The sequence below is a fragment of the Crystallibacter permensis genome, assembly GCF_025960875.1.
GTDB lineage: Bacteria > Actinomycetota > Actinomycetes > Actinomycetales > Micrococcaceae > Crystallibacter > Crystallibacter permensis.
This window is the reverse complement of record NZ_JAODLR010000004.1, coordinates 229190-284653: the sequence shown is the minus strand read 5'-3', so window position 1 is coordinate 284653 and position 55464 is coordinate 229190. Positions and strand designations below refer to the sequence as shown.

Genomic DNA, 55464 nt, shown 5'->3' with positions numbered 1-55464 from the left:
GCCCGTTGGCCCAGTTTCAGGTTTCGCATGCAAAGTAGCCGGCAATGGCGGCTGCCACCATGACAGCGAACGGACTGAGCGTGCCGATGATCTCCCACACCCTCGGCCCTCCAGGCGATTCCACGATGACGCGGATTGGCTCGGGCGGGACTGGCGCGATAGTCACGGGTGACATCTTAACTGTGGCGAATCACTTGGTGGGGGAGGCCTGCCGGGAGGGTGCTTCTTAGGCGGCTTCCAACGCTTCGTCAAGCGGCATCGCCACCGGTGCCACCGCCAGCTGCAGGGCTGCCAGCAACAAGTGCATTCCGCACGGATAATGCGCCTTTCGCTTCCTCAGAACGTAGAGTGGGCTCCATGGCGGCACAAGAGGTAGGTGGCGAAGGGAACAAAGCAGCCTTTGGCTGGGCAATGACGGGCGTGCTGTTCGCGTTGCTGACAGTGATTTCCTTTAGCCGTTCGGACACCTGGTACATGGTTCTCGGGTCGTGCGTTGTGGCGGCGGCTGCCGCTGCGATGGTCGCGTGCTTCATCGCGACCTCACGGGCGGCCAGAATCTAGCCCTCGGCCACATCAAGAAAATGACCAGCGCGGGCGCCATCTTTAACGACCGCCGGATCGTGCGGGAGATCCGCGTCCGAAGCGATGCGGCTATCGTGCCGGATGTCTGGCCGGCAAACATTCCCGCAGTCGCCGCTGTGCTGGAGTCGGGGCTGGAGCTGCCGGAAGGTGTGACCTTTCTGGTGGGGGAGAACGGCAGCGGGAAGTCGACGCTGGTCGAAGCAATCGCCGCCGCTTACGGTCTGGGGCCGGAGGGCGGCACCGTCAACTCCTCCCACGCCACCTATGACACCGAATCACCGCTGAGCGAATGGCTCTCGCTGGTCAAAACCCCGGGCGCACCAAATTGGGGATTCTTTCTGCGCGCCGAAACCATGCACGGCTACTACTCCTTCCAGCGCGGGCTGGAAGGCGGACACGACTTCCACCGGATGAGCCACGGGGAGTCGTTCCTCGCGGTTGCCGAGACTTATCTCGCGACGCCCGGCTTCTACTGTCTGGACGAGCCGGAAGCGGCGCTGTCCTTCAGCTCGACGCTGGCCATGATTGGGGTCCTGGCCGACCTCGCAGCGAACGGGTCGCAGGTCCTGTGTGCCACGCATTCACCGGTGCTCGCGTCGCTTCCCGGAGCCACCATTTACGAGACCGATGAACACGGCATCGGCCGCAAGGACTGGGACGAGTTGAATCTGGTCATTAACTGGAAGTCCTATCTGGGCGCGCCGGAACGCTACCTACGGCACATTCTGACCTGAGGCGTCCGCGGCGACTGCGCCGCTATGACTCCGGCTGCCAAGACGCCGGACGCGGAGCCGGCGGCGCAGCACACCGTCCAGCAGGCCGGCTGCCAGCACACCTGTTCCGTAGGAAACCAGGTCCAGCATGCCGAACGTGGTGCCAAAGACCAGGCGCGCCGGCGGGAAGATCTCGCCGAGTGCGGCGGGCAGGGGTGAAAGCTGGAGGAGTTCGACGGCGGTGCACACCGCCAATGCGGCGGCTGCGGTCAGTACGCTTGGGATCCGCGGAGTCACGGCGGCCACCAGGAGGTAGATCAGCACAGCGTAGAGTGCGTCGCCGGTGTGGTTGGTCCAGGTGCCGCTGCCCGCGAACCGGACCAGCAGCCCCGCAGCGATGGTCAGCGCTGCGCTGGTAAGGAGGGCCCGTCGTCGTAATCCGTCAGCGCGGGGTGTTCGGATTTTCCGGATCCTCTTCGCTGACCTGGTTGGTGCCGCTGCGGCCCTTGTCCTTGGCCTGCTTCTTAAGTTCCTCTTCGCGCTTCTTCAGCTGTTCTTCGCGCTGGCGCTGCCGGCGCTGCACGTCCAGATTGCGCAAGAAAGCGACGTCCTCGTCGGGGGCCATGGGCCGGCGCGGCGCGGCCTGCTGGGCCTGTTTTGAAGCGCGCGGCCGTCCGAACGCGAACCAGAGCAGGGCGCCGATGAGCGGAACCAGGATGATGGTGAGGATCCAGCCCGGTTTGGAGATGCTGCGGACTTCCTGCGGCCGCGAGCGTATGCACTCGATCAGCGCATAAACAGTGATTGCGACTGCGAGTACAACGAGCATTATGTAGACACGGGCCATGCATTAAGTGTAGTTGAGCCGGGGCGTCGCCACTGCGCGTGTAGCAGGCTTTCCGCTCTGAGCGCGACCGCAAGCCCGGTTGGCGCCGACAGCGTAAACTTGTGTGGTGGCTTTCTGGAAATTTACCGCTCTGCGGCTGGGTATTGTTGCCGTCATCTTCGTCATCTGCATGTGGCTTGGCGTTGGCCTGATCTTCTCCGCCCTCGTGGCGGCCGTGGCCGGATGGTGCATCACGTACCTGTTCTTCCGCGAAATGCGCGACGCCGCTTCGGAGTCCCTGCGGCACCGGTTCTCCGGCAACGCCAAGCCCCTGCGGACCTCGACCGAGATCTCGGATGCGATGGCCGAAGACGAGGCCGTGGACCGCTACGGCGAGCTCCGCGTGGACTCGGACCGCAAGCCCAAGGACACCAAGCCCGAAGACATGCCGACGGCGGACTGACCGCTACATCAGCCGGGTCAACGCCAGACCCAGCGAGAAGGCGACGGCGAAGCACAGGTTGATGATGCCCGTCTGCTTGAGCACCGGGATCAGGTCCTTGCGTTTCTTGCCCTTGAGCATGACCCAGCTGGGCATCAGGCAGACCGGAGCCAGCAGCAGCACCAGCAGGATCCATGGATGCTCGTTGACCAGGACCAGCGGCAGCAGGATGGCAACGGCCAGCATCATCACGTAGCTGATCCGTGCGGCCTCGTCGCCCAGCCGGACGGCAAGGGTGATCTTCCCGACCTCGCGGTCCGTGGGAATGTCCCGCACGTTGTTGGCCATCAGCAGCGCTGTGGCGATCAGCCCGGTGCCCACTGCACCTACGAATGAAGCCCAGCTGACCTGCAGTGCCTGGGTGTAGGTGGTGCCCATGGTTGCCACGATGCCGAAAAACAGGAACACGAAGACTTCGCCCAGCCCCCGGTAGCCGTAGGGGTTGCTGCCGCCGGTGTAGCCCCACGCGGCAATGACACAGCCGGCCCCCACCAGCAGCAGCGGCCAAGTCTGGGACAAAATAATCAGTGCCAGCCCGGCGATCAACGCCAGCCCAAAACAGCCGAACGCCGCGAACTTGACCGACTTCGGCGAGGCCACGCCGGAAGCGGTCAGGCGGATGGGCCCCACGCGGACGTCGTCGGTGCCGCGGATGCCATCCGAGTAGTCGTTGGCATAGTTGACGCCGACCTGGAACAGCAGGGCGATCAGCAGCGCCAGCAAAGCCCGCGTTGGGTTGAAGGCTTCGAGGTCGAAGGCCGCGGCGCTACCCACGATGACCGGAGCAGCCGCCATCGGCAGCGTGCGGGGGCGTGCGCCTTCAAACCATTGGGCAACTGTAGCCACGTGAAGATCCTGCTTTCGTGAACGGTAATGATGGCGGCGGACCGGATCCGGTGCCGGCCGCAAAGAACTATTCTCGCTTATCGCCGGTGGGCGGCGGGTATCAGCCGGCTTCGCGCAGCGCCCGCGCCACGGCCAGCCGGTCCGGCTTGCCGTTGGCCAGCAGCGGTAAGGCATCCAGCCGCACGAGGATGCGCGGCACCGCGGCCGGCCCCAGTGCCTCGCGGACTGTCCGGCGGATCAGCTCATCGTCTGCAGAACCGACGACGGCGGCGCCCACCCGGGTGCCCCACTCCGGGTCCTCGACCCCGGCCACCAGGGCGGCCTCCACCCCGGGGACGGTCTCGACGGCAGCGGAGACGGCGGCGGCGGAAACCTTGACGCCACCGGTGATGATCACATCGTCCGCCCGCCCGCTGACGGCCAGAACGCCGTCGTGCATTTCACCCAGATCCTCGGTGAGGAACCAGCGGGTGGCCGAGCCATCCTTGTCCGGCACGGTACTGAAGTGCGCGTCCGTGAGCTCGGGATTGTCCAGGTAGCCCGAGGCCAGGACGTCGCCACCGATGGAAATCCGGCCCTCATGCAACCCCAGCTGCACGCCGTCCAGCGGCACGCCGTCGTAAATACAGCCGCCGCAGGTCTCGCTCATGCCGTAGGTGCGGACAATCCGCAGCGAATGCTTCCGGGCCGCCGCCTGGAGGTCAGCGGACATCCGGGCGCCGCCGAGCAGGATGGTATCGAAGCGGCGCAGCACCTGGACCGTTTCCGGGGACGGGTCCGTGAGCAGCCGGTGCAGCTGGGTGGGGACCAGCGAGACCAGCCGGAACCTGTCCGTGAGCTGGCCCGCCGCGGCGGTGAAGGCCTCCGGCGTGAAGCCGGCCAACAGATCCATCACCCAGGGCCGGGTGCCCGCGTAGAGCGAACGCACCAGCACCTGCAGGCCGGCCACATAGTTGGGGCTCAGGGTCAGCAGCCACTGGCCCTCGCCCTGTAGCCGCATGGCCGTGGCCATCGAGGACACGGCCAGCGCATCAATGCCCAGCATGGTGGCCTTCGGCGTGCCGGTCGAGCCCGAGGTCCGCACTACCGCTGCGGTCTCCGGCGCCAGACCGGCCGAGGTAACCGGCTCGGGGGTGCCATCAGGTGCGATTTCGACGGCGGGGCCCGCGCCTGCCAGCGCGGCCGAGAGTGCTTTCAGCGCCGGATCGATGTTCATCCAGGCAGCCCTAGAAGTAGTGTGGGAAGCGGGACCAGTCGGGGTCGCGCTTTTCCAGGAAGGCTTCCTTGCCCTCCACAGCCTCATCCGTCATGTAGGCCAAACGGGTGGCCTCGCCGGCGAAGACCTGCTGGCCCGCCAGCCCGTCGTCCGCGAGGTTGAACGCGAACTTGAGCATGCGGATGGCCTGCGGCGACTGCCGGGCGATATCCGCGGCGTACTCCAGCGCGGTCGCTTCGAGACGCTCATGGTCCACGGCCTCGTTGACGGCGCCCATCCGGACCATGTCTTCGGCGGAGTACTCGCGGGCCAGGAAGAAGATCTCGCGGGCGGCCTTCTGGCCGATCTGGCGGGCCAGCAGCGCCGAGCCGTAGCCGGCGTCGAAACTGCCGACGGTGGCATCGGTCTGCTTGAACTTGCCGTGCTGGCGGGAGGCGATGGTCAGGTCAGCCACCACGTGGAGGCTGTGGCCGCCACCGGCCGCCCAACCATTAACGACGGCGATGACCACCTTGGGCATGGTGCGCATCAAGCGCTGGACTTCGAGGATGTGCAGCCGTCCGGCACGGGCCGGATCGACGGTTTCCTGCGTCTCGCCGTCGGCGTAGCGGTAGCCGTCGCGGCCGCGGATCCGCTGGTCGCCGCCGGAGCAGAACGAGTGACCGCCGTCCTTGGGGGAGGGACCGTTGCCGGTCAGCAGGACGGTCGCCACATCCGGCGTCATCCGGGCGTGGTCCAGCGCGCGGTAGAGCTCGTCCACCGTGCCGGGCCGGAAAGCATTGCGGATCTCGGGCCGGTCGAAGGCGATGCGCACCGTGGGCAGATCGCGCAGCACGGCGCCGGACGCGTCCCGTTCCACCTGGCGGTGGTACGTCAAGTCCTGGAAATCGAAACCGGATACTTCGCGCCACTGGGCGGGGTCGAAGACATCTGACACCTTTGCGGGCAGGGAGGCGGCCTGTGCGTGGTTGCTGGCTTCAGGTGCGGTGGTGGCGGGCGCGGGGGCAGAATTCTCAAAGCTCACATAGCGAGTTTAGCCCCGCGCCCAAAACCGACCTGTCACGTAAGGCAGAATTCGTTGCCTTCCGGATCGGCCATGGTGTACCAGCTGTACGGTCCCTGCTGGGCGTCGTACAGGAACTTGGCACCGCGGGCTTCAAGCCGCGCCCGGACCACGTCCCTGTCATCGCCGGCAAGGCGCACATCCCAGTGCAGTCTGTTCTTCACAGTCTTCGGTTCCGGGACCGGCTGGAAGAGGATCCGCCGGCGGTCGGGCACATCCTTTTCCTCCGGCGGAGAGATGGCGGCGCCGGCCCGCCAAACCAGCATGCCGTTATGGGGGATGGTGTCTTCCTCGCGGGCGTGGCCCTGGGCAATCATTTTCTTGATGAACTCCGGGTCCGTTTGCTCCACCGACCAGCCCAAGGTTTCGGCCCACCAGTCGGCCTGGCTGTGGGCGTCGGCGCAATCCACGACTATCTGCAGGTTGTAGGTCATGTTTCGACGGTAGGCGCCCGGCCATTCGTGCGCCAGAGTCTTCGGGACAGCTGTTGTCCGCGAATGCGATGACGGTTGGCCCGGCACATGCGGCGTCCACTGCCCGCAACTGCACGGAGGGGCGTTGAAACGTTGACAGCTCCATCCCGGCGCTCCCACACTGGAAGGCATGAAGCTGTAACCCGCTTTCGTCCATTTGTCTGCCCGTTGCGGCCCCGGCCCCCGCAGGCCGCGCCCGCAGGCATAACTATTCGACGCAATGGGGTTACATTGAGCGCTCATATTCATCTCTCACACCTTTCGCACGGCTACGGCGGCCGGCTCCTGCTGGACAACGTCAGCCTTGTCATCCCGTTCGGCGAACACCTGGCCATCATCGGCGAGAACGGCGCCGGCAAGTCCACCTTGCTCAGGCTGCTGGCCAGTCTTGAACAACCGGACGCTGGAACGGTTGCCGTCCACGGCACCCACGGTTACCTGGGGCAGACGCTGGACCTGCCGCCGTCGTCCTCCGTTGGACAGGCCATCGACGCGTCCTTGTCCGGGCTGCGCGCCATGGAATCGGAACTCCGCGGGCTCGAGGCCGCTATGGCCGGCGGCAAGGTGCAGGTAGGCGGCCGGTACGACGAGTTGCTCGCGGCCTACCGGCTGCGCGATGGCTACGCTCTGGATGCCCGCGTGGACGGCGCACTGAACGGGCTGGGCCTCGGGCATATCACCAGGGAGCGGAAGATCGGCTCGCTCTCCGGCGGCGAACAGGGCCGCCTGGCGCTCGCCTGCCTGCTGGCGGATCCCGCGCCGGTCCTGCTGCTGGACGAGCCGACCAACCACCTGGACAACAGCGCCGTCGAGTGGCTGGAACATGCCCTCGCCGCGCATCCGGGCACCGTCGTCGCCGTTTCGCATGACCGGACCTTCCTGCAACGCGTCGCCACCACCGTGGTGGAAGTGGACGCGGACCGCCGTACCTTGACGCGCTACGGCAACGGCTACACCGGATACCTGCGGGAGAAAGCGGCCGAGCGCCTGCGCTGGGCCCAGGCTTACGGCGCCTGGCTGGATGCGGTCGCGTCCGAGAAGGCGAAAATCGCCCGGCACCGGGAGCAGTTCGACGACGTTCCGGACCGGCCGGACAAAGACAAGATGGCCTTCGATTTCAAGACCAGCACCGTGGAGTCGGCACGGACCAGCCGGCTGCGCAACGCCCAGGAACGGCTGCGCCGGCTGCAGGCCCGGCCCGTGCAGCGGCCGCCCGAACCACTGAAGCTGGCCGCGGACTTCGGCGGCACCGGCCTGACCGGAACCATGCTGGAGGCGTCCGGCGTCGTGGTTGAAGGCAGGCTGCAGATGGACGGCCTTCAATTGGCGGCCGGGCAGAAACTGCTGGTCTCCGGTCCCAACGGTGCGGGTAAAACCACGCTGCTGGATGTGCTGGCCGGCCGGCTGGTACCCGACAGCGGGACTGCGCGTCGGCGCGGGCGGCTGGGCTACCTGCCCCAGGAGCTTGCCCCGCCGGCCCACCCGGCGCACCGGCTGCTGCAGGCCTTCGGCGCCGGACTGCCCGGCGATACCGAGGAGCACGCGGAGAAGCTGCTGGCCCTCGGGCTGTTCCGCACCGCTGACTTCTTTGTGCCGGTCGGGGCGCTGTCCGTGGGGCAGTACCGCCGGCTGGCGCTGGCCCGGCTGCTGGTTGGCCGTTACGACGTGCTGCTGTTCGACGAGCCCACCAACCATCTCGCTCCGGCGTTGGTGGGCGAGCTGGAGGAAGCGCTCGACGCCTACGCAGGAACCCTTGTCATGGTCAGCCACGACCGCCAGCTGGGTGCCTGGTTCGCCGGGCGCTTCGGCGGTACCGGACCCGGCGCGGAACTGCGGCTGGTCGACGGCCGGGTCGCGCCTTTCCCAGTGGCTGTCTGACCCATGGGCTACTGTGTTGGGCAGACCATCGCGGATACACATGTTAGAAACCAGAGGGATCAATGGCGCATCAACTGGAGTTGACCCAGCACGTGAATGCACCGGTGGAGGCCGTGTGGGAGGTGTTGACCGATATCGACGGTGCCGCGGGAACGCTCTCCGGCGTGACCAAGGTGGAAGTCCTCACGCCCGGCCCCTACACCGAAGGCTTCCGTTGGCGGGAAACCCGGAAAATGATGGGGAAGGAAGCCACCGAAGAGATGTGGGTTGCTGACGCCCAGGCTCCCCATGCCACCACGGTTAAGGCGCAGTCCGGCGGTGCCGACTACACCACCCGCTTCACCTTGCGCCCGGTGCCGGGCGGTACGGAACTGACAATGTTCTTCGGTGCCGAGCAGGCCCGCCCAGGCTGGCTGACCAAGCTGATGATGGCCGGTTTCGGAAAGATCGGCATGAACGCCGCACGTAAAGCGATGGCACAGGACTTGAAGGACATCGCGGCCAAGGCCGAAAACCGCGCCTGAGGAGGAAGTATGACGGCAGGAAAATTCAAGGTTGATGTCAGTCTGGACAGCACGGTGGAGGGCCAGCCGGTACTGCGTTTCCGCCGCCGGTACGGCCACGACGTCGAACGGTTGTGGCGCGCGTTGAGCGAGGACTCTGAACTTTCGGCGTGGTTCCCCTGCGCGGTTCGGCTGGAACAGCACGTCGGCGGAGTCATCGAGTTCCGTTTTCCGGATGAAGAACCCGACCAAGGCAAGGTCCTGGAGCTGGATCAGCCTCACCTGCTCGCCTTCAGCTGGGACCAGGAAGTGCTTCGCTGGCAGCTGCAGCCCGATGCCGGCGGCAGCCTGCTCCTGCTCACGAACACCATTCAGGATCCGGCCAAGGTCGCCAACGTTGCTGCCGGCTGGCACGGCTGCCTGGAGCAGCTGGCGGCGTTCCTCGACGGCTCCGCCGGCGCCGCGGGGCAGTCTCATGAAGAACTCGTCCGGCACTACAGCCAGGCGCTGGGGCAGTAAGTAAGCCACCCGCCGTCGTCGTTATGTTGGACAGCACCCGGTGTCATGTAGCACCTTGGACTGATGCTTTAGTTGACCCTCGCCAGCGCGCGTGGGATTCTTTATAGAACGGTCGGTCGGTAATTTCTGGCGGGCAAAATCCGTCGGAGCCGTCCGCACATCGTCATCCAAGACACTCGAGCGCGAGGGAAAATTCAATGGCTGAGGCATTCCTGATTGGCGGGGCCCGTACCCCGGTTGGCCGCTATGGAGGCGCACTGTCCGCGGTACGCCCGGACGATCTGGCTGCGCTCGTGGTCAAGGAAGCCGTGCACCGCGCGGGCGTGGATCCGGACGCCGTGGACGAGGTCATCTTCGGCAACGCCAACGGTGCCGGCGAGGAAAACCGCAACGTTGCCCGTATGGCCTGGCTGCTGGCCGGCTACGCAGACCACGTGCCCGGCATTACCGTCAACCGCCTGTGCGCGTCCGGGCTGAGTGCCATCATCATGGCCTCGCACATGATCAAGGCCGGCGCCGCGGACATCGTCGTGGCCGGCGGCGTAGAGTCGATGAGCCGTGCGCCCTGGGTGCAGGAAAAGCCCATGAAGGCCTTCGCCAAGCCGGGCGAGCAGTTCGACACGTCCATCGGTTGGCGGTTCGTCAACGAGCGCTTCGCCAAGGGTGACCTGTCGCGCGATGGCAAAATGACCTACTCCATGCCGGAGACAGCCGAGGAAGTCGCCGATGTCTACGGCATTTCCCGCGAGGACGCTGACGCGTTCGCGGTGCAGTCGCACGAGCGGGCGATCGCGGCCATCGAGGGCGGCCGGCTGAAGGACGAGATCGTCCCCGTCACGGTCAAGAGCCGCAAAGGCACCTCCGTCGTCGACACGGACGAGGGCCCGCGCCCGGGCACCAGCCTGGAAGTCCTCGCCGGACTGAAGCCCATTATCAAGCCCGGCGGCGTGGTCACGGCCGGCAACTCCAGTTCCCTCAACGACGGCTCGTCCGCGATCATCGTGGCGTCCGAGGCGGCAGTGAAGAAGTTCGGCCTGACCCCGCGCGCCCGCATTGTGGAGGGCGCCTCAGCCGGCGTGGCCCCGGAAATCATGGGCGTCGGCCCGGTTCCGGCCACCCGCAAGGTGCTGGACAAGGCAGGCTGGAGCGTCGAGGACCTCGGCGCCGTCGAGCTGAACGAGGCCTTCGCCACGCAGTCCCTGGCCGTGCTGCGCGACCTGAAGATCGACCGGAGCATCGTGAACAACGACGGCGGGGCCATCGCTTTGGGGCATCCGCTGGGTTCCAGCGGCTCACGTCTGGTGGTGACCCTGCTGGGCCGGATGGAACGCGAGAACGCCCAGCGCGGCCTGGCCACCATGTGTGTGGGCGTGGGCCAGGGAACGTCGATGATCATCGAGCGGGTCTGATGCTCTTCGACACGCACGAATTCTCCACCCTGCTGGTCGAAGAGCGCGAGGACCGGATTCACGTCCAGCTGGACCGTCCGGAGGTCCGCAACGCCATCGACCAGGCCATGGTCGATGAACTGCACACCATTTGCGCTGTGCTGGAGCGGCAGCCGCGGATCATGATCCTGTCCGGTACGCAGGTCAACGGCAAGGGGATCTTCGCCTCCGGTGCGGATATCGCGCAGCTGCGCGAACGCCGTCGTGAGGATGCCCTGGCCGGGATCAACTCGACCATCTTCAACCGGATCGCCCAGCTGCCCATGCCGGTCATCGCCGCCCTGGACGGCTATGCCCTCGGCGGCGGGGCAGAACTGGCTTACGCCGCGGACTTCCGCCTGGCCACACCGAGCGTGAAGATCGGCCAGCCGGAGACCAACCTTGGCATCATGGCAGCCGCCGGAGCCACCTGGCGCCTCAAGGAACTGGTCGGCGAGCCGCTGGCCAAGGAAATCCTGCTGGCCGGCCGCATCCTCGGTGCGCAGGAAGCCCTAGCGGTGCATTTGGTCACCGAAGTTCACGAGGCCGACGTCCTGATCGACGCCGCCCACGCGCTGGCGGACCGGATCGGGGCACAGGACTCGCTGGCCGTCCGGATCACCAAGAGCGTGTTCCACACTCCGCGGGAAGTCCACCCCGTCATCGATACGATCGCGCAGGGAATCCTGTTCGAATCCGAAGCCAAATTCGACCGCATGCAGGCGTTCTTGGATAAGAGCGCTGCCAAGCGGGCGGCCAAGGAAAAGCAGACAGAAAGCAAGTAAGCCACATGGAAACAGTAGATACGGTACCTAGCAAAGTAGGCGTGCTCGGCGGCGGCCGCATGGGTGCAGGCATCGCCCACGCGTTCCTGACCGCCGGTGCCGAGGTGGTGGTGGTGGAAAGGGACGACGACGCCGCGGAAGGCGCGCGCCGCCGGGTCACCGATGCGCTGCTCAAGAGCGTGCAGCGCGGCACCACCACCGAGACCATCGAGGCGCTGACCCAACGGCTGTCGGTTTCGGTCAACTACAACTCCTTCGGCAGCTGCGGCCTGGTAGTTGAAGCCGTACCGGAAGACTTCGAACTGAAGTCGACGGCGCTCAAGGCCGTGGAAGCGCAGCTGCCGCCGAACGCCTGGCTGGCGACCAATACCTCTTCGCTCTCGGTGGGCAAGCTCGCCGAACAGCTCGAACGGCCGGCCAACTTCTGTGGTCTGCACTTCTTCAACCCGGTGCCGGCTTCGCTGCTGGTCGAGGTGGTGCTGGCCGAGGAGACCTCGGAAGAGTTGGCCGCTGCGGCCCGGTCATGGGTCCAGTCGCTGGGCAAGACCGCCGTCGTCGTCAATGACGCACCCGGCTTCGCTTCATCGCGTCTGGGCGTGGCCATCGCTCTGGAAGCCATGCGCATGGTGGAGGAAGGCGTCGCCTCGGCGGACGACATCGATGCGGCCATGGTTCTCGGCTACAAGCACCCAGTGGGACCCCTGAAGACCACGGACATCGTGGGCCTGGACGTCCGCCTAGGCATCGCCGAGTATTTGCACTCCACCCTGGGGGAGCGCTTTGCGCCGCCGCAGATCCTGCGGGACAAGGTGGCCAAGGGCGAGCTCGGACGCAAGAGCGGCAAGGGTTTCTTCAGCTGGGATAGCTAGGCACGTCTGAGCCGCCATAACTAAGCAGGCAAACAATCGCCCGTCGGAGAGCTTCTCCGGCGGGCGATTGTTTATAGGCTTCTGCGCTTGCGATGGACCTCTGGTCTAGTGTCGCAAGGAACGCACTACCGGCTTCAGGACTTTCGCATAGCCGTTCTCGTAGCCTTTTTCATTGGGATGGAAGTTGTTGGGATGTTGCAGATTAGTGGGATCGAAATTGACCCACGGTTCGGATGATCCAATCCCATGATTCCGGAACCGCTTGGTCACATCTACGTAGTCGACCTTGGATCCGGAATCTTCCGCAGTCCTCTCGATGATGGTGTTCAGGGTGTCCACGCCGTCGTTGAATACCTTTGCGGCTTCGGGGGACAAGGGCGAGGCTGTGGCACCTTCGGTCGAGAACAAATGCGGATAGCCGAGGGCGACGATAGTCGCATCTGGCGCCTCATTACGAATCAGTTTGTAGTCTTTTTCCAGTGCCGGGGCGACCTGCTTTTCGGCCACGAAGACGGCTCCGGCCACTGCGTCGTTGCAGTCCTTCAACGTCAGCTTTGCGCATGCGTAAATGATCGTGCCAAACGAGACGTCGTTTCCACCTGCGGTGATGGCCACTAGGTCTGTGTGCTCGCCGAGATCATCGGTAGCCGCAAGAATTTGATCGGGAACGTCCGGAACATCCGGATCATCGTCGATGTCAACCAAAGCCTTGGCACCCGAGCAGGCTGCATTGGTAGCGTTGACAGCGTCGCGGCGCTCTTCCAGAGCTTCGGCATACCCGGAGTCTGTAATGCCGCAGTTCGCGCCCGGAAGCACAGTGCTGTCCATGAGTGTGCCGGCGCCGATGCCGGCGGAGTAGGAGTCGCCGAGAACAACCAGATCGACGGAGTCCTCGTGGGCGACGGCAGGAGCGGCAACTGAGCCAGCTACAAGACCGGCAACCAGAACTGTCAGCGCTCCTAGGCGCTTAGTCAGACCGGTACGGCCGTGAAAGTTAGCATTCATGCGTCCCAAAATACCCGTGGCGGCTGCCGACGTGGCACGTTTCACGTCGTGTCGGCCAACAAGAAGTTTTGCGACACGCCGATGGGATGCCTCGCATTTCCAGGATCCCAAGGTTTTTCCAAGGTCCTATGATGAGTCCATGTCACTGTTCGAGCCGCTGACCCTGACCGGTAAGTACGTCCGACTGCAGCCTTTGCGCAGGCGTCACATGCCTGAACTGGAGGATGCTGTACGCGATGGCGAGCTGTGGAACCTCTGGTACACGCGGGTTCCCTCCCCGGAGACGATGGAACTGGAGATCCGCCGCCGGATGGAAAAACAGGACCAGGGGACCATGCTGCCGTTCACCGTCAGCCGGCTTTCCGATGGCATCGTCCTGGGTATGACCACCTTCTGCAACATCGATACGGACACCCCGCGGGTGGAGATCGGCTACACGTGGACCCGGGCCAGCGCGCAGGGGACCGGAGCGAACCCGGACAGCAAGATGGTCCTGATGACGCATGCCTTCGAAAAGCTCGGCTGCCGCGCAGTGGAGTTCCGGACGCATTGGATGAACCATCAGTCCCGCGAGGCCATCGAACGGCTCGGCGCGAAGCAGGACGGCGTGCTGCGCAACCACACAAAAATGCCGGACGGGACCGTGCGCGACACGGTTGTCTACTCCGTGCTCGATTCCGAGTGGCCCATAGTCAAGCGCGGTCTCCAGGCCCGGCTGGATAAGGTGCGTACCGACGCAGGGGACCGGTGAGGGCATGACGGCACGGCTGGATCGGATCCGCCCGATGGAGTGGGAGGGCGCGGTCAATGCGCGCCGGATTGCCGGGGACATTTTCGGTATGGGCCGTTCTGAATGGCTGACGGAAACCGGCTGGCGCCAGATGTACGACGACGGTGTGCGCACCGTTATCGATTTGCGGAACGTGGGGGAGCGCTCGCGCCGCGAGACGGATCCCGAGGTCGCGGCCGAGGTCCGCTCGCCCTTTACCGTGCTTAACTGCCCGACGGAAGAACCCGACCACGAGGAGTTCCGTGAGCTCAGCGGGCCCTACCTGAGCCATCCGCGTTCCTACCCGGACAACCTCCGGCTCTTTCCGCACAAGATCACAGCGATAGCCCGGACCCTCGCAGAGGCGGAGGGCGCCGTCGTTATTCATTGCTCGGCCGGACGCGACCGCACCGGACTCATCGCGATGCTGCTGCTGAACCTCGCCGGCGCGGACACCGGCACCATTGCGGACCACTACGAGTTCGGCCTGCGCGGCATCAACGAGTGGCACCGCATTAGTCCGTACCGGCATCCGATTGAGCGGTATCTTTCGGGCCCGGAGCTCGCGGCGCGGATCGAGGACACGCGCGCCGCAGTAGAGGCAGCCGCGGAAGGTTTCGACGCCGCACAGTACCTGTTACGGAACGGACTGGGCGAGTCGGAGCTGCGGCAACTGCGGACCCGGCTGCATCTGGACTGACTTTGGCGGCGGTGGCAGCTTCCCCAAGCTGCCACCGCGGCCTTCCCCAACGCCGCCGAGGGACTCATGCATACACGGTGCTGCACTCGGCGGTCCGCCCGCTGCCGTCGTCATGTTCGTCTTGAACGTGCGGGGCAGGAGTCCGCGGATGGTGGCTGCTTTACCGTCAGCAATTTCTGCTGGGCGGTCTGCCGGGCCTCCGCTGACGCCGGTGCGGGCTTCGTGCTTGAAACACTACCGGCCGGTTAGGGGAGAAGGGGGATCTTCACTACTCGATTTTCTACTGGACTTTCATGAGTAGCAGGCGGACTATTCGCCGGCTTTGGGACGGTCCAGAATCAGGTTCGTGATGCGCATGGAACAGAGCCGGCGTTCCTCGTCGTCGTATATCACAACCTCATGGCTGGTGGTGGTGCGGCCTAGGTGGATCGCGGTGGCCACGCCCGTGATCGTGCCGCTGCGTGCTGAACGGTGATGGGTGGCCGAGACATCGACGCCGACGGCGGAGCGCCCCTTGCCGGCATGGATCACGGCAGCCCAGGACCCGATGGCTTCGCCGAACGCCAGTGAGGCACCTCCGTGCAGCAGGCCGAAAGACTGCCGGTTCCCCTCCACCGGCATGGTGGCGACCACGCGCTGGGCAGATTCTTCCAGAATCTTGACGCCCATCTTCTCGTCCAGTTCGCCGAGGACGATCTTCCATGGCTGGTCCTGCTCGTTTTCTGTCTTGATATCCGGCTGCATTAGTCGATCCTGACCCTTCCGTCCTGTTGGCTTCGGACGCATTCATGTAGTGTAGACATGTTACCGAACGACCGTTCAGTTTGTTTATCCTGCGTTGTTCAGATGCTTGTCGATACTGTGGACGATACTGCGATTCGTCCCCAGAGAAGGAAAGGGCAGTCAACGATGACCACAACCTCCGTTGGTGTTGAATTTGTGCCGAGTTTCGTCCAGGACGCCTGGTGGACGCCGGAATCCGGGGTAACCGGTACCGAGGTCCGTGACGCCAGCACAGGCGATGTGCTGGCCCAGGTGAGCACGGACGGGTTGGATCTGGCAGAAATGGTCCGGTACGGCCGCAGTGTCGGCCAGACCGAATTGGGCAAGCTGACCTTCCACCAGCGTGCGCTGAAACTCAAGGAACTGGCACAGTTCCTCAACAGCCACCGTGAAGCGCTTTACGAGCTCTCCCACCGCTCGGGCGCCACCAAGATCGACAATATGATCGACATCGACGGCGGCATCGGCGTCCTTTTCACATTCGGATCCAAGGGCCGGCGTGAACTACCCAATTCCCAGGTGGTCATCGACGGGCCCGCCGAGGTGCTCGCCAAGGACGGTTCCTTCATCGGTGAGCACATCTACACCCGTATCCCGGGTGTGGCCGTGCAGATCAACGCCTTCAACTTCCCCGTCTGGGGCATGCTGGAGAAGTTCGCCCCGGCGTTCATCGCGGGCGTTCCCACCATCGTCAAGCCGGCCACCCCCACCGGCTACGTCACGGCCGCCGCGGTCAAGCTCATTATCGAGTCCAACATTCTGCCGGCCGGCTCCCTGCAGCTTATTTCCGGTTCCGCAAGGGACATGCTGGACCACCTTGACTACCGCGATGCGGTCTCCTTCACCGGTTCGGCAACCACCGCCAACCTGCTGAAGTCCCATCCGAATGTCGCCCAGGGCGGTATCCGCTTCACGGCAGAAGCTGACTCCTTGAACGCAGCGATCCTGGGTCCCGACGCCGTGCCGGGAACCCCTGAGTTCGACGCCTTCATCAAGTCGCTGGTCACCGAAATGACGGCCAAGGCGGGCCAGAAGTGCACCTCCATCCGCCGCACCATCGTCCCGACCGAGCGTGTGCAGGACGTCATCGACGCCGTGCGGACGCGGATCGAGGAGCGGGTTGTCGTCGGCGATCCGCGGGCCGAAGGCGTGACCATGGGCGCCCTGGCTTCGCTGGAGCAGCTTGCCGACGTGCGCGCGGCAGTTCAGGAAATGCTCGACGCCGGTGGCGAACTGGCGTACGGCACGCTGGATTCCCCGAAGGCCACCATGCAGGACGGAACCGTGGGGAGCGTCGGCGACGGCGCGTTTATGTCCCCGGTGCTGCTGAAGTTTGCCGACGCCGAGGCGGAGGCGGTGCACTCGCGCGAGGCGTTCGGGCCGGTTTCCTCCGTCATCGGCTACAAGGACCTGGATGACGCCATCCGGCTCGCGGCCATGGGCTCAGGCTCCCTGGTCGCCACCGTCGCTACCAACGACCCCGAGACCGCGCGCAAACTGGTCACGGGAATCGCCGCCCACCACGGCCGCGTGCTGGTGCTCAACCGCGAGGATGCGCGCACCTCGACAGGCCACGGCTCCCCGGTGCCGCATCTGGTCCATGGCGGCCCGGGACGTGCAGGCGGCGGTGAAGAGCTCGGCGGCATCCGTTCCGTGCTGCACCACATGCAGCGCACCGCGGTCCAGGGCTCGCCCAACATGCTCACGGCGATCACCGGTGTCTGGCATACCGGCGCCGACCGCAACTTCGATGAAGTGCACCCCTTCCGGAAGAACCTCGCCGAACTCAAGATCGGCGATGCGCTGCGCTCGGACCTGCGGCAGGTCACCCTGGAGGACATCAGTGCCTTCGCAAACGAGACCGGGGATACGTTCTACGCGCACACTAACCAGGAAGCTGCGGAGGCCAATCCGTTCTTCCCGGGCATCGTGGCGCATGGCTACCTGCTGATCGCCTGGGGCGCAGGCCTCTTCGTGGAGCCTGCGCCGGGGCCGGTGCTCGCCAACTACGGTCTGGAAAACCTGCGCTTCATCACGCCGGTTGCGGCCGGCGATTCCATCCGCGTGACGCTGACCGCGAAGCGGATCACGCCGCGTGAAACGGACGAGTACGGCGAGGTTGCCTGGGATGCAGTCCTGACCAACCAGAACGATGAGATCGTTGCCACCTACGACGTGCTGACGCTCGTCGAAAAGTAGCAGCGGTTACGGTTACTCTGCCAGGCGGTATCAGCTGCCGGCAGGGTGAGCCACCGGAGCAAGGCGGCCCTGATGATTCAGGGCCGCCTTCCATTTAAGCAGTCCGAAGACGTAGAGACCCAGGACGACGGCGGTATAGGCGAATGCCGCAGGCGGGGCCGGGACCAGCAGGGCCAGGCTGGCCAGGTTCAAGGCCCCGAACGCGGCACCGACATACCAGGACTCGAAGATGCCGTGCGCGAATCCCAAGTACATCACCAGCGGCAGGGACGACAGCAGGCTGCTCAGGACGTATCCGGGTCCGACAAAGGACAGCAGTTCGGAGCCGGCAAAACCGGTGATCAGGGTGAAGAGGATCAAGAGCCCGGCCGCGATGCCCCACTCCACCGGGTGCGCATGTCTTAGCGGGATGGAGGCGGTAGCGCCGTCTTTGTATAACTGCCAGCGCCATAGGCCGTAGACACAGACCGCGAGCGTGAGCACTGGACCGAAACTGGTCCGGATGCCTTGGGCCTGGATGCTGAGACTGAGAAAGGCGATGGTGGTGGCGATAGGAAAGAGCCAGGCCCAGCGGAACCTGTAGGCAAAGAGTGCAATGCCGGCAATGGTGAGACCCATATTCGCCAGCGATATCCAAATATACGGTCCGGTTTCCCCTGGAAAATCCGCGAACCAGTCCATAACGTCCCCCTGACGCCGATTGGTTGCTGCCAGCCTAACAGTCCGGCGGCCGGGGGCGGGAGACTCTCAGGCGATAACGCGGGCAGCCGTTGGCAGGTGAAGACCGTCGAACATCATGGAAATCAGGTCATCGGCCAGCTTTTGCGAGGTCAGCTTTCCACCGGGTTTGTACCACTCGACGATGGAGTTAATCGTGCCGAAGAGCAGGCGCGTGGTGGTGCGCGGATCGATATCGCTGCGCAGGCTGCCTTCTTCGCGGGCCGCGTCCATCAGGGCCGCAACCTTGTGGTCGAACTCGCGGCGGCGTTCCAGTGCGTTGCGCTCCACCTCGGTGTTTCCGCGCAGCCGCAGCAGCAACGTGACGTAGGGGAGTTTTTCCGTCAGGACGTCGATGGTCCGGCGCAGCACGTACTCCAGCCGGTCATCCGCCCGGCCGGCGGAGGCACCGGGCTCTTCCAGAATTGCTTCCAGCGAGCCCAGTGCCTCCTCCAGCGCCAACCGCAGCAGGTCCCCCTTGGACGGAACATGGTGGTAGATAGCGCTCTTGGAAATGCCGAGGTTTTCCGCCAGGATGCCCATGGAGGTCGCCTCGTAGCCATGCTTGTTGAAGACGGTGACGGCTACGCTCAGCACTGACTGCTGGTCGTATCCCGGACGTCCGCGCCGGGCTGTTTCCGGATTCTTTGCCTTCACCATGACAACTATCTTTCCATGAACGTTCGGTCGGTCAGCTCTCGAGCTTGCGCAGGTCATAGACCCGGCGGAGCTTGCCGTTGGACCGCTCGAGGGAGCCAGGTTCAACGATGTCGATCCGGCAGCTGGTGCCGACGTGGATCTTGATCTGCTTCTGCAGGTCCTTGGCAGCCGTGGCGGCGGTTTCGGCCGTGCAGTCGTCGCGGCGTTCGATCTTCACGGTCAGCTCGTCCATCCGCCCCGGCCGGGTGATTTCGAGCTGGAAGTGCGGGCTCAGGCCCGGAACCCGCAGCGCGATTTCCTCGATCTGGGTGGGGAACAGGTTCACGCCGCGCAGGATGATCATGTCATCGCTGCGCCCGGTGATCCGGCCGATGCGGCGCATGTTGGCCCGGCCCGTGCCCGGCAGCAGCCGGGTCAGGTCGTGGGTGCGGTAGCGGATGACCGGCATGGCTTCCTTGGTCAGCGAGGTGAACACCAGTTCGCCGTGTTCGCCGTCGGCCAGCACTTCATCCGTTGACGGATCGATGATCTCGGGGCGGAAGTGGTCCTCCCAGATTGTGGAGCCGTCCTTGTAATCGATGCACTCGCCGGCTACGCCCGGACCCATGACTTCGGAGAGGCCGTAGATGTCGCAGGCGTCAATGTCGAGCTTGGTTTCGAGCTCGTGCCGCATTTCCTCGGTCCACGGTTCGGCACCGAGCACGGCAACCTTCAGTGAGGTCTGGCGCGGGTCCAGGCCCTTGCGTTCCATGGCATCAACGATGGTCAGCAGGTAGGTGGGGGTGCAGAGGATGGCATCCGGCTCGAAGTCCTGGATCAGCTGGATCTGCTTTTCGGTCTGGCCGCCGGACATGGGGATAACCGTGCAGCCAAGCTTTTCGGCACCGTAGTGTGCGCCGAGGCCGCCAGTGAAGAGGCCATAGCCGTAGGCGTTATGGACCTTCCAGCCCTTCTTGACGCCGGAGGCGCGCAGCGACCGGGCGAACAGCGTCTCCCAGCGTTCAAGGTCGCCCTTGGTGTAGCCGACCACCGTGGCCCGGCCAGTGGTGCCGGACGAGGCGTGAATGCGGGCTACCTCGTTCTGCGGAACCGCAAACATGCCGAACGGGTAGGACTGGCGGAGGTCTTCCTTGTCCGTGTATGGGAACTTCGCCAGATCCGCCAGTTCCTTCAGGTCCTCCGGGCGCACGCCGGCGTCGTCGAACTTCTTCTTGTACATCGGCACACGTTCGTAGGCGTAAGCCACGGTGTGCTGCAGGCGCGCAAGCTGAAGGGCTTCGATTTCGTCACGGCTCATCAGCTCCTCGGGATCGAGGGTCTCGGGCTCAGCCGGAGTGGACTTGCGGGCTTTCGTTCCGGTGGTGGTGGTCATCAAAGAGGTCCTTGCTAGTGCTTTTTGGCGGCGGGGTTGGGTACGGTGCGCGATCTGCCGCGGAACTCGGCGAGGACTTCCTCGCCGCTCCCGGACTCCTGGGTCACGCGGATGTCGTACAGACCGCTGCGGCCGGTCTGGTTGACGAGGGTGGCAGTGGCAGTCAGTTGACGGCCGGAAAACCCCGGATTCATGAAATTAACATCGACGCCGGAGGCAACGGTAATGGTGCTGCCGTCACCGTGCGGATCATTACAGGCCAGTGCGAAGGCGACGTCGGCGAAGGCGAAGATCATGCCGCCCTGCGCCATGCCGAAGCCGTTGAGCATCTCGTCCCGCAAGCGCATCCGGATGACAACATCACCGAACTCCGCGCGAACCAGTTCCACGCCCATCCACGCGGCTGCCTGGTCGTTGACGAAGGCCGGATGGAAGGGCGCAGCAGATTCCGCGGCCGGGCTGTCGGGGTGCCCGCCGAGGTTGGTGTCGACGTCGATTTCCGTCATGTGGGCCCCTCGCTGTTCTTTACCGAATGTTCATTAGGTAATCCTGATTTGTGAGCCAAGTCAAGTCATCCCAGTCAGCAGAAGGCACCAGCAGCACCCAGCCGGAAGCGAGGCTGCCGCAGAAAGCTGCAACAGCCTCGCCGTCGCACTCTCTCCGAGGGGGCTAAATAACTAGATCAGTTCGCGGGCATCCAGTGCCGCAAGGACGAAGGCGTAGTCCCAGGCCCGGTCCTTCCAGGCTTCGTACCGGCCCGAGGCACCGCCGTGGCCGCCGTCCATCTCGGTCTTGAGCACAATCGGCTCCGTTGCCGTGGTGGCCTCGCGCAGCCGTGCCACCCACTTCGCCGGCTCCACATAAAGCACGCGGGTGTCATGGAAGCTGGTCACCGCCGCGATGCACGGATAAGCAGCCTCATGCACGTTCTCGTACGGCGAGTAGGACTTCATGTAGGCATAGACTTCGGGGTCCGTGATCGGATTACCCCATTCTTCCCACTCCAGGGCCGAGAGCGGCAGGTCCGGATCAAGGATCGAGGTCAGCGGGTCCACAAACGGCACCTGGGCCACAATGGCCGCGTACTTTTCCGGCGCCAGGTTGGCAATGGCACCCATCAGCAGGCCGCCGGCGGAACCGCCCATCGCGGCAATCTGCGCCGGATCCGCCCAGCCGGAAGCCGCCAGCCAGTCGGTGGCGTCGATGAAGTCGGTAAAGGTGTTCTTCTTGGCCAGCTTCTTGCCGTCGTCGTACCACTTGCGTCCCACCTCGCCGCCGCCGCGCACGTGCGCAATGACGAACACGACGCCGCGGTCCAGCAGTGACAGCCGGGCGGTGTTGAAGCCCGGATCCATGCTGAGCTCGTAGCTGCCATAGCCGTAGATGAGCGCAGGATTGGCGGAATTGCGCTCCACCGTGGCCTTGCGGACAACCGAGAGCGGAATCTTCGTCCCGTCCTGCGCGGTGGCCCACGCCCGCTCGGCGACGTAGTCCTCGGACCGGTAGCCTCCCAGGACCGGCGTCTCCTTGCGCAGGAACAACTCCCCGGTAGCCAGTTCGTAGTCGTAAACCCGGGGCGGCGTCAGGAACGAGCTGTAGCCGAGCCGGATGACCGGCGCGTCGTAGTCGGAGCCGCCGACACCGGCGGTGTAAAGCTCCTCGTCGAAGTCCGGCTCCACCGGTTGCGCCTGCCCGGGCGTACCCAGCCCTGCCAGCGGGATGATCTGGACCCGCTCGATCGTGTCTTTGCGTACGGAAAGCACCACGTGCGTAGCGGTGACCCCGGCGCCGTTGACCCGCACGCCGTCGTCGTGCGCTGTGACGGTATCCCAGCGCTGCTGTGCCAGCGGCTTGGCGAACTCGGCCGCGTCCACCACGGAAACCATGGAGTTGACCGCGTCCTTGTTGTGCGTGAGCAAAACCTTCTCCACCCCGTCGAGCAGGAACGGTTCGGCCTCGTAGAGGATGCGCTCGTCGCGCGAAATGATGGTGCACAGGCCTGCATCCTGGTGCACGAAATCAAGCAGGCGGGTCTCGCTGTATTCGGAGCAGCCGATCCCAATAACCAGGTGCCGGCGGTCGGCGGAGAGCTCGAAACCGGTCCACATTGCGGGATCGTCTTCCTGATAAACAACGACGTCGGAGCTCACCTCGGTGCCGAGCGTGTGGGATTTGATCTGGTGCGGCCGCCAGGAATCGTCCACCACGGTGTAGAAGACCTGGGTGCCGTCGGGGGAGAAGGCCAGCGAATAGAAGACGTTCTCCACCACGTCCGGCAGCAACTCGCCGGTCCGCAGGTCCTTGATCCGCAGCGTGAACCGCTCGTCTCCGGCGTTGTCCACGGCGTAGGCATAGAGGTTGCCGTCGCGGGTGACCGCCGCGCCGCCAAGGGAGAAGAAGGGGTGGCCCTCGGCCTCGGCGTTGCCGTCCAGCAGGATCTGCTCGCCCGGCACTTCGGTGCCCGGTTCAACCTGCGGCGGGGTCCAGTCTGCCTCCGTGTCACCGGTGTCCTGTGCCTTGACGCGGCATTGGATGCCGTACTGCTTGCCCTCTTCCATCCGCCCGTAGTACCACCAGCCGTCCTTGCGGACGGGGACGGAGAGATCGGTTTCCTGCGTGCGGTTCTTGATCTCGTTGAAGATCGCCTCGCGCAGCGGCTGCTGGTCGGCGGTGACGGCGTCGGTGTACTGGTTTTCGGCCTGCAGATGGGCCGCGACCTCCGGATTCTCCTTCTCGCGGAGCCATTCGTAGTTGTCCACGAAAGTGTCACCGTGATGGGTGCGCTCCACCGGTTCCTTCCGTGCGACCGGCGGCTGCGGCAGCCCTGCCGGCAGAGTCTGGCCGGCCGGGTTGGCAGTGCCGGTGGTAGGGGAGTCTGCTGCGGTGTCTGCGGGAGAGTGGCTCATGCCCCAAATATATAGACCGGGTTCCGTGTGGCCGCCAGGTTTGGCTGACAGGTGAACCGAACGCTCGGCGAGTGACGCTTGACGGGCTCGTCGACGTGACTATATCCTGAACGAACGGTCGGTAAATATTTCGCGCCGGAAATTTCCCCCATAGTGAGGTGACCATCATGGCAACGCAGACGCAATCCCCCCGGGACACACAGTTGCAGCCTGTTCCGTCCGCTGAGGACGAGGCCGGCCAGGCCTACTTTGACAAGATCATCGCTGAGGATTCACGGATCGAACCGGCGGACTGGATGCCGGCCGGGTACCGGAAGACCCTGACCCGGCAGATTTCCCAGCACGCCCACTCCGAAATCATCGGAATGCAGCCGGAGGCGAACTTCATCACGCGCGCCCCGTCGCTGAAGCGCAAGGCCATCCTGATGGCCAAGGTGCAGGACGAAGCCGGGCACGGCCTCTACCTGTACTCGGCGGCAGAGACCCTGGGGACGCCCCGCGACGAGCTCTTCGACCAGCTGCTCAGCGGCAAGGCGAAGTACTCCTCCATCTTCAACTACCCCGCGCTCACCTGGGCGGACATGGGCGCCATCGGCTGGCTGGTGGACGGTGCCGCTATTGTCAACCAGGTGCCGCTGTGCCGTGCTTCCTACGGTCCCTACGGCCGGGCCATGGTGCGGGTCTGCAAGGAAGAGTCCTTCCACCAGCGTCAGGGCTTCGAGATCCTGCTCGAGCTGGCCAGCGGCACGCCTGCGCAGAAGCAGATGGCCCAGGATGCGGTCAACCGCTTCTACGCTCCGGCGCTGATGATGTTCGGCCCGAACGACGACGAATCCCCGAACTCGCAGCAGTCCATGCGCTGGAACATCAAGCGTTTCTCCAATGACGAGCTGCGCCAGCGTTTCGTCGGCATGATCCAGGAACAGGTAAAGGTCCTCGGACTGACCCTGCCCGATGACAAGATCCGCTTCAATGAAGAAACCGGCAAGTGGGAGTACGGCGAGCTCGATTGGAATGAGTTCTACGAGGTCCTCAAGGGCCGCGGCCCCTGCAATGCCCAGCGGATGGAACGCCGCCGCGAGGCGCACGAGAACGGCGCATGGGTACGCGAAGCAGCAGCTGCCTACGCAGCTAAGAAGGCACAGAAAGCACAGGTAGCCTAATGGCAACGTCAGATCAGACCGCAATGGGGACGTCGGACAAGACGCCCGCTACGGAAATCGGCCACACACCGGAGAAGGCACCCTGGCCGCTCTGGGAGGTTTTCGTCAGGTCATCCCGCGGACTCTCGCACGTGCATGCAGGATCGCTGCACGCACCGGACGCCGACATGGCAGTGCGTAACGCACGGGATCTGTACACACGGCGCAACGAAGGCGTATCGCTGTGGGTAGTGCCGGCGTCGTCCATTGTTGCCAGCGATCCGGATGCCAAGGGTGAGTTCTTCGAATCGCCCAAGGGCAAGGACTACCGCCACGCCACGTACTACAAGAAGAGTGAAGGGGTGAAGCACCTGTGAGCGGCGAAAGCGCAACACGCATCACGCCGGGCAACGCCCTGCGTCCCGAGGACGTGGCCGAGCGGGTTGCCGGTGGTGTCAAGGTCGGCGAAGACGTCGGCGAATATGCACTGCGCCTCGGGGACGACGCCCTGATCCTGGCCCAGCGGCTCGGCTGGTGGATCTCCCGTGCGCCCGAGCTCGAAGAAGACGTGGCCCTGGGCAACATCGCCCTGGACCTCCTCGGACACGCGCGCTCGTTCCTCACCTATGCCGGCTCCGCCTGGGGCAAGACCGAGGATGACCTGGCCTACTGGCGCGGCGAACCTGAATTCCGCTCCTGCTTCCTGGTCGAGCAGCCTAACGGTGACTTCGGCAAGACCATCGCCCGCCAGCTGGTGTTCTCCATCTTCCAGCACGAGCTCTACTCACGGCTGGTCGATTCCGCGGACGAGACGATCGCCGCCATCTCGGCTAAGGCGCTTAAGGAAGTGGATTACCACCGGGACCACGCGATCCAGTGGACCATCCGCCTCGGCGACGGCACGGAGGAGTCCAAGCGCCGCATCCAGGCCGGCCTCGACTCGGTCTGGCCCTACGTGGCGGAGCTGTTCCAGGATGACGACCTCATCGAACGCCTCGGCGGAGTTGCCGCACGTCCGTCCGAAATGCGCGAACCCTTCGATGCCCTCATGGCGCAGGTGCTGGATGAGGCAGGGCTGGAGCTCCCCGACGTGCAGCCGGCAATGACCGGTGGCCGCGGCGGCAAGCACAGCGAACACCTGGGCTACATCCTCGCGGAAATGCAGGTCATCGCGCGCGAACACCCGGGTGCCACCTGGTAAACCGGCAACGGCCAAGACGAGTCAACAAAAGATAACGGAGCAGGTATGTCTACCAACACAGCAGTGCGCCCGGCCGAGGCTGAAGCAGCCAGGGCCTGGGACATCGCGGCGACGGTCTGCGACCCTGAGATTCCCGTCATCAATATCGCCGAGCTGGGAATCCTGCGCAGTGTCGACGTCGTGCCTGGAGAATTCGACGACAACGGCAACCCGGCAGTGGACGTGACCATCACGCCCACCTATTCCGGCTGCCCCGCCATGGATGCCATCAAGGACGACGTCGTTGCCGCCCTTGGCGAACAAGGTTACGGCGACGTGCGGGTCAGGCTCGTCTTGGCGCCGGCCTGGACCACGGACTGGATGACGGATTCGGGCAAGGCCAAGCTGGAGGAGTACGGCATCGCGCCGCCCACCGGCATGGCTGCCCTCCGCACCGGCCCGATCAGCCTGGGCCTCAGTGTGAAATGCCCGCAGTGCAACTCGCTCAACACCCGTGAACTGACCCGGTTTGGCTCCACCTCCTGCAAGGCGCTCTATCAGTGCAATGAGTGCAAAGAACCTTTCGATTACTTCAAGGTGCTCTAAATGACTACTTCCACATCGCCGGCCTCAGCTTCCGACGCTTCCGGCGGCACTGCCACCGACGCGCCGGCCAAGAAGCGCGGCTCCTTCCACCCGCTGAGCGTTGCCGAGGTCCGCCGCCTCACCGACGAGGCCATCGAGGTCACCTTCGCTGTGCCCGAGGAACTGCAGGGCCAGTACGACTACGTCCCCGGCCAGTACGTAGCGCTGCGTACCACCATGGAGGGCCAGGAAGTCCGCCGCAGCTACTCCATCTGCGCCGAGCCCCGCCCGGGGGAGATCCGTGTGGCGATCAAACGCGACATCGGGGGCTTGTTCTCCAACTGGGCCAACGAGAACCTGAAGGCCGGCGACGTCCTGGATGTCATGAGCCCCACGGGTGCGTTCATCTCCAAGCACCAGATGACGGAGATCAACCGCCCGGAGGCCATCGACACGGACGCCGAAGACGTTTTCGTGGCGTTCGCTGCCGGTTCCGGCATCACCCCGGTAATCTCCATTGCCCGCACCGTTTTGGCCGCGAACGACAACGTCCGTTTTGACCTGGTGTACGCGAACAAGGCCGCCATGGACGTCATGTTCGTGGAGGAATTGGCGGACCTGAAGGACAAATACCCGGCGCGTTTCGCCGTCCATCACGTGCTCTCCCGCGAACAGCGCATCTCGCCACTGCTCTCGGGCAGGATCGACGCCGAAAAACTCACCAGCCTCTTCGATGACGTGCTGCGTACGGACGACGTCGACGAGTGGTTCCTCTGTGGTCCGTTCGAATTGGTCCAGCTCTGCCGCGACACTCTGGCCGAGCGTGGGGTGCCGGCGGAGAAAATCCGGTTCGAGCTCTTCACCACCGGCGAGCCGACTAAGCCGCAGGGCAACATCGGCCGCCCGGTCGAGGTGGACCCGAACGCAGACAACTACGAAATCAACTTCCAGCTCGACGGACTCTCCGCCCAGGTGGCCAGCCCCAAGCATGCCCGCGAAACCGTGCTCAACGCGGCACTGCGCGTCCGTCCCGATGTTCCCTTCGCGTGCGCCGGCGGCGTCTGCGGCACCTGCCGCGCCAAGGTGGTCTCCGGGACGTTCGAGATGGATGAGAACTACGCGCTGGAGCCAGAGGAGATCGAGCGCGGCTACGTGTTGACCTGCCAGACCCGGCCCACCGGCGATGAAATCACCGTCAACTACGACGCGTAAACGCCGCTGAATTTACCTGCATTGCACCTGCACCGAAGGAGAAAACCGTGGGCATGATCGAGTTGTCGATCGCTAACAACGTCGCCGAAGTGGTGCTGAACGCGCCGCAGAAGATGAACGCGCTCAACGAAGAGGCCTTGGCTGAGTTGGAAAAGGCGTACGACGACGCCGCTGCGGCCGCCGCTGACGGTTCCGTCCGCGCGTTGCTGCTCCGCGGTGAAGGCCGGGGCTTCTGCGCCGGACGGGACATCTCCGGCGTCGTACCCGAAACCGACGATGCGTACGGCTACCTCGGAAACCTGGTGACGCCGCTGCTCAAAAAGATGGCAGCCTTCCCGGCACCCACGTTCGCGGCGGCACAGGGTGCATGTCTCGGCGTCGGCCTGGGACTGCTCATCGCCACCGACGTGGTCTACGTTGCCGACAACGCGAAGATCGGTTCGCCGTTCGCCAACCTTGGCGCCACTCTGGACTCCGGCGGCCACTGGTTGTTCACCGAGCGGCTCGGTCCCCACCGCACGCTGGATCTGATCTACACGGCCGACCTGATGAGCGGCGAAGAAGCTGTCCGCGCCGGCCTGTTCAGCCGGACCATGCCGGCGGATGAACTGTTGGACAGCACACGGGCCACAGTGGCCAAGGTTGCCCAAGGTGCCACCGGTGCCTTCCGCGCCTCGAAGGAACTGGTGGCGAACATCCGCGACCAGCGGCTGGGACTGTGGTCCGCCGTGGACGAGGAAAACACCGCCCAGGGCGAGCTGTGCAAGAGCGAAGACTACGCCGAGGGTTTCAAGGCGTTCCAAGAAAAGCGCAAGCCGGTCTTCAAGGGCTAGCAGCCCATTCTCCTATAGGGGCTGCCGCATCCTTCCTACCCTTGACATGTCATGCTCCCGGGCAGAGAATTTATCAAACCGATTTTCTAACCGATGAAACGATCCGAGCTGGGGAAACCCACAAGGCATGGCAGGGCTGGTCCGCTTCTGCGGCCACATGGGGGAGGGCAGTTCCGCGACGCGAGGCTGTTGCAGTCGGAGCGCATCAGCCCTGACCATGGTTAACGGGATGCCGCCGGGAAGAACCCGGCGGCACTGCCGTTTAATTCGGGCTGCAGGGGTCCTTGCCCAGCCCGGCTGTCATCGGGTGTCGAGATCCTCGAACACGAGGAACGTCTGCGTGTCCAGAATCCCAGGCATTGACTGGATCTGGTCGAAAATCACCCGGCGCAGGTCCACATTGTCGATGGCGCGGACCAGCAGGATCACGTCAAAGTTGCCGCCGACAAGCGCGATGTGGTGTACCTCGGGGATGGCTCGCAGCGCTTCCCGCAGTTCGCGCCAGGAATGCTGGCGCAATTTCAGCGTCACGTAGGCGGAAGACTTCAAGCCGGCTTTGATCGGATCCACCAGCGCCGTGAACTTTGTCAGGACTCCGGCTTCGGTCAGGCGAGCGATGCGCGAATACGCGTGCGCGCGGGAGATATGCACATTCTCGGCTACGGACGTAACCGACAACCGGCCATCGCGGGTGAGCTCGGCCAGGATCTTCCGGTCAATGTCGTCCAGCTTCGGCAAATCGCCATCTGTCATTCGTCTACACCTCGTTTAGTTAGTCAGCTCACACTTACAATTCGTCTACAAGAATACGGTGTCTGGATTGAAAATTCCATGATTATTGCTGGAAGTGGATACGAATAGTCATCTGAACGCATACTAAAGCAACACAGTTTCTACTCTCCGGCACAGCTGCGGTGAACGATTATCCGGCTGGCGGCCAACAGTATGCGAAGGATTCGAGGGAGCAAACGATGACTATCTCAACCGGAAACCCGCTCGAGGGATCGATGCAGGACCCCTCCCGCCGTTCAGACCTGGATCAGCAGGCAACCGCCGAGTCCTACATGCTGCCGTCCGGGCAGCCGGTCCAGCTGGTGGATCCGGACGGCCGCCACGTCCACAACGACAAATACCCCCTGCCCGATGGCGGAGCACTGCTGGCTGCCTACCGCGAACTCGTGGTCGGTCGCCGAGTCAATGACCAGGCCAATGCGCTGGTGCGCCAGGGCCGCATGGCCGTTTATCCGTCCTCGCATGGCCAGGAAGCCTGCCAGGTTGCGGCAGCCGTCTGCATCGACAAGCAGGACTGGCTCTTCCCAACGTACCGCGACACCGTCACTGTGCTGGCCCGGGGCGTGGATCCCATCCAGGCGTTCACCCTGCTGCGTGGCGACTGGCACAGCGGGTACGACCCGTACGAACATAATGTGTCCATCCAGGCCACGCCGCTGGCCACCCAGTTGCTGCACGCCGTCGGAGTGGCCCACGCGGCCAAGCTCAAAGGCGAGAACACCGTTGTAGTCGCCATGTGCGGCGACGGCGCAACCAGCGAAGGCGACTTCCACGAGGCACTGAACTTTGCCGCCGTCTTCCACGTTCCGGTGGTGTTCTTCGTCCAGAACAACGAGTACGCCATCTCCGTGCCGTTGCACCACCAGACCGTGGCGCCGTCGTTGGCTCACAAAGCCATCGGTTACGGCATGCCCGGGGAGCGGGTCGACGGCAATGACCTCGCCGCACTGCTGTCCGTCCTGGGCAAGGCCGTCGAGCGGGCACGGGACGGCGGCGGGCCGGCCTTGGTGGAAGCACACACCTACCGCATGCAATCCCACACCAACGCGGACGATGCCACCCGCTACCGCGAAGACGACGAGGTCCAGCAGTGGGTGCCGAAGGATCCGATCAAACGTATGCGCACCTATCTGACTGACCTCAACCTGCTGGACGAAGCAGTGGAAAAGAATATTGCCGAGAAGGCGGAGACCGTGGCAGCCGCAATGCGGGACGGGCTGAACGCCGAGTCCGAGGTGGATCCGGAAGACCTGTTCCGCTACGTATTCACCGAAAAGACCAGCCAGCTGCACGAACAGGCGGCCAAGCTGCGCGACGAACTGTCACGCGAATCGGCCTAGCTGCTACCACCGGAGGAACCCCACCATGAGCACAACACTGACGTTTGCCAAGGCGCTGAACACGGCACTGGCCGATGAGATGGAATCGGATTCGACCGTCGTCGTATTTGGTGAAGATGTAGGCCCTCTCGGCGGCGTCTTCCGGATCACCGATGGACTGACGGCACGCTTCGGTGAGGAGCGTTGCTTCGACACGCCGCTGGCCGAGTCCGGCATTATGGGCATGGCCATCGGCATGGCGATGAACGGGCTGCGTCCGGTGGTGGAGATGCAGTTCGATGCCTTTGCCTACCCTGCCTTTGAGCAGGTCGTTTCGCACGTCGCCAAGATGCCGAACCGGACCAAGGGCAAGGTCAAGCTGCCGATGGTTATCCGCATTCCGTACGCGGGCGGCATCGGCGGCGTGGAACACCATTGTGACTCCTCCGAGTCCTACTATGCACACACGCCCGGGCTGACGGTGGTGGCGCCGGCGACCGTGCAGGACGCCTACACAATGCTCCGCGAGGCCATCCGCCACCCGGACCCAGTGGTTTTCCTGGAGCCAAAGAAGCTGTATTGGTCCAAGGAAGACCTCGAACTGGAGTCCCTGCGCGAATCAGTCGGCTCCTTCGGACGTGCTGTCGTTGCGCGCGAAGGCAGCGACGCCACGCTGATTGCCTACGGTCCTTCAGTGTCCACCGCGATGAATGCCGCAGCCGCCGCTGCCGAAGAAGGCCGGTCGCTGGAGGTCATCGACGTGCGTTCCATCGTTCCTTTCGACGACGAAACCGTGGCGGCATCCGTGCGTAAGACGGGGCGCGCCGTCGTGATCGCCGAGGCACCGGGCTTTGCCTCCGTGGCCTCGGAAATCGTGGCCCGGGTGCAGGAACGCTGCTTCCACTCGCTGGCAGCACCGGTTCTGCGCGTCACCGGCTTTGACATTCCTTACCCGGCGCCGAAGTTGGAGCAGTTCTACCTGCCCAGCGTGGACCGCATCCTGGACGCCGTGGATGATCTTCAGTGGGAGGACGCATAATCATGTCACGTCAGATATTCAACCTTCCGGATCTGGGCGAGGGACTGACCGATGCCGAGCTGGTCAACTGGCTCGTCAACGTAGGCGATGAAATCAGGGTCGACCAGCCGATCGCCGAAGTCGAAACCGCCAAGTCCATGGTGGAAGTACCCAGTCCGTATGCCGGCACTGTTGCCGAGCTTCACGGGGCGGCAGGGGAAACCATTGATGTTGGCAAACCGTTGATTTCCGTCGACGCCGCAGGTTCTGCCGGGCCGGCTGGAGGTTCCACTTCAGCTGCCGGCAGTGCACGCGCTGCCGAAGCACACCCCGACGCGGAAGCGTATCGGAACGAGAAACGGGCCGGCCTCCAAGCCCCGGCTGAGCCTGCTGAGCCGGCCGAAGAAAGCGGATCCGGAAACGTCCTCATCGGCTATGGAACCCCTGGCGGCCACGGCGGCGCCAGGCGTACCCGTCGGCCAAAGGGGAGCCCTGGCGCGCGGGCCGGGACAGCCGCTCCGGTGGCTGAGCCGAGGACTGTCTCCGCCTCCGCACCGGCTGTTGCCGCAGCGCCCGATCGGGCGCCTCGGGCCGCTGTAGCCCAGGCCGTGCGATCGGCCGAAGCCGGCGAACCAGGTGCTCCGGCAACTGCCGCGCCGTCCAACGGATCGGCACCTATTGGTCTGGCGCCGCAAGTGGTCTCACCGCTGGTGCGCAAACTGGCGCGGGACGGTGGATTGAGTATTTCCGAGATGCAGGGCTCGGGCCCCGGCGGGCTGATCCTGCGTCGGGACGTTGAAGCTGCGCTCGCAGGCTCAAGCGGAAGCCGGACCGCGGTGGGATCGGCCGACGCAGCTTCCACCTCTGTGGCCGACGCCGGCGCTGAGACCGATGCACGCACTGGACTTGGGATCGCTACCCGCACGCCCATGAAGGGCGTCCGGAAGACGGTAGCTGCAGCCATGTCGCAGAGCCGGCGGGAGATCCCGGAAGCCACAGTATGGGTAGACGTAGACGCCACCGCGCTGCTTGAGATGCGTGCCGCGTTGAAGAAACGGGATCCGGACAGCACTCCGGGTCTCCTGGCCTTCATCGCGCGTTTTGTCACCGCAGGCTTGGCCAAGTTCCCTGAACTAAATACCCGTCTGGAAAACGACGAGATTGTTGGCTTTGACGGCGTAAACCTCGGCTTCGCGGCACAAACGGAGCGTGGGCTGATGGTCCCCAGCATCCGGGGTGCCGATAAGCTCAGTGCCCGCGAACTGGATGCCGAGATTCGCCGACTGGCTGCCGTCGCACGCGAGGGCAAAGCCACTCCGGCAGAACTGACCAGCGGAACCTTTACGCTGAACAACTACGGAGTCTTTGGAGTAGACGGCAGCGCAGCCATCATCAATTATCCGGAAGTGGCCATCCTTGGGGTTGGCCGGATCATTGATAAGCCGTGGGTCGTCGATGGACAGTTGGCGGTCCGTAAAGTCACAGAGCTGAGCCTGGCCTTCGATCACCGCGTTTGCGACGGTGGCACAGCTGGCGGTTTCCTCCGGTATGTTGCGGATGCTATTGAAAGCCCGGGAACGGTTCTCGCCGATCTCTGACTTTGCCGTTGCTGTCAGGCTGCTTGGCGGTAGATGAAGTCGATGCCGCCCAGCGCCTGCTCGAAGACTGACAACGGCTCCAGTGGCTCGTCCGCCTGTTCCGTCGCCGGTGGGGTGCCGGGTAGGGCTGGTGCGGTTGACACGTAGGTGTGTCCGGTCGGGGTGGTCGTTTCGACGGTGTGCCGCGGTCCGGGGACTCTTTGGGCGTACCAGCCGTCGGTTTCCTTCGCCAGGTTACACGCTTCACAAAGCCCTTGCCCGTTGACCTCGCTGGTCGCCCCGGCGTCGCGCCAGGGCACGACGTGGTCGTGGTGGCGGATCGGCGCATCGCACCAGGGTGTGCGGCAGAGCTGGTCCCTGGCCTGGATCATCCGCTGCATTCCGGCGGGCATCAACCTTGCCCGCGAATCCATGCCGAGCAACTGCCCGGTAACCGGCGCCGTGTAAAGTCCGCGGACCCACACTTCTACCTCGCCAGCATCGGCGGAGTTTCTTCGCTTCGAGCCGGGAGGCCCTGTCGCCGTACCAGTAGCGCCCGTGTTGCCCTTGCCGATTTCTGCATCAGCGCCCGGTATCGCTTCGGCTGCCCCTGGTGGGCCGGAACCGGTAGCACCGTTCCCGTTGGCGGCATCCGCTGCGCCGGCAACGATCTTGTCCTCCTCGGCACCCTTTACCGGATTGCCGACCGCGGGGTGATCTGTGCTGCCGTTCCCGGCGTCGATGCTGTCCGTTCCGGTGCTGCCGTTCGTGTCGTCGGTGTCGGTGTCTTCGGTGCGGAGCAGGTCGCGGGCCCACTGGGCGGGGACGATGCCGTACCCGGCCAGGTGTGCCGGTTCGGAGTCGCCCTGGAACAGGGTGCGGTCGGTCATGACCAGTTGGATCTCGATTTTTGCGGCATTCTCGGCCGGCTGGCCGGTGACGCGTTCGACGAAGATGTCGGCCATCAGTTGGCCCCGGGAGCGTTCGTCGCCCTGTGCCTTCAACCGGTCGGCTTCCTTGGTCAGGGCGGCGAGGACGGCCACGCCCCGCACCACCGGCACCAGGCAGGACACCTGGGCCATGGTGTCCGGCGCCGGACGGCAGGACACATGGCGTTCCGTTTCGGCTTTCGCGGCCCGCCGGACCACCGAGTGCGGGTCCAGGCGCAGCGCGGCCTGCTTCGCCATCGCCCCGATCTGTTTGTCCCCGCAGCCGCGCAGCGTCTTCGGATCCGAACACAATTCGGCGTCTACGCGGCGGCGGTCTTCCACGCTCAGGCACGCGGTTTCGCGGACCAGGATGGTCGCCCGCCACTCGTTCAGCCGGCCCTCGGCCAGCGCTGTATACGTGTGCGGCATTTCCCTGATCAGCGTGGTGGCGATGCCCAGGTGCTTGCCGCCCCTGTTCGGGGAGTCCTTGCGTGCCAGACCGATCTCCTTCGCGAGGCCCCGGCTCCGCTTCTCCGCCGCGACCCCGGCCGCGGCCCGGGTTTCCCGGCGGGAGGCAACAAACGCTTCCGTCTCGCGTGCCTGCGCGGCAGCCGCGGCGGCTTTAAGTTCCTCCAGCGCGGCGATCCGGTCGATCCGCACCCCTTCGGAGACGTCCTGGTCCATGTCCGCCAGTTCCAGAATCGCGGCGCGGACCAGTGCTGCACCCGGATCACCGGGAACCGGCTTTACCGGATCCATTTCTGCTGGAACGATTGACTCGAACATGCATTCGATTCTACGGTGGTGTGATGAAGCGCACAAGAGTTTAGTCCAGCGGTGGATAACCAGAAAGGTGGTGATAGGTAGGGGAATGCCGGGCTGTTGGCCAGGTGAAGGCTCGCAGGGCACCACCCAGTGGCGGCCCGAACCTCGACCGTACATATCCCTGTACCGCCGACATTGCCCGGGCTACCCTTGTGACATGAAAGCTCTTCCTGAGGCCTACGAACTGTATTTGGCCGGACTGAGTGCTGCTGAGGCAGACGCCATTCGTCCGGTATTTCTGGAGTCTGTGGCGGAAGGCGACCATGGGATTCTGATCCGTGGCGCGGGGTCGCACCACGTCCAGGCAATGGTTGACCAGCGCATCCCCTTTGACGAGATCCACGAAGGGTACATGTGGGACTAAAGGACCAGTAAATCGGTTTTCGTTCTCATCCCAACGGAGTGAGGCTGTTCGGTTACGCGCTATCCGGTCTGTGACTGCTTCCTTCCCGCCCACCGCGATACGGTAGTGGTTGGACGCGCAATGACGCTGCGTCCTGGGAACGGATCCAGGAGGAAAGGCCGGCATGAGCGAGACCGTGCAAACCGAGGACAAGGCCGAGCACGTTCAGGTGGCACCGGGAAACTATGTCATCCGAACGCGGAGCTACTTGCTCAATAGCGGCCTGGTGATCGGGAAGCAAAAAGCCATGGTCATCGACACCGGGGCAGGCCCGCGGCAGGCACGGCAGATCTACAAGGCGGTCAGGTCCCTAACGAAGCTGCCGCTGGTGGTGGTCAACACCCATTCGCATTTCGACCATATCTTCGGCAACGCCTTCTTCGCGGACAACGGCGTCCATGACTTTTATGCGCACCGCAACTGCGCACACGATATGGCTGAGACTGCCTCGCTCCAGCGCGAGCAGGTAGCGGAAACCGAGCCCGAAATGGCCGAGGGGACCGGGGAGCACACCCGCATCCGTGTCCCGACCAAGCCGGTGGATACCGAAGTCACCGTGAACCTCGGCGACATGCCGGTCAAGCTGTTCTACCTGGGCCGTGGCCATACCGACGGCGATTTGCTGGTGGGTACGCCGTCAACCCTCTTCGCCGGCGACCTGGTGGAGCAGGGCGCGAATCCCGCGTTCGAGGATTCCTACCCGCGCGACTGGGTGGAAACACTCCGCAAGATCTCCGGCCTGCGCCACGAATACGATGTGCTGGTGCCTGGCCACGGGCAGACGGTCAGCGATGCTTTCGTCAAGAGTATGTGGGAGACCATGTCGCTGGCTGTCCGGATGGGTGAGCAGGCCAGCAGGGACACGCCCGCGGACACCACAAAAGCGATACCGATCCTGCCGTATGGGCCGCTCCAGTCGCGGGCGCTGCTCACGCGTCTGAAACACGCACCCCGTTAAGGAGTGCTGAGCTGAGGTCCGAAGAGAGTTTCAGCCTGCGCCGGATTGCCGTGCCGGCCTATGGCCCGTCCCTGCTCTACGGAGTAGGTCAGGGAGCCATTCTGCCGGTGGTGGCCCTGAGCGCCAGAGACCTCGGGGCTACCGTGGCTCTTGCCGCGCTGATGGTTACGCTGCTCGGCGTCGGTTCGCTGGTGACCAACATCCCGGCGTCGATGCTCACCGCACGGTTCGGCGAGAAGTGGGCGCTGGTGGCGGCGTCGCTGTGGTGTGCAGCCGCGATGTTCCTGGCGGTGGTGGCACCAAACATCACAATTTTCGCGCTGGCCGTCTTCCTGATCGGCATGGGCGGAGCCGTTTTCCTGCTGGCCCGGCAGTCGTACCTGAGCGAGGCCGTGCCGGTACATTTCCGGGCCCGTGCGCTGTCCACCCTCGGCGGCGTGCACCGGATCGGGATGTTCCTCGGTCCGTTCGGCGGCGCCGTCGTTATTGGTTTGGCCGGAACCTCCGGCGCCTACTGGCTGGGCGCGGGTGCATTCCTCGTGGCCGCGGTAATCTCGCTGACGGTCCCGGAACTGGAGGTGGCCCGCCCGGACCGCGACGGACAAGCACCGGCGCGGCCGAGCATGCGTTCGATTGCCCGCAGCCACCGCCACATCTACCTGACGATCGGGATCGGCATCCTGCTGATCGGTGCCGTCCGCGCATCGCGCAACGTGGTGATCCCGCTGTGGGGCGATAGCATCGGGCTGGATGCGGCGACGACATCGGTTATTTTCGGCCTTTCCGGCGCCGTGGACATGCTGGTGTTCTACCCGGCCGGAAAGCTGATGGACCTCAAGGGCCGGCTGGCCGTGGCCATCCCGTTCCTGACCATTATGAGCGTCGCCCTGTTCCTCATCCCGTTCACAACCACCATGCTGGGTTTCCTGCTCGCCGCGCTGCTGATCGGGCTGGGCAACGGCCTGGGCTCGGGGATTGTCATGACCCTGGGGGCGGACTATGCGCCGCCGGTGGGCCGGGCGCAGTTCCTCGGCTTCTGGCGCCTGCTCAGCGACACAGGCATCATGGGCGGGCCGGCGCTGCTCAGCCTCGTCACGGCCGCGGTCTCCCTGTCCGCCGGCATCTGGATGACTGCCGGACTGGGGCTGCTGGGTGCGGCCGCCATGGCCTATTGGATCCCGCGCACAAGGCCGCTCGAGCCGGAGCCGGTTATTTCCGGCGGGACTGGAAGCTGAAGAGCCAAATCAGCAGGGCGCTGAGCAACATGCCGGCGCCCACAATCAAGCCCATCCCGGCCCAGAAGAACAGCGGCAGCCGACCGTCGCCGGGCGTCGGCGCGGCGCCGATTTGCTGGACAAACCAGTAGAGCGCGGCGGCCAGGCCCAGCCCCAGGAGCGCCAGCAGCCAGCACAGCCGCGGCCACACGGGCGAGGACGACCAGTGGCTGCCGTAGCCGCGGAAGTAGTTCCAGCCGTCGCCCGAACGCAGCACCAGCGGACCTGCAACCAAAGTCCAGAAACCGGCTACCAGGAAAGCCGCGACCACGTCGGCCGGACGGTGCCAGCCGTTGATCAAGGTGGCCGCACCCGCGAGCACGGCATAGGCGCCGCCGGCTGCTGCCGCAAAGGGCCGCCAGCGGGGGGATACCACCAGGAAAATGGCCATCGCCGCGGCCGCCGCGATGGTGGTGTGGCCGGAGGGCAGCGAGTTGTGCTCCAGCGTGGGAACACCGCGGTCGGGCCGGTCCAGGATGAGGTTCTTCAGAATCCAGGTGCTGGCGGCCGAGGCGGCAACCACGCCCACGGCGATGCCGGCTGCCCGCCAGCGGCGTCGGGCCAGCGCCACTACCAGGAGAACGACGGCGGCGAGCGCCACCGAGATATCCGGCAGCAGGTCCAGGAAGTCGAGGAAGACTCCGCGGCCCAACTGCCAGCCGGCGTCGGCTTCGGCCCAGGCGGACTCATCCGCGAACTGGCCCAGCGTGGTTCGGACAAAGGCGTAGTAAGTGAAGGCGAACGCGGCTACGCAGAGGACGGCGCCGAGCCAGAACAGGATGGGACTTCTGCCCGCCCGTCGGCCGGCGGCGGGCCGGGCCATGCGCTTCTGCTGGTTAGTCATCGCCTTCAAGGGTCGCATAATTTGCTGGAGGGATGCCGACAGCCGCGCCCTCGTGCCGCGGCGTAGAGTGGAACGGTGACGACTGAGCACCCTAAAATGCCGCCCCTGGACGAACTGCTCGCCACGGCGCGGGTGGTGTCGCTGCCCATGAAAGTGAAGTTCCGCGGCGTGCTCCGGCGCGAGGTGATGCTCTTCAACGGTCCGGCGGGCTGGGCTGAATTCTCTCCTTTTACAGAGTACGACGACGGCGAGGCGGCTTCCTGGCTGCGTGCGGCTGTGGAGGCGGGCTGGCATGGTTTCCCCGAGCCGGTGCGCACCAGTGTGCCGGTCAATGCCACCGTTCCCGCGGTTGCCCCCGAAGACGTGCCGGCGGTGCTGGCGCGCTATGACGGACCGAAGACGGTCAAGATCAAGGTCGCCGAACGGGGCCAGAGCCTCGAGGATGATGTTGCCCGGGTGGCGGCGGTGTCAGCTGCCGCGCCGGGTTCGGCCCTGCGGGTGGATGCCAACGGCGGCTGGGACGTTCCCACCGCCGTCGAAGCGTTGACGCGGCTGGCCGAGTACGGGCTCGAATACGCCGAGCAGCCCGTTCCGGACATCGATGGCCTGCGGCAGGTGCGCCTTGAACTGCGGCGGCGCGGCATTGGCACCCTGATCGCTGCGGACGAGAGTGTGCGCAAGGAAAGCGACCCGCTCCTGGTGGCCCGGGAAGAGGCGGCAGACCTGATCGTGGTCAAGGTGCAACCGCTGGGCGGGGTGCGCCGGGCCCTGGATATTGTCGCCCAGGCCGGTCTTCCCGCCGTCGTCAGTTCCGCCTTGGACTCCTCCGTGGGGATCAGCGCCGGGGTCGCACTGGCCGCGGCGCTGCCCGAACTGCCCTACGCCTGCGGTCTGGCCACGGTCTCGCTGATGGACGGCGACGTGACCGGCCAGCCGATGGTGCCGGCGGACGGCGAACTGCCCGTGCGCCGGGTGGAGGTGGACGAGGAACTGCTGGAACGGTACGCGGCACCAGCCGAGCGGCAGCAGTGGTGGACCGAGCGGCTCGAACGCACGTACCGTGTGATGGCCGGGAAAGGGTTGGACGGCGAAAGCCGGGTTTGACCGCGGAGGGTTCGTGCCGCCGTCGTTGTTTGTTTGCTTTTTGTTTACTTAGCCTCGGCCTGTTGGTCGGATTGCGCTGAAATGGTGAAAGCCGTTCGCAACCGTTCGATGTGGAAGGCCTCTGAAATGTCTGATCTGAAAAAACGCCTGCTGCCGATGCTGGGACATACCTCCGGCAAGCGCAGCGCCATGACCTGTGCGCTCAAGTGCGACAATGCCTGCGCGAAGGGAGTGTGCAATACCTCGGACAACAACTACTTCCGCGACATCGTCTCCGCCGAATTCTCACGGCGGAACATGCTCGGCGTGAGCGGTGCCGGCGTGGTGGCGCTGATGTTCGGCGGGGGAGCGGCAGCGGCTAGCGGCTCGGTGACCGGTCTGGCACCTGCGGCCCAGAAGGGCTTCGGCCACGGCAACGCGAGCAAGCTGAAGTTCGCCGGTATCGACGGTGTGCGGAACACGGTGGATGACGTGGTTGTGCCCAAGGGCTACAACTGGGAGCCGGTGATCCGCTGGGGCGATCCGCTGTTCCACGATTCCGCCGAGTTCGATCCCGAGAACCAGACACCGGAATCCCAGGCAGGGCAGTTCGGCTACAACTGCGACTACCTGGACATCATCGAGATCCAGGGCAGCAACGGCAAGCGCGGTGTGCTGTTCTCCAACCACGAATACACCAACGAGAACATCATGTTCCCGCCGGACATGGACATCAGCCAGGTCCGCAAGACCGCCATGGCCGCGCACGGACTGTCCGTGGTCGAGGTGGAGCGCAAGGGCAAGGGCCAGCCGTGGAAGTATGTCCGCGGGGCGAAGCTGAACCGCCGCTTCCTGATGGACACCGAGTACGAACTGACCGGTCCCGCCGCGGGCTCGGACCTGCTCAGGACCAAGGCGGACCCGAGCGGGCGTGTGGTGCTGGGCACGCAGAACAACTGCGCCGGCGGCACCACGCCCTGGGGCACTATCCTCTCCGGCGAAGAGAACTTCAACCAGTACTTCAAGGTATCGGCGCCCACCGATGAGCAGCGCCGCTACGGGCTGACCAACGCCAATCCGTCGCGCGGCTGGCACATCGAGGAACCCCGCTTCGACACTGACACGCCTGACGGCAAGAACGAGGACAACCGCTTCGGCTGGATTGTGGAAGTGGATCCCTTCGATCCGAAGTCCACGCCGCGCAAGCACACCGCACTGGGCCGCTTCAAGCACGAGGGCGCCAACGTCACCATCGCCAAGTCCGGCCATGCCGTGTCCTACTCGGGCGACGACGAGCGCTTCGACTACCTCTACAAGTTCGTCTCCAAGGACACGTACCGCGAGGGCGACAAGAAGCACAACATGACGCTGCTGACCGAGGGCGACCTCTACGTGGCCAGCTTCTCGGGCAACTCCCCGGCGAACCAGATTGACGGCTCCGGCGTGCTGCCCAGCGACGGTGCGTTCGACGGCGTGGGCCACTGGATCCAGCTGACCCACAACAACAAGTCCCTGGTGCCGGACATGGAGATCGACCACGTCCTGGTTCACACCCGGCTGGCGGCGGACAAGATGGGCGCCACCAAGATGGACCGCCCGGAGGACGTGGAGATCAACCCGGTCAACGGCAAGATCTACGTGGCCTGCACCAACAACACCAACCGCACGGCTGCCCAGGCCGATGAGCCGAACCCGCGGGCCAACAACCGCCACGGCCACATCGTCGAGATGACCGAGACCGGGGACCAGACCTCCACCCGGTTCACCTGGAAGCTGATGCTGGTTGCCGGTGACCCGGAAGTGGACGAGAGCGTGTACTTCAACGGCTACCCGGCCGACCAGGTCCAGCCGCTCTCCTGCCCGGACAACCTGGCGTTCGACTCGGCCGGCAACCTGTGGATCTCCACCGACGGCCAGCCCGGCACCATCCAGCGCAATGACGCCCTGTACCGCGTCACGATGGAAGGGCCGGAGATGGGCAAGGTGGAGCAGTTTATGGCGGTCCCGATCGACGCCGAAACCTGCGGCCCCGTCATCCACGACGAGGACGGCCTGGTCTTTGTGGCGGTCCAGCATCCGGGTGAGGACGGTTCCTGGGATAAGCAGCGCTCGCTGTTCCCTGACTACCTCCCGGCAGGCACGCCGTCAGGCAAGGGCGGTCTGCCCCGCCCGGCCGTGATCCAGATGTTCAAGGGCAAGAACGGCTTCGTCGGCCGCTAGCGCCCAGCGCCCGCACTCAGCGTTCAGCCGCAGCGGCACAGCAGCGACCCACGGCCGCGTCCACATTGGTGGGCGCGGCCGTCTGCCTAGGATATACAGGTGACCGTTGAACTGAACTCCCTCGATGCCGCCCGCTCCGCTGTCAGCGCTTTGCTGGACGGTGGCGTGCGCGATGTGGTGATCGCGCCGGGTTCGCGCAGTGCCCCGCTGGCCTATGCGCTCGCCGAGTCCGAAACCCGCGGGGAACTGCGGCTGCATGTGCGGATCGATGAGCGGGCGGCGGCCTTCACCGCCCTGGGGCTCTCGCTGGGTTCCCTGCGCCCGGTGCCGGTGGTCACGACGTCGGGCACCGCAGTCGGCGAACTCCTGCCGGCCGTGATGGAAGCCAACCATGCCGGCGTCGAGCTGGTAGTGCTCACTGCGGACCGGCCGGAGGAGCTGCGTGGCACGGGCGCCAACCAGACCACCAGCCAGCCGGGAATTTTCGGCCGGCATGTCCGCTACGCGGTGGATGTGCCCGCGGGCGAGGATCCCGCAGAGGCCATCAATTCCGGGCTGTTGGCGGGCAAGGGCATCCCCGTGGCTCCGGTGGAGACCGTACAAGCCACACATTCCCTGACCGCCACGCCCTCGCAAGCCCATCAGGCCCAGCACGGTGCCGATCATCATCAGGGCGCGGTGGGCCCGGTGCACGTCAACCTGGCGTTCCGCGATCCGCTGGTGCCGGCAATGAACGACGGCGGCGGCCCGGCTTCGCACTTCGGCGCACCTGCCGCCTGGGGACAGCAGGCCGAGGAGCTTCAGCAGGTGCCGGCCGCCTTGGCAGCGGAACCCACCGAGGCGTCGGCCGCCGCCGCACCTGCGACCGCAGCCGGGCCTGCGTCCACAGCCGGGCCTGCGTCCACAGTCGAACCGGCGGAAATGCGGCGGACCGTCGTCATTGCCGGCCACGGTGCCGGTGCCCAGGCGGAGGCTTTCGCCCGCGCGCACCGGCTGCCGCTGCTGGCCGAGCCGTCGTCGAATGCGCGGTTCGGCCCCAATGCCATCGAGGCGTACCGCCTGCTGCTGGGGCATCTGGGCGGGGAGATTGAACGCGCCGTGGTCTTCGGCCGGCCGACGCTGTCCCGGCCAGTGGCTGCCCTGCTAGCCAGGACGGACGTCCAGACCGCACTGTTCATGCCCGAACCCGTGGCCTGGTTCGAACCCGGCCGGCGCCGGGAACGGATCATCAGCGAGCCGGCGGAACTCTCCACCTTCTCCGGCACCGGCCCGGCCGGCTGGCTGGAGCGGTGGCAGGACGCCGCCGCCGCGGCCGTGCCGGCCATCGGGAAACTGCTGGACCAGGCACCGGGCCTCACCGGACTGCATGTGGGCCGGGCGGTCTGGGCCACTTCACGCGGGCGTCTGGTGCTCGGTTCGTCCAACCCGATCCGCGATGTAGATCTCATGGGCGCTCCCGAGCCGGAACCGGCGGCCTTCGTCCACGCCAACCGCGGCTTGGCCGGGATCGACGGCACCATCTCGACGGCCACCGGCATCGCGCTGAGTGCGGACCGGCCGACCACCGTCCTGCTGGGGGACCTGACCTTCCTGCACGATGCCTCGGGCCTGTTCCTCGGCAACGGCGAAGCGGAACCGGCGCTGCGCATCGTCGTCGTCAATGATGCCGGCGGCGGCATTTTCTCCCTGCTCGAACACGGCGAGGTGGGCGGCCGCGCTGACTACGGCGCCGCCGTCGAACGTCTCTTCGGCACCCCGCACCGGGTTGACCTGGCCGCCATTGCCGCTGCCTACGGAGTGGGCTACCGGCTGGTCGAGCAGGAAGCCGTGCTGGGGGAAGCGCTGCGGGAGCCGGTGGCAGGCCGCAGCATCGTTGAGGTCCGCACGGACCGGGCAGCGCTGCGTCAGCTGCATGCCGCCGTAACGGAGACCGTAGGAGCTGCCCTGCACGCCCGGCTGCCCGAGCGACCCCGAACGTTGCCTCAGGTAACTCCCAGCTGACGTCGGGACTGACCGCAGACCAGACATAGCCGAAGCATAGGGTTCCGGGCTAGAAAGGAACCCATGACGCACAAGACGCCCCACCCCGACCACGACCGCGGACTCGAATTCGACCTGAAGATGCTGAGCCGCCGGCGCACGCTCGGATTGTTCTTCGGCGCCGGCACGATGGCTGCCTTGGCCGCCTGCACTCCCTCGGGCACCACTAACGGCTCAACAACGACGGCGGCAACGTCACCTCCCGCTGCTGGTTCGGCCTCCGGAACGGCATCTGCTTCCGGTGCGGCGACGCCGTCGTCCACGGTGACCCGTGCCATCGCCGAGTGCGGGGCGGAGATACCGGACGAAACCGCCGGTCCCTTCCCCGGCGACGGCTCCAACGGCCCGAATGTGCTGAAGGCGTCCGGGGTGGTCAGGAGCGATATCACGTCCAGCTTCAACGGGGCGTCAACGAGGTCGGAGGGCGTGCCGCTGACGTTCACACTGACCCTGCTGGACAATGCCAACGGGTGCAAGGCGCTCGCCGGGGCCGCGGTCTATGTCTGGCACTGCGACCGGGACGGCAGATACTCCATCTACGATTCGGGCCTGGAAGGCGAGAACTTCCTGCGCGGGGTGCAGGAAGCCGACGCCAACGGGCAGGTGACGTTTACAACCGTCTTTCCCGGCGCCTACAACGGACGCTGGCCGCATATCCACTTCGAAGTCTTCGAGTCCATGTCCAACGCCACGAGCGCCGGGCAGATCCTGAAGGTTTCGCAGATCGCCCTCACGGAAGCCGCCTGCACGGACGCTTACGCCGCGCCCGGGTACGAGGTCAGCCGCCAGAACTTCCCCAATACACCGCTGGCCAGGGATAACGTCTTCGGCGACGACGGCGGGATCTATCAGCTGGCCACGATGTCCGGTTCCGCGGCCGACGGCTACACCGCCTCGCTGAACGTCACCATCTGAGTCTGGGCTGCCGGTCAAGACCGGCAGCTCAGGATACCCGGGGCACTGGGCGAGGGGTCAGAGAACCTTCGAGAGGAAGGCCTTGGTCCGTTCGTGCTGCGGGTTGCCCAGCACGTCCTCGGGCTTACCCTGCTCCACTACGACGCCGCCGTCCATAAAGACCACGCGGTCGCCCACTTCGCGGGCGAAGCCCATCTCGTGGGTCACCACCATCATGGTCATGCCCTCATCGGCGAGCTGGCGCATGACTTCCAGCACGTCGCCCACGAGTTCCGGATCCAGTGCGCTGGTGGGCTCATCGAAGAGCATCATGTCCGGGTTCATGGACAGGGCCCGGGCGATCGCCACGCGCTGTTGCTGGCCGCCGGACAGCTGGGCCGGGTACGCGTTCTCCCGGTTGTCCAGCCCGACTTTGGCCAGGTTGCGCCGGGCGGTTTCGACGGCCTCGGACTTGCCGCGCTTCTTGGCCCGCTGCTGGGCCAGGGTGAGGTTGCGCAGCACGCTCAGGTGCGGAAAGAGGTTGAACTGCTGGAACACCATCCCGATCCGGGTACGGATCTTGTCCAAGTCCGTTTCCTCGTCGGTGATGTCCACGCCTTCCACCAGGATGGTCCCCTTGGTGGGTTCCTCCAGCCGGTTCACGCAGCGCAGCAGAGTGGACTTGCCTGAGCCGGACGGCCCGATGACGCACACCACTTCGCCCTGGTCGACGTGGAAGTCGATGCCCTTGAGGACTTCGTTGTCCCCGAAGCTCTTGTGCAGGCCCCGGACTTCGATCGCGGGACGGTCCTTTCGCAGGGAACTCTCCGTCGCCATGGCTTACCGGCCTCTCTTGTTGTGTCGTTCAAGCTTGGCAACCAGCTGGGTGAGCGGGAGCGTGATGATCAGGTACATCAGCGCCGCTATCATCAGCGGTGTGGCGTTCGCCTGCTGTGAGACGGCGTCGCGGGCGAAGGTGGTCAGTTCCCGCTCGCTCAGGGCCATACCGGCGATGAACAGCAGCGAGGTGTCCTTGATCAGGATGACCAGTTCGTTGGTCAGCGGCGGAGTGATGATGCGGAAGGCCTGCGGCAGGACAACCGACACCATGGTCCAGCTCGGGTTCATGCCCAGCGAGCGGGCGGCCTCGCGCTGGCCCGGGGGAACGGCCTCGATGCCGGCGCGGATGGTTTCGGCGATGTAAGCGGCTGAGACCACAATCAGTGCGATCAGGCCGGCACCGGCGCTGCCGCCCGGCGGGCGCCAGTCGAAGGCGATCGGCACGGCGAACGCGAAACCGAAGATCACCAGCAGGGCCGGCAAACCGCGGAAGATCTCCACATACGCGGTGGCCACCCAGCGGTAGGGGCCCACCGGGGAGAGCTTCATGAGCGCCAGCAGCAGGCCAAAGATCAAGCCACCGACGAAGGCGATTGCCGTGTAGACAATCGTGTTCTTCGCTGCCGTCAGGATGACGTTCGGGAATAGAGTCGCCGCTACTTCCGGGTTGAAGAAGTTGGTTTGGATCGTGCCCCAGTCGGCGACAAGTACGACGGCGACTACGGCAAGTACGAAAATGGCGTAGAGCACGCCGCGGAACAGGCGCCTACGGGTAGACGGTTTCACATTCAGGCCTTCCAAAGGTCTTCAGGACAGCTTCGCCCCGGACAGCTCGTCCGGGGCGAAGCCGTAATGGCATTACTGGGTGAAGTACTTGTCGTAGATCTCCTGGTACTTGCCGCTTTCCCGCAGTTCGGCCAGCTCGGCGTTCACTGCCTCCAGCAGAGCCTCGCTACCCTCTTCTTTCACCGCGAAACCGTAGGACTCATCCGTCGGGTATTCCTCGACGATCTCGTACTTGCCGCCCTCCAAGTGGCCGAGGTTGACCGGCAGGTCCTGTAGTACCGCGTCGACGCCGCCCGACTGCAGTGCCGGGAACAGCTCGGCATCCGACGGGTACGCGCGGACTTCAGTGTCGGCCGGCACGTTTTCGCGGGTGTACGCCTCGCCGGTGGTGCCCTGCTGCACGCCTACGGACTTGCCTGCCAGATCCCCGATGGCCTTGATATCGGAATCGGCCGGAACCAGCAGCGACTGCAACGAGTCGTAGTACGGCTCGGAGAAGTCGAGGTTCTGTTCGCGCTCTTCGGTGATGGTCATTGCGCTGGCGCCGATGTCGCACTGTCCGGAGGCGAGGACCACACCGGATTGGAGGGCGTCGAAGCCAACATCCTGAATCTGCGTCTCCAGGCCCATACCCGTTGCGATCTCGCGGATGAGGTCCATGTCATAGCCGGTGTATTCGCCGTTTTCCTCGAACTCAAACGGCGGGTACGGAATGTCGGAGCAGACGGTGAGTGTGCCCGGAGTGACCAGGCCCAGCTCGTTGCCGTCGGCTGCCTGGGAGCCGCCGTCCGAAGACGAGCCGCCACCGCATGCGGTGAGGGCCAGGGTGCCCGTGGCAAGGACGGCGAAGACCTTGACCGCGGTGGATGCGTTAGTGCGCATGGCTTTCCTACCTGTTCTTTGATGAAAAATCCGGCTTAAGTCTAGCCGTAACATTCGGTAACGGGTGATATGCATCACAGGCTACATTGATTGCCTATTAGTCAACAAGCGGGACCCACTCAACTATACAAATTGTTATGCTGCCGCGACCTGCAGCACAATTTCGGCCACGGCTAGCGGCGCAGTCCCAGCGCTTCGATCATGGGCCTGAACTTGGCCCAGGTTTCGGCCAGTTCCGCTTCCGGTGTCGAAGCGTCCACAATCCCGCAACCGGCGTAGAGCCGCACGCGGGTAGGGCTTTCCACTACCGCGCCGCGCAAAGCAATGCCCCATTCGCCGTTGCCTGCCCCGTCCGTCCAGCCCACCGGGCCGGCATAGGGGCCGCGGTCCATTTGCTCAAGCTCGCGGATCAGCGCACCGGCCACTTCAGTGGGCGTACCGCACACGGCCGCCGTGGGGTGCACGGCTTCGGCCAGTTCCAACGACGACGGCGTGTGGCCGCCATTGGTGGACAACTCCGCCGACACATCGGAGGCCAGATGCCACACGTTGGGCAGTTCGAGCACAAAGGGCTCGCTGTGCGAGGTCATCTCCGAGGTGTAGGGCTGCAGCTTGCGCGTCAGCGAGTCGATGGCGATCTCGTGCTCGTGCTGCTGCTTCTCGGAGCCGGCGAGCACCCGTTCGGCGTAGGCGGCGTCGGACTCGCCGTCGATCTTGTGGGTGTTGGCGCGGTCCAGTGTCCCGGCCAGGACCCGCGCACGGGCCACGTTGTTCTCCACCTTGATCAGCATCTCCGGGGTGGAGCCGATGAGGCCGTCCACGCCGTAGGTCCAGCAGTCCTGGTAACGGATGGCCAGTTCACGCAGCACCTGGGCGGTGGCGATGGGGGAGGAGAGGTCCGCGATCACGTCGCGGGCGAGGACCAGTTTGCTCAGGCCGCCGCCGGCGATCTTCTGCACGCCGGCCGCGACGGCCGCCTTGTAGGCGCTTTCGGAAACCTGCCCCGGGTGGAGGCGGTCAGCTGTTTCGGCGCCACGCTCGGCGGAAATTTCATCCAGCCAGCCGACCAGTGCGGCCTCGGCCGTCTCGGCGGTGAGGTCGGCGCCGTCGTCGTCGGTTATATAGGTCAGCCAGCAGCCCTGTTCGCCGAGGCCGACAACAACCTGCGGAACAATCAGCCGCGAGGCGTAGCCGGAGGTTTTGGAGAAGGCGAACGAGCCGAAGGCCACCAGCCCGGTGCCGGGCAGGCCGACCGGGTTGTCCACCTCCGCATCCTGCTGCAGCTCCCGCCACCAGCGGGCCGCGGTCTGGAATCGCCCGGGGCCGGCATCGGTGAAGCGGGCAACCTCGCCGAAACCGACCAGGCCGCCGCCGCGGCGGACCCAGCAGAGCACATCGTCGCGGACCAGATAGTCCATTATTCCGGTGGGTGAAGAGTGCTCACCGAGGTCAACGGTGACGGCGCGCAGGGAGGTCATAATGACTTCAAGGTTACCCCGCCTCCGGCGCGCCAAAGCACCGGTGCAAGCTGGCCCACACACGGGATTGCGCGGCAGGCGCGCAGGCTCCCGCCAGGGGTTTGCGGGCGCGGCAAACCGGCACGGCAAACCGGCACGGCAAACTTTGAGACAATGAACGGGTGAACCGTGCATCCCTGGACAAGCGCCCTGATGAAGTAGCAGCCATGTTTGATGAAGTCGCCCCAAAGTACGACGTCGTCAATGACGTTCTGTCCATGGGGCAGACCCGGCGGTGGCGCCGGATTGTGGTGGACGCCGTCGGTGCCGAGCGCGGCCAGCGCGTCCTGGATCTGGCCGCCGGAACCGGCACATCCAGCGAGCCCTACGCCGATGCCGGCATCCACGTGGTGGCCTGCGACTTCTCGCTGGGCATGCTGCAGGTGGGCAAGCGCCGCCGCCCGGACATCGACTTCGTCGCCGGGGACGCCACCAGCCTGCCGTTCGCCGACAACTCCTTCGACGCCGTGACCATCTCCTTTGGCCTGCGCAACGTGAATGAACCGCGCAAGGCCCTGCAGGAAATGCTGCGCGTGACCAAGCCCGGCGGCCGGCTGGTCATCGCCGAGTTCTCCTCGCCGACCCTTCCGGTATGGCGGACCATGTACACCGAATACCTGATGCGGATGCTGCCGGCCATTGCCAGCAAGATCTCGTCCAACCCGGACTCCTATATCTACCTGGCCGAATCCATCCGTGCCTGGCCCAATCAGAATGAGCTGGCCCAATGGATCGCCGAGGAGGGCTGGCAGGACGTGGCCTACCGCAACCTCACCGGCGGCATCGTGGCGGTGCACCGCGCCCGGAAGCCGGGCCGGACGGACGCGGCCAACGCCGACGCCCAGACCGCGCTGCGCCGCCGGGGCACGAGGGCTGCGCTGTAACCGTGTCCGTTCTGATTGTCGGGGCCGGACCTGCCGGCTCAACCGCTGCCTACTATCTGGCCAAAGCGGGTATTGAAGTCACGGTGTTGGAAAAGACGTCGTTTCCGCGCGAGAAGGTGTGCGGCGACGGCCTGACCCCGCGCGCCGTCCGCGAGGTCCAGTTGCTGGGCCTACCGCACGAAGAATCGGCCGGCTGGCGCCGCAACAAGGGCCTGCGCCTGATCGCCGGCGGCCGGCGGCTGGAACTTGCGTGGCCGGAGCTCTCTGACTTCCCGGACTACGGCCTGATCCGCACCCGGCTGGGCTTCGACGAGGAACTGGCCCGACATGCCGAGGCCGCCGGCGCGCGGGTACTGGAACGGCATTCCGTTTCCACTGCGTTGAGGAACGACGCCGGCCGGGTCACCGGGGTGCGCGCCAACATTCTGGACGAACGCGGCCGGAAGACGGGGCAGACGCAGGACTTCAGCGCCGACGTCGTACTCGCAGCCGATGGTAACTCGACCCGAACGGCCCTGAGCCTCGGCATTGAAAAACGCGACGACCGGCCGCTGGGCGTGGCCGTCCGCACCTACTTCACCAGCCCCCGGCACGACGATGACTGGATGGAGGGCTGGCTGGAACTGCCCGATGCGCAGGGCAATCCGCTGCCCGGCTACGGCTGGGTCTTCGGCGTCGGGGACGGCACCTCCAACGTGGGCCTGGGCATCCTGAACTCGTCGCGCTCCTTCGGCAAGCTGGATTACAAGCAGGTGCTGCGGGACTGGACCGCCGCCATGCCCAACGAGTGGGGCTACAACCCCGAGAACCAGGTGGGCGAGATCCGCGGTGCGGCCCTGCCGATGGGCTTCAACCGGACGCCGCACTACTCACCCGGGCTGCTGCTGCTCGGCGACGCCGGCGGCATGGTCAGCCCGTTCAACGGCGAGGGCATTTCCTACGCGATGGAATCGGCCCGCTACGCCGCGGAACTGATCGCCGACACGTTTGGCCGGCTGGGCGGTTCACACGGGCAGATTCTCAGCCAGGCAGGCTTCGACTCCTCGCTGTCCCGCTACGCCGGAATCATCCAGGGCCACTGGGGAAGCCACTTCACGCTGGGCCGCGTTTTTGCAGGACTGATCGGAAAACCTGCCATCATGAAGCTGGCACTGCGGACCGGAATGCCGGTGCCGGTGCTGATGCGCTTTGTGGTGCGGATGCTGGCCAACCTGACGGACCAGGATGGCAAGGGTTTTGAGGATAGAGTTATTCATCTGTTGGAGAAGCTCACGCCGCCGGCGTCCAACCAAAGCCTTTCCAAGCACAGCCGCACACCATCTGCCCCGACGATTAGTTAGTGTTATACAGTGACTGACGCAAAACCGAGCTGGACTCCTGCAGGTTCCGGCGTGCCGGACTCCCTGGAGCTGGACACGGCCACCGCTGCCCTCGCCACCAGCCTGAACCTGCCGGCGGGCTTCGCCCCGGTGGCCCAGGATCCCGCTCTCGGGCCCGCCGTGTCCACGGCCCTGGCCCGAGTGGAGAAGCGGCTGCGTGCCGCCATCGCGCACTCGGATCCGCTGGCGGACACCACCAGCCGGCATCTGGTGGAGGCCGGCGGCAAACGCATCCGGCCGCTGCTGACCATCCTGGCTTCCCAACTGGGAGAGGGCCCCGTGCCCGAGGTGCTCCAGGCCGCCGTCGTTGTTGAGCTGACGCACCTGGCCACCCTGTATCACGACGACGTGATGGACTCCGCCCCCTACCGCCGCGGCGCGCCCACGGCCCATGAGGTCTGGGGCAATCAGGTGGCGATCCTCGCCGGCGACCTGATCTTTGCCCGCGCCTCCATCCTGGTCTCGGAGCTCGGCCCGGAAGCCGTCAAGATCCAGGCCCGTACCTTCGAACGGCTGGTGCTGGGCCAGCTGCACGAAACAGTGGGACCGCGCGAAGATGAAGATCCCGTGGAGCATTACCTTTCGGTCATCGCGGACAAGACCGGCTCGCTGATCGCGACCTCGGGCCAGCTGGGCGCGATGTTCGCCAATGCCGGTCCCGATGTGGTGGACATGATGCTGGAATACGGCGAAAAGGTCGGCGTGGCCTTCCAACTCGCGGACGACGTCATCGATGTCACCGGGCTGAAGGTCAAGTCCGGCAAGTCGCCCGGAACCGACCTGCGCGAGGGCGTGCCCACGCTGCCCGTCCTGCTGCTGCGCCAGGCCGCCGCGGCCGGCGACAGCTCGGCGGCCTCCGTACTGAAGCTGGTGGACGCGGACCTGACGTCGGACGAGGCCCTGGCCCGCGCCGTCGAAGCGCTGCGCGAACATCCGGTGACCGCGGAAGCCTGGACCGTGGCCCGCAAGTGGGCTGATGACGCCAAATCGGCCTTGGAGCGGCTGCCGGACAGCACCGTCAAGCTGGCGTTGACTGCGTTTGCCGAGGCGGTTGTCGACCGCGACGTTTGATCCCGGTACCGCCAAACCAATGCAGGACTTCCCCTAGTGGCCGGAGCGGAACTGCAGTAGGTTCGCACGTAAAGGCAACCTCTGTGGAAAGGACGGCTTCCGTGGCTGAAAAACCAGGCAACCAGACTCCGGACACCCCGGACGTCAGCGAGACCGAACTCCGCAACATGAAGGTGGACGAACTGCGCGACGCGGCCAAAAAAGCCGGGGTCAGCGGGGTCCACGACATGAAAAAGGAAGTCCTGGTCGACGCTGTGGCAGCGGCGAAGAACGACGGCGGCAGTTCAGCCGGGAACGACGGCGGCAAGTCCGCTTCCCGCGGCGACGGCGACCGCGGCGAAAGCGGGGATGTGGGCGCCGGTCCTGACGATGGCAAGATCCGCACCGGCCCGGAGAGTTCGGACTCGCTGAAGTATTCGCAGGAAGTGACGTCCCCGGAAGATGAACCGGAGCGCGAGGGCCGCAGCCTGGTCACCACGCACCACGAGGTGATCAAGCAGTGGGCCGAGGAGCGCAATGCCACGCCAGCCACCGTCAGCGGCACCGAGCACGATGACCACCTGGGGGTCCTGCGGTTCGACTTCGGCGGGGACAGCAAGGACCTGCAGCATGTGAGCTGGGACGAATGGTTCAAGACCTTCGACGAGCGCCGGCTGAACTTCATCTACCAGGAACAGCGCACCGACGGCAGCGATTCAAACTTCTTCCGGCTGGAGAACCCGAACCGCGAAGACGCCTGAGGCGCTCCGGCGTCGGCTGTCAGCGCTGGGCCAGGACCGCCCGCAGTTCGGCCGCTTTGCGTGCCCTGATGGCGGGATCCACGATGGGCCGCTGCGGCGTGAAGTACAGTCCGTCGTCGTGCCAGCGGGGCAGCACGTGCTGGTGGTAGTGCCAGACGTGCTGGCTTCCGGCGGGCTCGTTGTGCTGGCGGGTGGTAATACCGTCCGGCTGCCAAGCCTTCTTCATGGCGACGGCGACGTCCCGGCTCAGCGACGCGATCTCCGCCAGGACGTCGTCCGGCATGTCATAGAGCAGCTCGAAGTGTTCCTTCGGCCCCACCAGCACGTGCCCGGGTTCGGGCTCAAAGCCGTGCGACGCGATCCAAGCCATGGCCAGATCCGTGGAGGCCACCAGATCCTCCGCGCGGCAGAGGTTCTTCTGGAACCGGAACTGCCCGGAGGCAAAGTCGCAGAACGGGCACTGGTAATTTGCGGGAGCGTGGCTTGGCCAGATCATGGGGTCAGTCTTGCAGTTCGTCGTCGTTCTCATCGTCATTGAAGACCCAGTCGAACATGTCGAAGACGAACTCGCTGAAGGTGGATTCCTCGCTCTGCCAGTGTTGTTTGCCGGTGTTGGTGCGGATCCAGACGATGGGATCGGGGACGGCAAGGTGCTCGGTCCGGAAGCCCCAGTTGGCTTCTTCATCCATTTCGTCCAGGAACAGCAGGTAGCCGTCCTCGATTTCCAGCTCGTCCGGATCCCAGAAGAAATCGTGGGCCTCCATCAGGTCCTCGCAGCCGCCGAGGGCGTGGTAGAACTCCACCAGCGCCTGCGGAATCTGGAACTTGTGTTCGCCGAGGAGGCCTTCGAGTTCGTCGTAGGAAATGCCGTCTTCTTCGCTCCACTTCCGGTCCAGGTACTTGGGGACGAGGGCACGGAACTTGTCCACGAACATTTCGGGCATGGGGGCTCCTTGACTGGTGGGGTGGGTCGCTCACCATCCTACCTGCGGGTGCCACTTGGCCGGCCCTGTTACCCCTCCGGCCTCAGCCGCGGCGGCGCTGCGCCAGCCCGGGGTAGTCCACCACAATCCCGTCCGCGTCAACCGTGACTTCGGCACTGAAGTTGCCCGAATCAAAACCGATCAGCGCGGTGCCGGTGACGTCGTCGTACGCCTTGATTCCCGTGTAGCGCTGCAGGGCGGGAACCACCTGCAGGCTGGGCATCCGGACAAACGCGACGGCGAGGTCGGCGGAAACTTGCTCGTCATGGACCAGGCCCAGGCGCAGGATCGGCATGGTGTTGGTGACCGGGCACAACCCGAGGTCGCAGTCCACCGCCCCGACGAGTGCAGACGGATCCGCCAGCCCCGGCTCGGGCAGGTCCACGGTGCCCCAGGCTCGCGCTTCTGCGCTCCATTCGCCGTTGGTGGCGCGCAGAAGTTCAAGGTGCCGGCTCCAGCCGTTGCCGTGCACCGTAACCATCAGGCGCTCGGTAAACCAGTTCTGCGTGGTGGTCAGCGACCAGCTGGCGGCGTATTCGGACGTGCGGGAGGCGCCATGGGCGGTCAGCCGCTCGGGCTCGAGGTTGATCGTGGCCGAATCCGCCCGGCTCGGGTCGTCCTCACCGAGCCAGCTGTGCGTCCGGCTTTCATGCGTTTCATGTGCCATGGCCCAAGCCTTGTGCCTGTGTCCGGATATGGCAAGACCACGGCGGGCAGCAGGGTGCGGCAGGCACATGACCGTTCATTGCGCGCGGGACCTTCGACGGCGATGTGCCGGCGAAACTGCCGCTAGTGTATTGCCTCATGCCACCAGTCCTGATTGCCTGCGCGCACGGAACGTCCAACCCGGCAGGCCGCCGAGCCATCGATGCCCTCCGCCACGAGGTGGCCCGGCTGCGCCCTGGGACCGAGGTGCTCGAGGCCTACGTGGACGTGCAGGAGCCGGCCCTGCCCGACGTCGTTGCCGCGTTGCCGGCCGGGCGCCGCGCCGTCGTTGTTCCGCTGTTGCTCTCCGCGGGATACCACACGAGCGTGGACATCAGTCAGGCGGTGGCGAGCCGTCCGGATACCTGCGCGGCGGAACCGCTGGGTCCCGATTCGCGGCTGGCCGCACTGCTGCAGGAACGCCTGATGGAGTCTGGGGCAGCTAACGACGACGCCGTGGTGCTGGCTGCCGCCGGCTCCAGCGTGGCGGCGGCCGCGGGAGCCGTGGCGGAACTGGCCGGAATGCTGCGTAAGCTGCGGTACGGTCCGGTGACGGCCGGTTTCGGTGCGTCGGCGAGCCCGTCCGTGGCCGAGGCCGTGGCCGCTGCCCGGCAGGGATCGGCCAATGCGGAATCCGCCGGGGTGGGGTCTGCCCGTGTGGTGGTGGCGTCCTACCTGCTGGCACCTGGGTTCTTCCACAACAAACTTGCCGGCGCCGGTGCTGACATCGTCACCGGGCCGCTGCTGCCGCACCCGGTCCTGGCCCAGCTTGTGCTGGACCGTTACGACGCTGCCGTGGCCACGAACTTCACCCGTGGAGCCTCTGTTACTTAAGACGCTCTTCGTTACGGCGGACGCGTAATAAGTCGTCGGAAGACGGGCAATATTTCCGCACAATACGTCGCGCAACAGGCCGTGACCGGATGTTTCGGGCGGCATTGTCGCCGCTCCAGCGTCTCCGTACGCTCGTCCACTATGAGCGCACCAGCAGCATCCGCTGACACCAGAACAGGCAGGCCGTCCCGTCCGCCCACCAAGCCGCACGGCCAATGGAAGGTCGACGGAACCGAGCCGCTGAACGGCAACGAGGAATGGAAGCAGCAGGACGGCGGGCTCAATGTCCGCCAGCGGATTGAACAGATTTACGCCAAGCGCGGCTTCGACTCCATCGAGGCCACGGACCTGCACGGCCGGTTCCGCTGGTGGGGGCTGTACACCCAGCGCCGGCCCGGGATC

The 55464-nt window shown here is 65.2% G+C and carries 58 protein-coding genes (2 of these 58 only partly in view); 33 read left to right on the top strand and 25 right to left on the bottom strand.

What is annotated here, in order from left to right; genetic code table 11:
* Together B0G38_RS07205 and B0G38_RS07200 are read right to left on the bottom strand one after the other, a co-directional pair.
* Positions 1-29: the start of a hypothetical protein gene (locus B0G38_RS07205; RefSeq protein ID WP_264668795.1), read on the bottom strand. The gene continues 484 nt to the left of window position 1, outside the view; the window shows 29 of its 513 coding nt (coding positions 1-29); the start codon lies at positions 27-29; its stop codon lies beyond the left edge, outside the window.
* A complete protein-coding gene (locus B0G38_RS07200) occupies positions 17-166 on the bottom strand; it encodes a hypothetical protein (RefSeq protein WP_264668794.1) in 150 nt (49 codons plus the stop codon). The genes B0G38_RS07205 and B0G38_RS07200 overlap by 13 nt, the downstream gene beginning before the upstream one ends.
* A 358-nt stretch (positions 167-524) precedes the next feature.
* Here B0G38_RS07200 and B0G38_RS07195 point away from each other — a divergent pair, with 358 nt between their 5' ends.
* A complete protein-coding gene (locus B0G38_RS07195; RefSeq protein WP_264668793.1) occupies positions 525-1316 on the top strand; it encodes an AAA family ATPase in 792 nt (263 codons plus the stop codon).
* On the opposite strand, the gene B0G38_RS07190 is transcribed toward B0G38_RS07195, so the two are convergent.
* Entirely contained in the window at positions 1296-1679 is a 384-nt protein-coding gene (locus tag B0G38_RS07190; protein WP_264668838.1) for a ribosomal maturation YjgA family protein, read from the bottom strand. The two genes, B0G38_RS07195 and B0G38_RS07190, sit on opposite strands and share 21 nt — an antisense overlap.
* Positions 1680-1737: 58 nt before the next feature.
* Entirely contained in the window at positions 1738-2124 is a 387-nt protein-coding gene (locus B0G38_RS07185) for a PLD nuclease N-terminal domain-containing protein (protein WP_264668792.1), read from the bottom strand.
* Between the two features lie 124 nt (positions 2125-2248).
* Between B0G38_RS07185 and B0G38_RS07180 the strand changes: the two genes are divergently transcribed.
* Entirely contained in the window at positions 2249-2584 is a 336-nt protein-coding gene (locus B0G38_RS07180; RefSeq protein ID WP_264668791.1) for a DUF4229 domain-containing protein, read from the top strand.
* 3 nt (positions 2585-2587) lie between these two features.
* Here the strand turns inward: B0G38_RS07180 and B0G38_RS07175 are convergent, their stop codons facing one another.
* The 4 genes from B0G38_RS07175 to B0G38_RS07160 form a co-directional block, all read right to left on the bottom strand.
* Positions 2588-3469: a 1,4-dihydroxy-2-naphthoate polyprenyltransferase gene (locus B0G38_RS07175; RefSeq protein WP_264668790.1), complete on the bottom strand. Its 882-nt coding sequence runs from the start codon at positions 3467-3469 to the stop codon at positions 2588-2590.
* Positions 3470-3569: 100 nt separating this feature from the next.
* Positions 3570-4685 (bottom strand): AMP-binding protein, encoded by a 1116-nt coding sequence (locus B0G38_RS07170; RefSeq protein WP_264668789.1) that lies wholly within the window; start codon positions 4683-4685, stop codon positions 3570-3572.
* A 10-nt stretch (positions 4686-4695) separates the two neighbouring features.
* Positions 4696-5634 carry a 1,4-dihydroxy-2-naphthoyl-CoA synthase gene (locus B0G38_RS07165; protein WP_264668837.1) on the bottom strand — a complete coding sequence of 313 codons (939 nt, stop codon included), beginning with the start codon at positions 5632-5634 and terminating at the stop codon, positions 4696-4698.
* Positions 5635-5744: 110 nt separating this feature from the next.
* Entirely contained in the window at positions 5745-6182 is a 438-nt protein-coding gene (locus tag B0G38_RS07160) for a VOC family protein (RefSeq protein WP_264668788.1), read from the bottom strand.
* Between the two features lie 270 nt (positions 6183-6452).
* Here B0G38_RS07160 and B0G38_RS07155 point away from each other — a divergent pair, with 270 nt between their 5' ends.
* From B0G38_RS07155 to B0G38_RS07130, 6 genes are all read left to right on the top strand, one after another.
* A complete protein-coding gene (locus B0G38_RS07155; protein WP_264668787.1) occupies positions 6453-8099 on the top strand; it encodes an ABC-F family ATP-binding cassette domain-containing protein in 1647 nt (548 codons plus the stop codon).
* Between the two features lie 62 nt (positions 8100-8161).
* A complete protein-coding gene (locus tag B0G38_RS07150) occupies positions 8162-8623 on the top strand; it encodes an SRPBCC family protein (RefSeq protein ID WP_264668786.1) in 462 nt (153 codons plus the stop codon).
* 9 nt (positions 8624-8632) lie between these two features.
* Positions 8633-9121, top strand: coding sequence for an SRPBCC family protein (locus tag B0G38_RS07145; protein WP_264668785.1), 489 nt, complete (start codon positions 8633-8635; stop codon positions 9119-9121).
* A 197-nt stretch (positions 9122-9318) separates the two neighbouring features.
* A complete protein-coding gene (locus B0G38_RS07140) occupies positions 9319-10530 on the top strand; it encodes a thiolase family protein (RefSeq protein WP_264668784.1) in 1212 nt (403 codons plus the stop codon).
* Positions 10530-11333, top strand: coding sequence for an enoyl-CoA hydratase/isomerase family protein (locus tag B0G38_RS07135; RefSeq protein ID WP_264668783.1), 804 nt, complete (start codon positions 10530-10532; stop codon positions 11331-11333). The genes B0G38_RS07140 and B0G38_RS07135 overlap by 1 nt, the downstream gene beginning before the upstream one ends.
* Positions 11334-11338: 5 nt before the next feature.
* Positions 11339-12202, top strand: coding sequence for a 3-hydroxyacyl-CoA dehydrogenase family protein (locus B0G38_RS07130; protein WP_264668782.1), 864 nt, complete (start codon positions 11339-11341; stop codon positions 12200-12202).
* Positions 12203-12307: 105 nt separating this feature from the next.
* Here B0G38_RS07130 and B0G38_RS07125 read toward each other — a convergent pair whose 3' ends face one another.
* Positions 12308-13252 carry an SGNH/GDSL hydrolase family protein gene (locus B0G38_RS07125; RefSeq protein ID WP_264668781.1) on the bottom strand — a complete coding sequence of 315 codons (945 nt, stop codon included), beginning with the start codon at positions 13250-13252 and terminating at the stop codon, positions 12308-12310.
* 94 nt (positions 13253-13346) lie between these two features.
* On the opposite strand from B0G38_RS07125, the gene B0G38_RS07120 reads away from it, so the two are divergent.
* Entirely contained in the window at positions 13347-13958 is a 612-nt protein-coding gene (locus tag B0G38_RS07120) for a GNAT family N-acetyltransferase (RefSeq protein WP_264668780.1), read from the top strand.
* A gap of 4 nt (positions 13959-13962) precedes the next feature.
* Positions 13963-14676: a tyrosine-protein phosphatase gene (locus tag B0G38_RS07115; protein WP_264668779.1), complete on the top strand. Its 714-nt coding sequence runs from the start codon at positions 13963-13965 to the stop codon at positions 14674-14676.
* A 309-nt stretch (positions 14677-14985) separates the two neighbouring features.
* Here the strand turns inward: B0G38_RS07115 and B0G38_RS07110 are convergent, their stop codons facing one another.
* Entirely contained in the window at positions 14986-15420 is a 435-nt protein-coding gene (locus B0G38_RS07110) for a PaaI family thioesterase (protein WP_264668778.1), read from the bottom strand.
* 165 nt (positions 15421-15585) lie between these two features.
* On the opposite strand from B0G38_RS07110, the gene paaZ reads away from it, so the two are divergent.
* Entirely contained in the window at positions 15586-17658 is a 2073-nt protein-coding gene (gene paaZ / locus B0G38_RS07105; RefSeq protein ID WP_264668777.1) for a phenylacetic acid degradation bifunctional protein PaaZ, read from the top strand.
* A 30-nt stretch (positions 17659-17688) separates the two neighbouring features.
* On the opposite strand, the gene B0G38_RS07100 is transcribed toward paaZ, so the two are convergent.
* The 5 genes from B0G38_RS07100 to B0G38_RS07080 form a co-directional block, all read right to left on the bottom strand.
* Positions 17689-18339, bottom strand: a complete 651-nt coding sequence (locus B0G38_RS07100) for a nicotinamide mononucleotide transporter (protein WP_264668776.1) — start codon at positions 18337-18339, stop codon at positions 17689-17691.
* 66 nt (positions 18340-18405) lie between these two features.
* Positions 18406-19035 carry a TetR/AcrR family transcriptional regulator gene (locus tag B0G38_RS07095; protein WP_264668775.1) on the bottom strand — a complete coding sequence of 210 codons (630 nt, stop codon included), beginning with the start codon at positions 19033-19035 and terminating at the stop codon, positions 18406-18408.
* 31 nt (positions 19036-19066) lie between these two features.
* Positions 19067-20407, bottom strand: a complete 1341-nt coding sequence (gene paaK / locus B0G38_RS07090) for a phenylacetate--CoA ligase PaaK (protein ID WP_264668774.1) — start codon at positions 20405-20407, stop codon at positions 19067-19069.
* 14 nt (positions 20408-20421) lie between these two features.
* The gene (locus B0G38_RS07085; protein ID WP_264668773.1) at positions 20422-20913 is read right to left on the bottom strand and encodes a hotdog fold thioesterase; all 492 of its coding nucleotides are present in this window, start codon (positions 20911-20913) and stop codon (positions 20422-20424) included.
* A gap of 171 nt (positions 20914-21084) precedes the next feature.
* Positions 21085-23313, bottom strand: a complete 2229-nt coding sequence (locus tag B0G38_RS07080) for a S9 family peptidase (protein WP_264668772.1) — start codon at positions 23311-23313, stop codon at positions 21085-21087.
* 167 nt (positions 23314-23480) lie between these two features.
* Here B0G38_RS07080 and paaA point away from each other — a divergent pair, with 167 nt between their 5' ends.
* The 6 genes from paaA to B0G38_RS07050 are packed head-to-tail and all read left to right on the top strand — an operon-like array spanning position 23481 to position 28265.
* On the top strand, positions 23481-24476 hold the full coding sequence (paaA, locus tag B0G38_RS07075) for a 1,2-phenylacetyl-CoA epoxidase subunit PaaA (RefSeq protein WP_264668771.1): 996 nt from the start codon (positions 23481-23483) through the stop codon (positions 24474-24476).
* A gap of 23 nt (positions 24477-24499) precedes the next feature.
* Entirely contained in the window at positions 24500-24832 is a 333-nt protein-coding gene (gene paaB / locus B0G38_RS07070) for a 1,2-phenylacetyl-CoA epoxidase subunit PaaB (protein ID WP_264668836.1), read from the top strand.
* Entirely contained in the window at positions 24829-25656 is an 828-nt protein-coding gene (gene paaC / locus B0G38_RS07065; protein WP_264668770.1) for a 1,2-phenylacetyl-CoA epoxidase subunit PaaC, read from the top strand. Before paaB ends, paaC begins: the two co-directional genes overlap by 4 nt.
* Positions 25657-25701: 45 nt before the next feature.
* On the top strand, positions 25702-26241 hold the full coding sequence (gene paaD, locus B0G38_RS07060) for a 1,2-phenylacetyl-CoA epoxidase subunit PaaD (RefSeq protein WP_264668769.1): 540 nt from the start codon (positions 25702-25704) through the stop codon (positions 26239-26241).
* On the top strand, positions 26242-27432 hold the full coding sequence (paaE, locus tag B0G38_RS07055) for a 1,2-phenylacetyl-CoA epoxidase subunit PaaE (RefSeq protein ID WP_169993465.1): 1191 nt from the start codon (positions 26242-26244) through the stop codon (positions 27430-27432).
* Positions 27433-27485: 53 nt separating this feature from the next.
* Positions 27486-28265, top strand: a complete 780-nt coding sequence (locus B0G38_RS07050; RefSeq protein ID WP_264668835.1) for an enoyl-CoA hydratase/isomerase family protein — start codon at positions 27486-27488, stop codon at positions 28263-28265.
* A 300-nt stretch (positions 28266-28565) separates the two neighbouring features.
* Here the strand turns inward: B0G38_RS07050 and B0G38_RS07045 are convergent, their stop codons facing one another.
* Positions 28566-29018: an Lrp/AsnC family transcriptional regulator gene (locus B0G38_RS07045; protein WP_264668768.1), complete on the bottom strand. Its 453-nt coding sequence runs from the start codon at positions 29016-29018 to the stop codon at positions 28566-28568.
* 254 nt (positions 29019-29272) lie between these two features.
* On the opposite strand from B0G38_RS07045, the gene pdhA reads away from it, so the two are divergent.
* The 3 genes from pdhA to B0G38_RS07030 are packed head-to-tail and all read left to right on the top strand — an operon-like array spanning position 29273 to position 32992.
* On the top strand, positions 29273-30397 hold the full coding sequence (pdhA, locus tag B0G38_RS07040) for a pyruvate dehydrogenase (acetyl-transferring) E1 component subunit alpha (RefSeq protein WP_264668834.1): 1125 nt from the start codon (positions 29273-29275) through the stop codon (positions 30395-30397).
* A gap of 25 nt (positions 30398-30422) precedes the next feature.
* Complete coding sequence (locus B0G38_RS07035; RefSeq protein ID WP_264668767.1) at positions 30423-31415, top strand: alpha-ketoacid dehydrogenase subunit beta; 993 nt, start codon at positions 30423-30425, stop codon at positions 31413-31415.
* Positions 31416-31417: 2 nt separating this feature from the next.
* Complete coding sequence (locus tag B0G38_RS07030) at positions 31418-32992, top strand: dihydrolipoamide acetyltransferase family protein (protein ID WP_264668766.1); 1575 nt, start codon at positions 31418-31420, stop codon at positions 32990-32992.
* Positions 32993-33006: 14 nt separating this feature from the next.
* Here the strand turns inward: B0G38_RS07030 and B0G38_RS07025 are convergent, their stop codons facing one another.
* Positions 33007-34686: an HNH endonuclease gene (locus B0G38_RS07025; RefSeq protein WP_264668765.1), complete on the bottom strand. Its 1680-nt coding sequence runs from the start codon at positions 34684-34686 to the stop codon at positions 33007-33009.
* Between the two features lie 196 nt (positions 34687-34882).
* Here B0G38_RS07025 and B0G38_RS07020 point away from each other — a divergent pair, with 196 nt between their 5' ends.
* The 3 genes from B0G38_RS07020 to B0G38_RS07010 all read left to right on the top strand — a co-directional run bounded on the left by B0G38_RS07020 (position 34883) and on the right by B0G38_RS07010 (position 37321).
* Entirely contained in the window at positions 34883-35089 is a 207-nt protein-coding gene (locus B0G38_RS07020; RefSeq protein ID WP_264668764.1) for a hypothetical protein, read from the top strand.
* Positions 35090-35252: 163 nt separating this feature from the next.
* A complete protein-coding gene (locus B0G38_RS07015) occupies positions 35253-36086 on the top strand; it encodes an MBL fold metallo-hydrolase (protein WP_205834277.1) in 834 nt (277 codons plus the stop codon).
* Between the two features lie 50 nt (positions 36087-36136).
* The gene (locus B0G38_RS07010; protein WP_264668763.1) at positions 36137-37321 is read left to right on the top strand and encodes an MFS transporter; all 1185 of its coding nucleotides are present in this window, start codon (positions 36137-36139) and stop codon (positions 37319-37321) included.
* Here B0G38_RS07010 and B0G38_RS07005 read toward each other — a convergent pair.
* The gene (locus B0G38_RS07005; protein WP_264668762.1) at positions 37296-38204 is read right to left on the bottom strand and encodes a phosphatase PAP2 family protein; all 909 of its coding nucleotides are present in this window, start codon (positions 38202-38204) and stop codon (positions 37296-37298) included. The two genes, B0G38_RS07010 and B0G38_RS07005, sit on opposite strands and share 26 nt — an antisense overlap.
* Before the next feature lie 96 nt (positions 38205-38300).
* On the opposite strand from B0G38_RS07005, the gene B0G38_RS07000 reads away from it, so the two are divergent.
* The 4 genes from B0G38_RS07000 (at position 38301) to B0G38_RS06985 (ending at position 44462) form a co-directional block, all read left to right on the top strand.
* Positions 38301-39308: an o-succinylbenzoate synthase gene (locus B0G38_RS07000; protein ID WP_264668761.1), complete on the top strand. Its 1008-nt coding sequence runs from the start codon at positions 38301-38303 to the stop codon at positions 39306-39308.
* A 126-nt stretch (positions 39309-39434) separates the two neighbouring features.
* On the top strand, positions 39435-41507 hold the full coding sequence (locus tag B0G38_RS06995) for a PhoX family protein (RefSeq protein WP_264668760.1): 2073 nt from the start codon (positions 39435-39437) through the stop codon (positions 41505-41507).
* 99 nt (positions 41508-41606) lie between these two features.
* On the top strand, positions 41607-43508 hold the full coding sequence (gene menD, locus B0G38_RS06990; RefSeq protein ID WP_264668759.1) for a 2-succinyl-5-enolpyruvyl-6-hydroxy-3-cyclohexene-1-carboxylate synthase: 1902 nt from the start codon (positions 41607-41609) through the stop codon (positions 43506-43508).
* A 63-nt stretch (positions 43509-43571) separates the two neighbouring features.
* Entirely contained in the window at positions 43572-44462 is an 891-nt protein-coding gene (locus B0G38_RS06985; protein ID WP_264668758.1) for an intradiol ring-cleavage dioxygenase, read from the top strand.
* 57 nt (positions 44463-44519) lie between these two features.
* Here the strand turns inward: B0G38_RS06985 and B0G38_RS06980 are convergent, their stop codons facing one another.
* The 4 genes from B0G38_RS06980 to B0G38_RS06965 form a co-directional block, all read right to left on the bottom strand.
* A complete protein-coding gene (locus B0G38_RS06980) occupies positions 44520-45278 on the bottom strand; it encodes an amino acid ABC transporter ATP-binding protein (RefSeq protein WP_264668757.1) in 759 nt (252 codons plus the stop codon).
* A gap of 3 nt (positions 45279-45281) precedes the next feature.
* Complete coding sequence (locus B0G38_RS06975) at positions 45282-46067, bottom strand: amino acid ABC transporter permease (RefSeq protein WP_264668756.1); 786 nt, start codon at positions 46065-46067, stop codon at positions 45282-45284.
* A gap of 72 nt (positions 46068-46139) precedes the next feature.
* Positions 46140-46949 (bottom strand): basic amino acid ABC transporter substrate-binding protein, encoded by an 810-nt coding sequence (locus tag B0G38_RS06970; protein WP_264668755.1) that lies wholly within the window; start codon positions 46947-46949, stop codon positions 46140-46142.
* A 173-nt stretch (positions 46950-47122) separates the two neighbouring features.
* Positions 47123-48427 carry an isochorismate synthase gene (locus tag B0G38_RS06965; RefSeq protein ID WP_264668754.1) on the bottom strand — a complete coding sequence of 435 codons (1305 nt, stop codon included), beginning with the start codon at positions 48425-48427 and terminating at the stop codon, positions 47123-47125.
* Positions 48428-48588: 161 nt separating this feature from the next.
* Here B0G38_RS06965 and B0G38_RS06960 point away from each other — a divergent pair, with 161 nt between their 5' ends.
* The 4 genes from B0G38_RS06960 (at position 48589) to B0G38_RS06945 (ending at position 52540) form a co-directional block, all read left to right on the top strand.
* Complete coding sequence (locus B0G38_RS06960; RefSeq protein ID WP_264668753.1) at positions 48589-49350, top strand: demethylmenaquinone methyltransferase; 762 nt, start codon at positions 48589-48591, stop codon at positions 49348-49350.
* A 2-nt stretch (positions 49351-49352) separates the two neighbouring features.
* Positions 49353-50690, top strand: a complete 1338-nt coding sequence (locus B0G38_RS06955) for a geranylgeranyl reductase family protein (protein WP_264668752.1) — start codon at positions 49353-49355, stop codon at positions 50688-50690.
* Between the two features lie 9 nt (positions 50691-50699).
* Positions 50700-51800: a polyprenyl synthetase family protein gene (locus B0G38_RS06950; protein ID WP_169993435.1), complete on the top strand. Its 1101-nt coding sequence runs from the start codon at positions 50700-50702 to the stop codon at positions 51798-51800.
* A 101-nt stretch (positions 51801-51901) separates the two neighbouring features.
* Complete coding sequence (locus B0G38_RS06945) at positions 51902-52540, top strand: Rho termination factor N-terminal domain-containing protein (RefSeq protein WP_264668751.1); 639 nt, start codon at positions 51902-51904, stop codon at positions 52538-52540.
* Positions 52541-52559: 19 nt separating this feature from the next.
* On the opposite strand, the gene B0G38_RS06940 is transcribed toward B0G38_RS06945, so the two are convergent.
* The 3 genes from B0G38_RS06940 to B0G38_RS06930 form a co-directional block, all read right to left on the bottom strand.
* Positions 52560-53036: an HIT family protein gene (locus B0G38_RS06940; RefSeq protein WP_264668750.1), complete on the bottom strand. Its 477-nt coding sequence runs from the start codon at positions 53034-53036 to the stop codon at positions 52560-52562.
* A gap of 4 nt (positions 53037-53040) precedes the next feature.
* Positions 53041-53484, bottom strand: coding sequence for a hypothetical protein (locus tag B0G38_RS06935; protein ID WP_264668749.1), 444 nt, complete (start codon positions 53482-53484; stop codon positions 53041-53043).
* An 82-nt stretch (positions 53485-53566) separates the two neighbouring features.
* Entirely contained in the window at positions 53567-54190 is a 624-nt protein-coding gene (locus tag B0G38_RS06930) for a putative glycolipid-binding domain-containing protein (RefSeq protein WP_264668748.1), read from the bottom strand.
* A 137-nt stretch (positions 54191-54327) separates the two neighbouring features.
* Here B0G38_RS06930 and B0G38_RS06925 point away from each other — a divergent pair, with 137 nt between their 5' ends.
* Together B0G38_RS06925 and B0G38_RS06920 are read left to right on the top strand one after the other, a co-directional pair.
* Positions 54328-55062 carry a sirohydrochlorin chelatase gene (locus B0G38_RS06925; RefSeq protein ID WP_264668747.1) on the top strand — a complete coding sequence of 245 codons (735 nt, stop codon included), beginning with the start codon at positions 54328-54330 and terminating at the stop codon, positions 55060-55062.
* Positions 55063-55203: 141 nt separating this feature from the next.
* Positions 55204-55464, top strand: the 5' end (the start) of a protein-coding gene (locus B0G38_RS06920; RefSeq protein WP_264668746.1) for a nitrite/sulfite reductase. It continues 1464 nt past the right edge of the window; only the first 261 of its 1725 coding nucleotides appear in the window; its start codon is at positions 55204-55206; the stop codon falls past the right edge of the window.

Coding starts and splice junctions, on each gene's coding strand:
- paaA (WP_264668771.1), top strand. CDS start 23,481: ATGGCAACGCAGACGCAATCCCCCCGGGACACACAGTTGCAGCCTGTT.
- B0G38_RS07135 (WP_264668783.1), top strand. CDS start 10,530: ATGCTCTTCGACACGCACGAATTCTCCACCCTGCTGGTCGAAGAGCGC.
- B0G38_RS07110 (WP_264668778.1), bottom strand. CDS start 15,420: ATGCAGCCGGATATCAAGACAGAAAACGAGCAGGACCAGCCATGGAAG.
- B0G38_RS06985 (WP_264668758.1), top strand. CDS start 43,572: ATGACGCACAAGACGCCCCACCCCGACCACGACCGCGGACTCGAATTC.
- B0G38_RS06970 (WP_264668755.1), bottom strand. CDS start 46,949: ATGCGCACTAACGCATCCACCGCGGTCAAGGTCTTCGCCGTCCTTGCC.
- B0G38_RS07050 (WP_264668835.1), top strand. CDS start 27,486: ATGATCGAGTTGTCGATCGCTAACAACGTCGCCGAAGTGGTGCTGAAC.
- B0G38_RS06935 (WP_264668749.1), bottom strand. CDS start 53,484: ATGCCCGAAATGTTCGTGGACAAGTTCCGTGCCCTCGTCCCCAAGTAC.
- paaE (WP_169993465.1), top strand. CDS start 26,242: ATGACTACTTCCACATCGCCGGCCTCAGCTTCCGACGCTTCCGGCGGC.
- paaK (WP_264668774.1), bottom strand. CDS start 20,407: ATGACCACCACCACCGGAACGAAAGCCCGCAAGTCCACTCCGGCTGAG.
- pdhA (WP_264668834.1), top strand. CDS start 29,273: ATGCAGGACCCCTCCCGCCGTTCAGACCTGGATCAGCAGGCAACCGCC.
- B0G38_RS07120 (WP_264668780.1), top strand. CDS start 13,347: ATGTCACTGTTCGAGCCGCTGACCCTGACCGGTAAGTACGTCCGACTG.
- B0G38_RS07145 (WP_264668785.1), top strand. CDS start 8,633: ATGACGGCAGGAAAATTCAAGGTTGATGTCAGTCTGGACAGCACGGTG.
- B0G38_RS07160 (WP_264668788.1), bottom strand. CDS start 6,182: ATGACCTACAACCTGCAGATAGTCGTGGATTGCGCCGACGCCCACAGC.
- B0G38_RS06930 (WP_264668748.1), bottom strand. CDS start 54,190: ATGGCACATGAAACGCATGAAAGCCGGACGCACAGCTGGCTCGGTGAG.
- paaZ (WP_264668777.1), top strand. CDS start 15,586: ATGACCACAACCTCCGTTGGTGTTGAATTTGTGCCGAGTTTCGTCCAG.
- B0G38_RS07100 (WP_264668776.1), bottom strand. CDS start 18,339: ATGGACTGGTTCGCGGATTTTCCAGGGGAAACCGGACCGTATATTTGG.
- B0G38_RS07080 (WP_264668772.1), bottom strand. CDS start 23,313: ATGAGCCACTCTCCCGCAGACACCGCAGCAGACTCCCCTACCACCGGC.
- paaD (WP_264668769.1), top strand. CDS start 25,702: ATGTCTACCAACACAGCAGTGCGCCCGGCCGAGGCTGAAGCAGCCAGG.
- B0G38_RS07170 (WP_264668789.1), bottom strand. CDS start 4,685: ATGAACATCGATCCGGCGCTGAAAGCACTCTCGGCCGCGCTGGCAGGC.
- B0G38_RS07095 (WP_264668775.1), bottom strand. CDS start 19,035: ATGGTGAAGGCAAAGAATCCGGAAACAGCCCGGCGCGGACGTCCGGGA.
- B0G38_RS07035 (WP_264668767.1), top strand. CDS start 30,423: ATGAGCACAACACTGACGTTTGCCAAGGCGCTGAACACGGCACTGGCC.
- B0G38_RS06940 (WP_264668750.1), bottom strand. CDS start 53,036: ATGATCTGGCCAAGCCACGCTCCCGCAAATTACCAGTGCCCGTTCTGC.
- B0G38_RS07000 (WP_264668761.1), top strand. CDS start 38,301: ATGCCGCCCCTGGACGAACTGCTCGCCACGGCGCGGGTGGTGTCGCTG.
- B0G38_RS07005 (WP_264668762.1), bottom strand. CDS start 38,204: ATGACTAACCAGCAGAAGCGCATGGCCCGGCCCGCCGCCGGCCGACGG.
- B0G38_RS07150 (WP_264668786.1), top strand. CDS start 8,162: ATGGCGCATCAACTGGAGTTGACCCAGCACGTGAATGCACCGGTGGAG.
- B0G38_RS06965 (WP_264668754.1), bottom strand. CDS start 48,427: ATGACCTCCCTGCGCGCCGTCACCGTTGACCTCGGTGAGCACTCTTCA.
- B0G38_RS07140 (WP_264668784.1), top strand. CDS start 9,319: ATGGCTGAGGCATTCCTGATTGGCGGGGCCCGTACCCCGGTTGGCCGC.
- B0G38_RS07130 (WP_264668782.1), top strand. CDS start 11,339: ATGGAAACAGTAGATACGGTACCTAGCAAAGTAGGCGTGCTCGGCGGC.
- B0G38_RS07045 (WP_264668768.1), bottom strand. CDS start 29,018: ATGACAGATGGCGATTTGCCGAAGCTGGACGACATTGACCGGAAGATC.
- B0G38_RS07115 (WP_264668779.1), top strand. CDS start 13,963: ATGACGGCACGGCTGGATCGGATCCGCCCGATGGAGTGGGAGGGCGCG.
- B0G38_RS06980 (WP_264668757.1), bottom strand. CDS start 45,278: ATGGCGACGGAGAGTTCCCTGCGAAAGGACCGTCCCGCGATCGAAGTC.
- B0G38_RS07020 (WP_264668764.1), top strand. CDS start 34,883: ATGAAAGCTCTTCCTGAGGCCTACGAACTGTATTTGGCCGGACTGAGT.
- B0G38_RS07185 (WP_264668792.1), bottom strand. CDS start 2,124: ATGCTCGTTGTACTCGCAGTCGCAATCACTGTTTATGCGCTGATCGAG.
- B0G38_RS07085 (WP_264668773.1), bottom strand. CDS start 20,913: ATGACGGAAATCGACGTCGACACCAACCTCGGCGGGCACCCCGACAGC.
- B0G38_RS07025 (WP_264668765.1), bottom strand. CDS start 34,686: ATGTTCGAGTCAATCGTTCCAGCAGAAATGGATCCGGTAAAGCCGGTT.
- B0G38_RS06995 (WP_264668760.1), top strand. CDS start 39,435: ATGTCTGATCTGAAAAAACGCCTGCTGCCGATGCTGGGACATACCTCC.
- B0G38_RS07030 (WP_264668766.1), top strand. CDS start 31,418: ATGTCACGTCAGATATTCAACCTTCCGGATCTGGGCGAGGGACTGACC.
- B0G38_RS06925 (WP_264668747.1), top strand. CDS start 54,328: ATGCCACCAGTCCTGATTGCCTGCGCGCACGGAACGTCCAACCCGGCA.
- B0G38_RS07015 (WP_205834277.1), top strand. CDS start 35,253: ATGAGCGAGACCGTGCAAACCGAGGACAAGGCCGAGCACGTTCAGGTG.
- paaB (WP_264668836.1), top strand. CDS start 24,500: ATGGGGACGTCGGACAAGACGCCCGCTACGGAAATCGGCCACACACCG.